Annotated in this window: 62 protein-coding genes, 1 tRNA gene and 1 riboswitch (2 of these 64 only partly in view); of the genes, 32 read left to right on the top strand and 31 right to left on the bottom strand. The window is 71.9% G+C overall.

Going from position 1 to position 54,626, the window contains the following annotated elements; all coding sequences use genetic code 11:
- The 3 genes from E4K62_RS05545 to E4K62_RS05535 all read left to right on the top strand — a co-directional run.
- A protein-coding gene (locus tag E4K62_RS05545) for a thioester domain-containing protein (protein ID WP_135064619.1) crosses the window boundary here: on the top strand, positions 1-52 show its 3' portion. It extends 1,433 nt beyond the left edge of the window; only the last 52 of its 1,485 coding nucleotides appear in the window; its start codon lies beyond the left edge, outside the window; the stop codon is at positions 50-52.
- Between the two features lie 106 nt (positions 53-158).
- Positions 159-986, top strand: a complete 828-nt coding sequence (locus E4K62_RS05540) for a universal stress protein (protein WP_135064616.1) — start codon at positions 159-161, stop codon at positions 984-986.
- A gap of 52 nt (positions 987-1,038) precedes the next feature.
- Positions 1,039-1,446 (top strand): HIRAN domain-containing protein, encoded by a 408-nt coding sequence (locus tag E4K62_RS05535; protein WP_135064613.1) that lies wholly within the window; start codon positions 1,039-1,041, stop codon positions 1,444-1,446.
- A gap of 4 nt (positions 1,447-1,450) precedes the next feature.
- Here E4K62_RS05535 and E4K62_RS05530 read toward each other — a convergent pair whose 3' ends face one another.
- From E4K62_RS05530 to glsA, 9 genes are all read right to left on the bottom strand, one after another.
- Entirely contained in the window at positions 1,451-2,620 is a 1,170-nt protein-coding gene (locus E4K62_RS05530) for a Fic family protein (protein WP_240742830.1), read from the bottom strand.
- A 73-nt stretch (positions 2,621-2,693) separates the two neighbouring features.
- Positions 2,694-2,900, bottom strand: a complete 207-nt coding sequence (locus E4K62_RS05525) for a hypothetical protein (protein WP_135064607.1) — start codon at positions 2,898-2,900, stop codon at positions 2,694-2,696.
- Positions 2,887-3,222, bottom strand: a complete 336-nt coding sequence (locus E4K62_RS05520; RefSeq protein WP_135064603.1) for a DUF7882 family protein — start codon at positions 3,220-3,222, stop codon at positions 2,887-2,889. Before E4K62_RS05520 ends, E4K62_RS05525 begins: the two co-directional genes overlap by 14 nt.
- A 39-nt stretch (positions 3,223-3,261) precedes the next feature.
- Positions 3,262-3,600 (bottom strand): hypothetical protein, encoded by a 339-nt coding sequence (locus tag E4K62_RS05515; protein WP_135064598.1) that lies wholly within the window; start codon positions 3,598-3,600, stop codon positions 3,262-3,264.
- Positions 3,601-3,680: 80 nt separating this feature from the next.
- Positions 3,681-4,019 (bottom strand): hypothetical protein, encoded by a 339-nt coding sequence (locus tag E4K62_RS05510; protein ID WP_135064595.1) that lies wholly within the window; start codon positions 4,017-4,019, stop codon positions 3,681-3,683.
- A gap of 93 nt (positions 4,020-4,112) precedes the next feature.
- The gene (locus E4K62_RS05505; RefSeq protein ID WP_135064592.1) at positions 4,113-4,841 is read right to left on the bottom strand and encodes a GAF and ANTAR domain-containing protein; all 729 of its coding nucleotides are present in this window, start codon (positions 4,839-4,841) and stop codon (positions 4,113-4,115) included.
- Complete coding sequence (locus E4K62_RS05500) at positions 4,838-5,557, bottom strand: GAF and ANTAR domain-containing protein (protein WP_240742829.1); 720 nt, start codon at positions 5,555-5,557, stop codon at positions 4,838-4,840. The genes E4K62_RS05505 and E4K62_RS05500 overlap by 4 nt, the downstream gene beginning before the upstream one ends.
- Before the next feature lie 76 nt (positions 5,558-5,633).
- Complete coding sequence (locus tag E4K62_RS05495) at positions 5,634-6,680, bottom strand: YihY/virulence factor BrkB family protein (protein ID WP_135064589.1); 1,047 nt, start codon at positions 6,678-6,680, stop codon at positions 5,634-5,636.
- 124 nt (positions 6,681-6,804) lie between these two features.
- On the bottom strand, positions 6,805-7,731 hold the full coding sequence (gene glsA / locus E4K62_RS05490; RefSeq protein WP_135064586.1) for a glutaminase A: 927 nt from the start codon (positions 7,729-7,731) through the stop codon (positions 6,805-6,807).
- Between the two features lie 117 nt (positions 7,732-7,848).
- On the opposite strand from glsA, the gene E4K62_RS05485 reads away from it, so the two are divergent.
- Positions 7,849-8,031, top strand: a complete 183-nt coding sequence (locus E4K62_RS05485; RefSeq protein ID WP_135064583.1) for a hypothetical protein — start codon at positions 7,849-7,851, stop codon at positions 8,029-8,031.
- A 135-nt stretch (positions 8,032-8,166) separates the two neighbouring features.
- Entirely contained in the window at positions 8,167-8,907 is a 741-nt protein-coding gene (locus tag E4K62_RS05480; RefSeq protein ID WP_135064580.1) for an alpha/beta fold hydrolase, read from the top strand.
- A gap of 19 nt (positions 8,908-8,926) precedes the next feature.
- Here E4K62_RS05480 and E4K62_RS05475 read toward each other — a convergent pair whose 3' ends face one another.
- Positions 8,927-9,952: a zinc-dependent alcohol dehydrogenase family protein gene (locus E4K62_RS05475; RefSeq protein WP_135064577.1), complete on the bottom strand. Its 1,026-nt coding sequence runs from the start codon at positions 9,950-9,952 to the stop codon at positions 8,927-8,929.
- A gap of 125 nt (positions 9,953-10,077) precedes the next feature.
- A complete protein-coding gene (locus tag E4K62_RS05470) occupies positions 10,078-11,385 on the bottom strand; it encodes a cytochrome P450 (protein ID WP_135064574.1) in 1,308 nt (435 codons plus the stop codon).
- 168 nt (positions 11,386-11,553) lie between these two features.
- Between E4K62_RS05470 and E4K62_RS05465 the strand changes: the two genes are divergently transcribed.
- The 8 genes from E4K62_RS05465 (at position 11,554) to E4K62_RS05430 (ending at position 18,246) form a co-directional block, all read left to right on the top strand.
- The gene (locus tag E4K62_RS05465; RefSeq protein WP_135064571.1) at positions 11,554-11,757 is read left to right on the top strand and encodes a hypothetical protein; all 204 of its coding nucleotides are present in this window, start codon (positions 11,554-11,556) and stop codon (positions 11,755-11,757) included.
- An 86-nt stretch (positions 11,758-11,843) separates the two neighbouring features.
- Entirely contained in the window at positions 11,844-12,197 is a 354-nt protein-coding gene (locus tag E4K62_RS05460; RefSeq protein WP_135064568.1) for a cupin domain-containing protein, read from the top strand.
- A gap of 84 nt (positions 12,198-12,281) precedes the next feature.
- Positions 12,282-13,871, top strand: coding sequence for a radical SAM protein (locus tag E4K62_RS05455; RefSeq protein WP_240742828.1), 1,590 nt, complete (start codon positions 12,282-12,284; stop codon positions 13,869-13,871).
- The gene (locus E4K62_RS05450; RefSeq protein ID WP_135064565.1) at positions 13,868-14,182 is read left to right on the top strand and encodes a hypothetical protein; all 315 of its coding nucleotides are present in this window, start codon (positions 13,868-13,870) and stop codon (positions 14,180-14,182) included. Before E4K62_RS05455 ends, E4K62_RS05450 begins: the two co-directional genes overlap by 4 nt.
- A 3-nt stretch (positions 14,183-14,185) precedes the next feature.
- Positions 14,186-15,010, top strand: coding sequence for a prolipoprotein diacylglyceryl transferase (locus tag E4K62_RS05445; protein WP_135064563.1), 825 nt, complete (start codon positions 14,186-14,188; stop codon positions 15,008-15,010).
- A complete protein-coding gene (locus E4K62_RS05440; RefSeq protein WP_135064561.1) occupies positions 14,994-15,392 on the top strand; it encodes a hypothetical protein in 399 nt (132 codons plus the stop codon). Before E4K62_RS05445 ends, E4K62_RS05440 begins: the two co-directional genes overlap by 17 nt.
- A gap of 117 nt (positions 15,393-15,509) precedes the next feature.
- Entirely contained in the window at positions 15,510-15,713 is a 204-nt protein-coding gene (locus E4K62_RS05435) for a hypothetical protein (protein ID WP_135064559.1), read from the top strand.
- Positions 15,714-15,741: 28 nt separating this feature from the next.
- Positions 15,742-18,246 carry an excinuclease ABC subunit UvrA gene (locus E4K62_RS05430; protein ID WP_135064557.1) on the top strand — a complete coding sequence of 835 codons (2,505 nt, stop codon included), beginning with the start codon at positions 15,742-15,744 and terminating at the stop codon, positions 18,244-18,246.
- An 86-nt stretch (positions 18,247-18,332) separates the two neighbouring features.
- On the opposite strand, the gene E4K62_RS05425 is transcribed toward E4K62_RS05430, so the two are convergent.
- Complete coding sequence (locus E4K62_RS05425; RefSeq protein WP_205805884.1) at positions 18,333-18,935, bottom strand: TetR/AcrR family transcriptional regulator; 603 nt, start codon at positions 18,933-18,935, stop codon at positions 18,333-18,335.
- Between the two features lie 221 nt (positions 18,936-19,156).
- On the opposite strand from E4K62_RS05425, the gene E4K62_RS05420 reads away from it, so the two are divergent.
- Positions 19,157-20,095 (top strand): hypothetical protein, encoded by a 939-nt coding sequence (locus E4K62_RS05420; protein WP_205805883.1) that lies wholly within the window; start codon positions 19,157-19,159, stop codon positions 20,093-20,095.
- A 153-nt stretch (positions 20,096-20,248) separates the two neighbouring features.
- Here E4K62_RS05420 and E4K62_RS05415 read toward each other — a convergent pair.
- The 6 genes from E4K62_RS05415 to E4K62_RS05390 form a co-directional block, all read right to left on the bottom strand.
- Positions 20,249-20,321 (bottom strand) — tRNA-Arg (locus tag E4K62_RS05415).
- Between the two features lie 95 nt (positions 20,322-20,416).
- Entirely contained in the window at positions 20,417-20,734 is a 318-nt protein-coding gene (locus tag E4K62_RS05410; protein WP_135064551.1) for a DMT family transporter, read from the bottom strand.
- A 10-nt stretch (positions 20,735-20,744) separates the two neighbouring features.
- Positions 20,745-20,808: riboswitch (guanidine-III (ykkC-III) riboswitch) on the bottom strand.
- 112 nt (positions 20,809-20,920) lie between these two features.
- Positions 20,921-21,793, bottom strand: a complete 873-nt coding sequence (locus E4K62_RS05405) for a CPBP family intramembrane glutamic endopeptidase (protein ID WP_135064549.1) — start codon at positions 21,791-21,793, stop codon at positions 20,921-20,923.
- Positions 21,790-23,055 (bottom strand): MFS transporter, encoded by a 1,266-nt coding sequence (locus tag E4K62_RS05400; protein ID WP_282444663.1) that lies wholly within the window; start codon positions 23,053-23,055, stop codon positions 21,790-21,792. Before E4K62_RS05400 ends, E4K62_RS05405 begins: the two co-directional genes overlap by 4 nt.
- A gap of 5 nt (positions 23,056-23,060) precedes the next feature.
- On the bottom strand, positions 23,061-23,795 hold the full coding sequence (gene trmB, locus E4K62_RS05395) for a tRNA (guanosine(46)-N7)-methyltransferase TrmB (RefSeq protein ID WP_135064546.1): 735 nt from the start codon (positions 23,793-23,795) through the stop codon (positions 23,061-23,063).
- A gap of 182 nt (positions 23,796-23,977) precedes the next feature.
- Positions 23,978-24,811 carry a DUF3097 domain-containing protein gene (locus E4K62_RS05390; protein ID WP_135064543.1) on the bottom strand — a complete coding sequence of 278 codons (834 nt, stop codon included), beginning with the start codon at positions 24,809-24,811 and terminating at the stop codon, positions 23,978-23,980.
- A gap of 144 nt (positions 24,812-24,955) precedes the next feature.
- On the opposite strand from E4K62_RS05390, the gene E4K62_RS05385 reads away from it, so the two are divergent.
- From E4K62_RS05385 to E4K62_RS05370, 4 genes are all read left to right on the top strand, one after another.
- Positions 24,956-27,004 carry a TPM domain-containing protein gene (locus E4K62_RS05385; protein ID WP_135064540.1) on the top strand — a complete coding sequence of 683 codons (2,049 nt, stop codon included), beginning with the start codon at positions 24,956-24,958 and terminating at the stop codon, positions 27,002-27,004.
- 100 nt (positions 27,005-27,104) lie between these two features.
- Positions 27,105-27,866 carry a PspA/IM30 family protein gene (locus tag E4K62_RS05380; RefSeq protein WP_135064537.1) on the top strand — a complete coding sequence of 254 codons (762 nt, stop codon included), beginning with the start codon at positions 27,105-27,107 and terminating at the stop codon, positions 27,864-27,866.
- A gap of 109 nt (positions 27,867-27,975) precedes the next feature.
- Entirely contained in the window at positions 27,976-28,785 is an 810-nt protein-coding gene (locus E4K62_RS05375) for an arginase family protein (RefSeq protein WP_135064534.1), read from the top strand.
- The gene (locus E4K62_RS05370) at positions 28,782-29,237 is read left to right on the top strand and encodes a Fe-S oxidoreductase (RefSeq protein ID WP_187270388.1); all 456 of its coding nucleotides are present in this window, start codon (positions 28,782-28,784) and stop codon (positions 29,235-29,237) included. Before E4K62_RS05375 ends, E4K62_RS05370 begins: the two co-directional genes overlap by 4 nt.
- A 14-nt stretch (positions 29,238-29,251) precedes the next feature.
- Here E4K62_RS05370 and E4K62_RS05365 read toward each other — a convergent pair whose 3' ends face one another.
- From E4K62_RS05365 to E4K62_RS05355, 3 genes are all read right to left on the bottom strand, one after another.
- Positions 29,252-29,716: an SIP domain-containing protein gene (locus E4K62_RS05365; protein ID WP_135064531.1), complete on the bottom strand. Its 465-nt coding sequence runs from the start codon at positions 29,714-29,716 to the stop codon at positions 29,252-29,254.
- A 101-nt stretch (positions 29,717-29,817) separates the two neighbouring features.
- Positions 29,818-30,537 (bottom strand): tyrosine-protein phosphatase, encoded by a 720-nt coding sequence (locus tag E4K62_RS05360; RefSeq protein ID WP_135064528.1) that lies wholly within the window; start codon positions 30,535-30,537, stop codon positions 29,818-29,820.
- On the bottom strand, positions 30,534-31,010 hold the full coding sequence (locus E4K62_RS05355; RefSeq protein WP_135064525.1) for a carboxymuconolactone decarboxylase family protein: 477 nt from the start codon (positions 31,008-31,010) through the stop codon (positions 30,534-30,536). The genes E4K62_RS05360 and E4K62_RS05355 overlap by 4 nt, the downstream gene beginning before the upstream one ends.
- Before the next feature lie 77 nt (positions 31,011-31,087).
- On the opposite strand from E4K62_RS05355, the gene E4K62_RS05350 reads away from it, so the two are divergent.
- The 8 genes from E4K62_RS05350 (at position 31,088) to E4K62_RS05315 (ending at position 38,522) form a co-directional block, all read left to right on the top strand.
- Positions 31,088-32,047 carry an alpha/beta fold hydrolase gene (locus tag E4K62_RS05350; protein ID WP_135064522.1) on the top strand — a complete coding sequence of 320 codons (960 nt, stop codon included), beginning with the start codon at positions 31,088-31,090 and terminating at the stop codon, positions 32,045-32,047.
- Between the two features lie 134 nt (positions 32,048-32,181).
- Positions 32,182-33,696, top strand: coding sequence for an ABC transporter substrate-binding protein (locus tag E4K62_RS05345; RefSeq protein ID WP_135064519.1), 1,515 nt, complete (start codon positions 32,182-32,184; stop codon positions 33,694-33,696).
- Positions 33,693-34,646: an ABC transporter permease gene (locus E4K62_RS05340; protein WP_135064516.1), complete on the top strand. Its 954-nt coding sequence runs from the start codon at positions 33,693-33,695 to the stop codon at positions 34,644-34,646. The genes E4K62_RS05345 and E4K62_RS05340 overlap by 4 nt, the downstream gene beginning before the upstream one ends.
- Positions 34,643-35,533: an ABC transporter permease gene (locus E4K62_RS05335; protein WP_135064513.1), complete on the top strand. Its 891-nt coding sequence runs from the start codon at positions 34,643-34,645 to the stop codon at positions 35,531-35,533. Before E4K62_RS05340 ends, E4K62_RS05335 begins: the two co-directional genes overlap by 4 nt.
- A complete protein-coding gene (locus E4K62_RS05330; protein WP_135064510.1) occupies positions 35,530-36,333 on the top strand; it encodes an ATP-binding cassette domain-containing protein in 804 nt (267 codons plus the stop codon). Before E4K62_RS05335 ends, E4K62_RS05330 begins: the two co-directional genes overlap by 4 nt.
- Positions 36,330-37,121 carry an ABC transporter ATP-binding protein gene (locus tag E4K62_RS05325; RefSeq protein ID WP_135064507.1) on the top strand — a complete coding sequence of 264 codons (792 nt, stop codon included), beginning with the start codon at positions 36,330-36,332 and terminating at the stop codon, positions 37,119-37,121. Before E4K62_RS05330 ends, E4K62_RS05325 begins: the two co-directional genes overlap by 4 nt.
- Positions 37,122-37,159: 38 nt before the next feature.
- Complete coding sequence (locus E4K62_RS05320; protein WP_187270389.1) at positions 37,160-38,227, top strand: M4 family metallopeptidase; 1,068 nt, start codon at positions 37,160-37,162, stop codon at positions 38,225-38,227.
- Positions 38,208-38,522 carry a protealysin inhibitor emfourin gene (locus E4K62_RS05315; RefSeq protein ID WP_135064504.1) on the top strand — a complete coding sequence of 105 codons (315 nt, stop codon included), beginning with the start codon at positions 38,208-38,210 and terminating at the stop codon, positions 38,520-38,522. Before E4K62_RS05320 ends, E4K62_RS05315 begins: the two co-directional genes overlap by 20 nt.
- Position 38,523: 1 nt before the next feature.
- Here E4K62_RS05315 and E4K62_RS05310 read toward each other — a convergent pair whose 3' ends face one another.
- From E4K62_RS05310 to E4K62_RS05300, 3 genes are read right to left on the bottom strand one after another with little or no spacing between them, the layout of a single operon-like run.
- Complete coding sequence (locus tag E4K62_RS05310; protein WP_135064501.1) at positions 38,524-39,132, bottom strand: GNAT family N-acetyltransferase; 609 nt, start codon at positions 39,130-39,132, stop codon at positions 38,524-38,526.
- Positions 39,133-39,156: 24 nt separating this feature from the next.
- Entirely contained in the window at positions 39,157-39,852 is a 696-nt protein-coding gene (locus E4K62_RS05305) for a uracil-DNA glycosylase (protein WP_135064498.1), read from the bottom strand.
- A gap of 1 nt (position 39,853) precedes the next feature.
- Positions 39,854-40,351, bottom strand: coding sequence for a phosphoribosyltransferase (locus E4K62_RS05300; protein ID WP_135064495.1), 498 nt, complete (start codon positions 40,349-40,351; stop codon positions 39,854-39,856).
- 77 nt (positions 40,352-40,428) lie between these two features.
- On the opposite strand from E4K62_RS05300, the gene E4K62_RS05295 reads away from it, so the two are divergent.
- Complete coding sequence (locus tag E4K62_RS05295; RefSeq protein WP_167747742.1) at positions 40,429-41,904, top strand: MFS transporter; 1,476 nt, start codon at positions 40,429-40,431, stop codon at positions 41,902-41,904.
- A 7-nt stretch (positions 41,905-41,911) separates the two neighbouring features.
- On the opposite strand, the gene E4K62_RS05290 is transcribed toward E4K62_RS05295, so the two are convergent.
- Positions 41,912-42,685, bottom strand: coding sequence for an SDR family oxidoreductase (locus E4K62_RS05290; protein ID WP_187270390.1), 774 nt, complete (start codon positions 42,683-42,685; stop codon positions 41,912-41,914).
- 125 nt (positions 42,686-42,810) lie between these two features.
- On the opposite strand from E4K62_RS05290, the gene E4K62_RS05285 reads away from it, so the two are divergent.
- The 3 genes from E4K62_RS05285 (at position 42,811) to metX (ending at position 46,194) form a co-directional block, all read left to right on the top strand.
- Positions 42,811-44,133, top strand: coding sequence for a bifunctional o-acetylhomoserine/o-acetylserine sulfhydrylase (locus E4K62_RS05285; RefSeq protein WP_135064492.1), 1,323 nt, complete (start codon positions 42,811-42,813; stop codon positions 44,131-44,133).
- A gap of 79 nt (positions 44,134-44,212) precedes the next feature.
- Entirely contained in the window at positions 44,213-44,941 is a 729-nt protein-coding gene (locus E4K62_RS05280) for a DUF1345 domain-containing protein (RefSeq protein ID WP_135064489.1), read from the top strand.
- Positions 44,942-44,988: 47 nt separating this feature from the next.
- Positions 44,989-46,194 carry a homoserine O-acetyltransferase MetX gene (gene metX / locus E4K62_RS05275; protein WP_135064486.1) on the top strand — a complete coding sequence of 402 codons (1,206 nt, stop codon included), beginning with the start codon at positions 44,989-44,991 and terminating at the stop codon, positions 46,192-46,194.
- On the opposite strand, the gene E4K62_RS05270 is transcribed toward metX, so the two are convergent.
- The 4 genes from E4K62_RS05270 to E4K62_RS05255 are packed head-to-tail and all read right to left on the bottom strand — an operon-like array spanning position 46,195 to position 49,882.
- Positions 46,195-47,409 (bottom strand): MFS transporter, encoded by a 1,215-nt coding sequence (locus E4K62_RS05270; RefSeq protein WP_135064483.1) that lies wholly within the window; start codon positions 47,407-47,409, stop codon positions 46,195-46,197.
- A gap of 31 nt (positions 47,410-47,440) precedes the next feature.
- Positions 47,441-47,758 carry a thiamine-binding protein gene (locus tag E4K62_RS05265; protein ID WP_135064480.1) on the bottom strand — a complete coding sequence of 106 codons (318 nt, stop codon included), beginning with the start codon at positions 47,756-47,758 and terminating at the stop codon, positions 47,441-47,443.
- 2 nt (positions 47,759-47,760) lie between these two features.
- Positions 47,761-48,984, bottom strand: a complete 1,224-nt coding sequence (locus E4K62_RS05260; protein ID WP_135064477.1) for a glycosyltransferase 87 family protein — start codon at positions 48,982-48,984, stop codon at positions 47,761-47,763.
- 58 nt (positions 48,985-49,042) lie between these two features.
- Complete coding sequence (locus E4K62_RS05255) at positions 49,043-49,882, bottom strand: ADP-dependent NAD(P)H-hydrate dehydratase (protein WP_135064474.1); 840 nt, start codon at positions 49,880-49,882, stop codon at positions 49,043-49,045.
- Between the two features lie 30 nt (positions 49,883-49,912).
- On the opposite strand from E4K62_RS05255, the gene E4K62_RS05250 reads away from it, so the two are divergent.
- Positions 49,913-50,980, top strand: coding sequence for an NADH:flavin oxidoreductase/NADH oxidase (locus tag E4K62_RS05250; protein ID WP_135064470.1), 1,068 nt, complete (start codon positions 49,913-49,915; stop codon positions 50,978-50,980).
- Between the two features lie 51 nt (positions 50,981-51,031).
- Here E4K62_RS05250 and E4K62_RS05245 read toward each other — a convergent pair whose 3' ends face one another.
- The gene (locus E4K62_RS05245; RefSeq protein WP_135064467.1) at positions 51,032-52,078 is read right to left on the bottom strand and encodes a hemolysin family protein; all 1,047 of its coding nucleotides are present in this window, start codon (positions 52,076-52,078) and stop codon (positions 51,032-51,034) included.
- Positions 52,075-53,418 (bottom strand): hemolysin family protein, encoded by a 1,344-nt coding sequence (locus E4K62_RS05240; protein ID WP_135064464.1) that lies wholly within the window; start codon positions 53,416-53,418, stop codon positions 52,075-52,077. Before E4K62_RS05240 ends, E4K62_RS05245 begins: the two co-directional genes overlap by 4 nt.
- Positions 53,419-53,751: 333 nt before the next feature.
- On the opposite strand from E4K62_RS05240, the gene E4K62_RS18855 reads away from it, so the two are divergent.
- Positions 53,752-54,626, top strand: the 5' portion of a protein-coding gene (locus E4K62_RS18855) for a hypothetical protein (protein ID WP_240742826.1). It continues 79 nt past the right edge of the window; the window shows 875 of its 954 coding nt (coding positions 1-875); its start codon is at positions 53,752-53,754; its stop codon lies beyond the right edge, outside the window.

The following is a 54,626-nucleotide window of genomic DNA, read 5'->3' as shown; positions in this document are numbered from 1 at the left end:
GGTCCTCGCCAGCCTGACGCGGCGCAGGAGCGCCGCGGCCACCCCGCGGTGACCCGGGACTCGGTGACGCGCGACGGAGCGGCTGAGCACCGTCCCGGCGCCCCGCGCTGCACGGGGTGTGGATGTCACGCCGATACGCTGGCAGCGGAGGCATACGCATGAACGAAACGATCCTGGTCGGCATGAACGACTCCCCGGCGGCACGCCGCGCAGCGGAATGGGCAGCGCAACGCGCGTCGGACCGCGGCGACCGCCTGGTGCTGATGTCGGTCGTCGGCGGGGCCCTGGGCGTCGTCGGCGAGGGAGCCGTGCTCGATGACGCCGTCGCCGTCACCCGCGAGCACCTCGAACGCGCGGCCGCCGAACTGGGGGCCGCTGAGGTGCGGGTCACCCGCGGCAAGCCCGTCGAGCAGCTGCTCGCCGCATCCGAGAACGCCGATCTCCTCGTCATCGGCAGCGACTACCGGGGGACGGGTTCACGGGTGGCCCGTGGCCCGCACGGTGTGCGGATCGCCGCGGCGTCGTCGTGCCCCGTGGTGGTCGTGCCGCAGTCGGATCTGTCCGGCCGGACCGGCGTGGTGGTCGGAGTGGACGGATCGGACCTGTCCGAGGCCGCGATCCGATTCGCCGCCGCCGAAGCCGACCGCCAGGGTGAGCCGCTCATCGCCGTCACCGCCTGGATGCCGGTCACCGCTCCCCTGGGTGTCATCACCTACCCCGACGACTACCGCGAGAACGCGCAGCGCCTGGCGGAGGAAGCTCTGGGGCTGTCGCTCGCCGGCCTCGCACAGGACTATCCCGACCTGCAGGTGCGCCGCATCGTCGAACCCGGCGACCCCGCCACCCTGCTGAACCAGGTGGCGGCAGAAGCGCGGCTCGCCGTCGTCGGGTCACGCGGCCGCGGGGCGGTCGCCCGGTTCCTGCTCGGGTCCACCAGCCACGACGTCCTGCTCACCCTCGCCACCGCCACCGCCGTCGTGCGCTGACCGGCACCCCCGGCCGGGCGGTCTCCCAGGCGCCCGCCGTTACTGTCGAGGAATGCCTATCTGGTGGGAACGCGTCCGACATCTGCTGTCGATGTCGGCGCTGGACCACTCCGCCCTCCCCGACCTGCGGCACCTCGCCTCCACGCGCGTGCGGGTGAAGGGCACCCAGTACCGCGTGCACGATCCCGAGCGCGGGCTGGCCGGCGACCGGCTCTATGTCCTCCGCCGCGAGCCGGGGAACCGGCGGGATCCGTCGGCCATCGCGGTGTACGCCGAGGGCCGCAGCATCGGATACGTCTCGACGGTGCGTGCCGAGCGGATGGCGCCGTTGCTGGATCAGCTGGGCGGGGCGGCGCTGGTCAACGGCGTCGGGGCCGACGCCGACAGCATCCGCCTGTGGGTCGACCTTCCGGAGGAAGACGCGCTGCGCGGCTTCGTCCGCTCCTATGAGCCCGTCTGACCGTTCACCCGGCGGGGTGGGGTGCGCTCTCCCTGCGCCCGCCGCCCATGGCCGCGTGGATGCGCCGGTCGAGGTCGTCCGATTCAGCGAGGAGATCGGTGGCCGCCCATACCCTGCCGCGTTTGCGCCCGGTGACCTCGTGGATGACGCCGGCTGACACGAGCCGCTCCACCGCCTGATACGCGCGGGCCCGTCCGGCGCCGCAGTGCCGCTCGAGTTCGGCGGCGCCCATTGCCGGGTGCTCCGCGAACGCCGACAGGAGCGCTGCCGCGGCCGAGCCCCGACGAGGTTTCACCGCAGCCCGCCATTCGTCGGGGAGCGCCTTCACGCGCGCTGCGGTGATGCGGGACTCGGTGGCGGCCACACGCGCGCACGTGGCCACCAGGACGATGATCGGGGAGGGGTCACCGTCGCGGAACGCCACGAGCGACTCCATGTACTCCTCCTGTCTGGCCGCCAGTCCACAGGCCAGCGGCACCACGGCGTGGCTGCTCACTCCTCGCCGACGAAGGGAGGCGACCAGAAGGGCGCGCCCGATGCGGCCGTTGCCGCCGGCGAACGGGCGGATGGAGGCGAACTGGGCGTGCGCGATCGCGGCCTGGACGATCACGGGGACGTCGTCGCGGTTGAGGAAGGCCACGAGGTCGTCCAGGAGCGCGGGGACGCGATCGGGGGCCGGTGGGACATATAGCGCGTCGGCGGCCGATCCGGTCGCGGTGTCGGTCCGTCTCATCCCACCTGGGTCCGGAGTCGCCTCGGCACCCACGAGGAGAGCGTGGGCGGACCGCAGGTCGTCCACTGTGAAGGCGCCGCGCGCGTCGACCCCGTCGAGCAGGCCGGCCAGGGCAGAACCGGTGGCGACCATTCCCCTGGCATTGTCGATCCCACCCAGGCCCGCGACCGCCTGCGCGTACTCGGCGCCCTCCGCACGGATCCCGTCGATGCGCGCGGACGCGGCCGACTCGCACCGGATCATGAACGGCGCCAGCGCCCCGCGCGACCCGGCAGCGTCGGCATCCGCCTGCGCAACCGCGATGAGTGCGGACTCGCACGTCCCGACGGTGCGCAACGACGGCGCGTAATCCAGCTCGGCGATGCTCGGCGGGAGCGCCGCCCCGTCGTCGTCGAATCGGTGCGCAGGCCAGACTTCCACGGAATCACCGAACGAGTTCACGCTCGCTACTCTCGCACGTTGTTCCCGCTTGGCGAAGCCAGCCGAGACCAGACCCGGCCGCGCAGCGGCGCGGTCAGGGCTCCGGGACGGGCACCAGCGCGATGGGTGTGCCGGGGCTCAGGTACAGGTAGGTCGGCTGGGGTTCACCGTCGCCGATGCTCACCTGCAGCCAGTGGCCCGCGCCGGCAAGCAGGCTCTCGATCTCGTTCTGCAGGTCGTCGAGCTCACGACCACTGACCGAGTAATCGCGGCCGCCGTACACGATGTCAATCCGCTTCATCCTGCGATCCTGTCTCCGCGCGAGGGGGTGGTGGCTCGGGAACCACGTACAGCCCCTCCGGACTGTTCGCGGTATAGCTCAAGGCATCCAGCCATGCCCGGTTGAGGGCGGGCCGCCGACTGCCGTGGTACTTGTAGACGATCACCGACCGGGGATGCACCCAGATGGAGGTGCGGCCGTCCCCCACGCTCGGGTCGTCGCGCCACGAGAAGACGAAGGACTCCCCGCGCCGCAGCTTCGCGGTGATGACGACCTGCAGATGCGCGAGCAGCCGGTCTTCGAAGTCGACGCGCAATTGTTGCTCGAACAGGAGCTTACCCATGGCTCGCCTCCGCGGCCTCTCGTCGGAATGCGGCCACGTCTACAGCTCCTCGTCGAACCGAGGCCGCGGGTCACCCGATCGGTCTTCGGGCTGCACGGCCGGCGGATCGAGCAGCGCTGCCGTCGCGTGCCGCATGTTTACGACGATTTCTTCGTTCCCGGGGACCTCCAACCCGGAGTTCGTGGACTCGACGAGGATCGGGGTGCTGGCGCTGAGCAGGAAGGTGGCCTCCACCTCGTTGCCGTGGAGATCGATCGCCCGCAGCGTCACGGTCTCGGTCGTGTCGGCGAGCGCGAGGGCCCGCGCGTATTCCACGAGGGCGTCGGCGGCATCGTCTCCCATCAGGTGGGCCTTCTCGGCGTACGTCACATGCTTCACGTCTGCACCGTCGCCCGCTGCGCCGGATGGATCCAGGCCCTTGACATCCCAGACCGGATGCCGACACCCGTTGGGGAGGGTCAGGCGTACCGGAGCCAGTCGTAATCCGAGAGACCCAGGGGCTCGAAGGGCTCCGGCGACATGCGGTGAGTGGTCAGGCGCGTCGCGCGTTCCCGCAGCCGGGTGCTGGTGGCGGGATCCGTCAACTCCGAGCCGTCGGTCTCCGCATCCACCGCGTGGACTTGTACGAGCCACCCGACCGACATGCGCAGACGCGTCGAGCCGCCGTCTCCGGCGATCGGGATGTCCACCACGTCCGTTGCGCGTTCGTCGGCGAGTGCCTGAGCGTACTCCCGAACCGCGTCCGCGATCTCGTCGCCGGTCAGATATGAACCCAGTGCCGTGATGAGGATCTTCATCGTGCCGTCCCGTCCGTGCCGCTATGGCGAGCGCCGGGGTCCGGGGCGGTCGACCTTGAGTCGACAGACGTCGCACGCGAGCGGACCCGGAGCTCAGAGGGCGCTGCGATCCAGGCGGAGCTCGCGGTCCACGATGCGGGTGGCGACCACGCTGAGGGGCAGCTGGTGGCGGCGAGCGTACTGGCGGATGACATCGAACGCGTCGCCGATCGACACCCCCGTCGTGTAAGAGACGACGCCCTTGGCCTGCTCGATCCGGACCCGGCTGTTCAGGGCGTGCTGAAGCTGCTGGGTGAGAAGCTCCGATTCCCGCAGCGAGCGCTCGTGGAGGATCCCGATCGTCGCGACGTCGGCGAACGCCCGAGCAGCCATCTGGGGGGACTCGTCCAGCAGGCCCTCCTCCGTGTTGAGCAGATTCAACGTGCCGATGGTCGTCTCCCGCAGCCGCAGGGGCACCGCGTACACGGAGTTGAACCCCTGGGCCAGCGCCTCCGCCCGGAACCCCGACCACTCCACCGGCGCGTCGGCGATGGCGGGCACGGAGACGGGCGCACCCGTGCGGAAGCACTCGATGCACGGGCCGGCCTCTGCCCCGAGCTGCATGACCTCCACGAGACGGCTCGCCTCGCTGGTGGAGACGATCAGCTCCAGCTCTCCCGTCTCGTCGGCGAGCAGGATCCCTGCCGCAGAGATGCCCAGGACGTCGCGGCACGCGTCCACGAGGGTCTGCAGCAGATCGACGATGTCGTAATCGTCGACGAGCGTGTCCGCCAGAGTGGTGAGGATGCCCAGGAGCCGGGAGTCGAAGGTCGTTTCGCTCATTCGATCGCCTCGATATCGCCGTCCACGCTGCGGAAGTTCAGGCACCCCGCCACGACGTCGGCGGCGACGTCGGACACCGGCCGGTTCCGGGCGAACGCGTGCCCCTGGACCACCAGGCCGGCCTCCTCCGCGGTGACGTCCAGCTGCGCCAGGACGATTCCGGTGGCCTGATGCACCACGCGCCGTGAATACCGGCTGCCCGCCGTGTCGGTGGCGCCGGCAGTGTCGACGGCCTCCTGCAGCAGCTGCCGTCCGATGACTCGTGCCATCGCCGCGGCCTGGCGGGACTGATCCGGGGTCAGTTCCGTCCGCTCCTGCGCATAGAGGTCGACCGCGCCCAGGCGCAGCGAGCCCACAGCCAGAGGGAACGCGAAGATCGACGCCACCGGCACCTTGCGCGCCGCCTCCGCGAAAGCCGGCCAGCGCCGGCGGCCCTCGACGGGCAGATCCGGGACGGCTACGGGCCCACCTAGACGCAAGGCGTCCCAGCACGGGCCCTCGCCAAGATCGAACTGGAGTTCGTCCAGCTTCTCGGCATCCGCGTCCGTCGCCGAGACGATCTCACTGCCGAGGACGTCCCCCAACGTCGAGACGGACGCACCGGTCACGGGAAACACCTTCAGGAAGGGCGCACTGAATCGCTCGCGCTCCACTCCGGGCCGTTCCAGCACCAGCATCGCCTCGGCGAACGAGTCGTCCAATCCGACCTCCGACATCGCCCCATGATCCCGGGGCTCTCTTCGAGCGTAACCGAGCCGGTTCGCGCGCTCCAGGCAGCACCGTCCGGCCGGGTCAGGAGCCGCCGTCGTCGCCGTGCTGCAAGCGGATCCGCCGCCCTTCCTCGATGTCCTTCTCCTCCTTCTCGGCGGCCTTGTCGCTCTTGCGGGTGTCGCGGGGAGGGAGCTGGATGTCACGCTCGGCCGCCACGCCCGCCTGAAGCTGCCGGCCACGCTCGAGCTCGGCATCCACCTCCGCGCCGAAGAGGATCGCGAGGTTGGCGATCCACAACCACAGCAGGAAGATGATCACACCGGCGAGAGACCCGTAGGTGCGGTCGTAGTTGGAGAAGTTCGAGACGTAGAAGAAGAACCCGGCCGTCGCGATGGCCAGCACGACGATCGCGATGATCGCCCCCACGCTGATCCACTGGAACTTCGGCTGCTTGGCGTTGGGGGCCCCGTAGTACAGGATCGCGAGGGCGAGGACGACGATGACCAGGAGTACGGGCCACTTGGCGATCTGCCACACCGTCACGGCCACATCCCCCAGCCCGATCGCGCTGCCGAGCGCTTCGGCGATCGGCCCCGAGACCACGAGGATCAAGGCGGCGAGGGTGACGAGGACGACGAGGATGACCGTCAGCAGCAGCTGGATGGGCTTGAGCTTCCAGAAGGGACGCCCCTCCTCGATCTCGTAGATGCGGTTCATCGCACGGCTGAAGGCGCCCACATAGCCCGAGGCCGACCAGATCGCCAGCACGATTCCGCTGACCAGGGCGAAGCCCGCCCCGGGGGCCGACGCGAGCTGCTCGATCGGTCCGCGCAGCGTGTCGGCCGTCCCGCCGGGAGCGACCTGGTCGACGATCTCGAGGACGGCCTTCGCGGACTCGCCGCCCTGCCCGAACACGCCCAGGAGCGAGAAGACGGCGATCAGCCCGGGGAACAGCGCGAGCACACCGAAGTAGGTCAACGCGGCGGCGATGTCCAGGCACTGGTCGGAGGAGAACTCGCGGACGGACTTGACGAGGACGTACTTCCACGAGCGCTTCGTGAGATCAGCGGGCGAATCGGGCTTGGCATCGCTCTCGGGCTCGGGGCGGGATGTGGTCTTCTCCGACATGACGATCCTCTCGGAGTCCGGGGGCATTCTGACGTACTTCAGGTCTACGACGAGCGAGGCCTGTTCGTCGGGTGGGTTGACTGGACGGGGCGCATGTGCGCGGGGCCACCGCCGCTGAAGCCCGTCAGCCGAAGACGTGCAGGCCCAGTTCGTCGCTGAGGCGTTCGCTGGCCACACGTCCGCGCACGCTCGTGCCCCGCTCGTCCAGCGGGGGGCTGATCACCGCGGCACCCAGGGTCCGCGGCGCCGACAGCACGATGGCTCCGGAGACGCTGGATTTCGCGGGGATGCCCACGCTGCGCATCCACCGTCCCGATCCGTCGTAGACACCGCACGTGGCCATGACCGACACGACGTCACGAGCTGATCTCTCCGGCAGCACGCGCTCCCCCGTCACCGGGTTCACGCCCCCGCACGCCAGCGTCGCACCCATGACCGCGAGCGCCTCCGCGTCCACGAGGGTCGCGCACGCGCGCGCGTAGACGGCGACCGCGTCGTCGGCTCCCACCTCCAGGGTTCCCTCGGCGCGCATCAGGTGCGCGAGCGCGTGATTGCGGTCGCCGAGCAGATGCTCGCTGCGCGCGACGTCTTCGTCGACGTCGAGCTCACGGCCCGCGAACGCCGCGAGGCCGCGCCGGATGCGTTCGCTGCGGCCCTCGACATCGCCGCCGTCCACGAGAGCCGCCGTCAGCAGCGCGCCGGCGTTGACCATCGGGTTGGGTGGGCGCCCGGTGCCGCTCTCCAGCTTGATCGCGTCGAACGCCTCACCGGTCGGTTCGATCCCGATGCGGTGCAGCGCGTCGCCGCCGGTGTCCAGCAGCGCGAGCGCGAAGAGGAACGGCTTCACGGCGGACTGGATGCTGAACGGCACATCCGCCTGCGTGCTGCCGCGCACCGTGCCGTCGGGCAGGGCCAGTGCGATGGCGCACAGGTCGGCGTCGGCACCGGCCAGCTCGGGGATGCTGTCATCCACCTCGCCCGCTTCTTCGGCGAGCACCCGGTCGCGGAGCCCTTCGAGGTCGTATCGGGCGGGGTCTGCGACGGGGCTCATGCCTCCAGCGTGCCAGCACGCGCTGTCCGTTCGCCTGGCAGGCGACACGAACGTCCGCAAGCCCTTCCGCCCCCGGTCACCGCTGCGGTTGGCTGGGGGTCCGATCGAAGGAGAATCATGACCGACGACACGCCCACCGACCGCTCCGAGAACAGCGGCTCGCAGCAGGACGACTCCCCCGCCGCCGACGACACCGCCGCGCAGACCGGCTCCGAATCGCCGGAGGAGGGCGCTGCGGCAGAGGAGGCCGCCGCCGACGCCGTCACCGACGGCGACGCCGGTGGTGCCACGAGCATCTGAGAGCACACGGCGGCGAGCCGCGCACCCCTGGTGGTCACCGGGTGCGCGGCTCTATGGTGTCTCCAGCGCCAGGGATGCGACACGGCGCGATCCGAGATCCACTCGCCCACGGGCGACGTTCTGGAGGAGATCCCCATGTCCGCGAGCAGCACGCCCACACCCACCATCGTCCTGGTCCACGGGGCGTGGGCCGACGCATCCAGCTGGAGCGCCATCATCCCGCCGCTGCAGGCCGAAGGGCATACCGTCATGGCGCCGCCGAACGAACTTCGCGGGCTCGCCTCGGATGCCGCCTACATCGCGTCGTACCTGGCCCAGCGCACACGCGGTCCCGTCGTTCTCGTCGGGCATTCCTACGGCGGCGCCGTCATCACCAATGCCGCCACCCAGGGCGGTGACGTGCGCGCGCTCGTCTACGTCGACGCGTTCATTCCCGACGAGGGCGAGACGGTCGTGGGACTGCTGGAGGGCTCCGGCTCTGCCCTGGCCGTGGCCGACCCCACGACGGTGCTCGACCTGGCCGGGTACCCCGGCGCCCCCGAAGGCGCCGCGGACGCCTTCCTCAAGCCCGACACCGTGCACACGGCGTTCGCGCAGGACCTCCCGGAATCCGACCGGCGGATGATCGTGGCGACGCAGCGTCCGGGGTCGCTCGTGGCGAATGTCACCCCGTCGGGCTCGCCCGCGTGGCGGAGCATCCCCAGCTGGGCGGTGCTGGGCACTGAGGATCGCATCATCCCCATCGGCGTTCAGCGCCGCATGGCCGAGCGCGCCGGGTCGACGATCACCGAGGTGGATGCCTCGCACGTGTCGATGCTCTCGCAGCCCGAGCCCACCCTCGCCGCCATCCGAGCGGCTGTCGCGTCGATCTCCTGACGGCACCGCAACCGGGGCGTCAGGGCGTCAGCAGTACCTTGATCGCGCGGCGCTCGTCCATGGCACGGTAGCCCTCCGCCGCATCGGCCAGCGGCAGGGTGAGGTCGAACACGTCGCCGGGGGTGATCGTCCCATCCCAGATCAGCTCGACCAGTTCGGGCAGGAACCGGCGCACCGGCGCCGGCCCGCCGTGCAGATGAACGCTGGCGAAGAACAGCTCGGTGCCGTCGAGGGTCACATCGTGCGACACGCCCACGAAGCCGACGTGGCCGCCGGGCCGGGTGGAGCGGATCGCCTGCTCCATCGACTCCTGCGTGCCCACCGCCTCGACGACGCTGTGGGCGCCCAGGCCGTGGGTCATGTCCTTGATGGCGGCGACACCGGCCTCACCGCGGTCGGTCACGATGTCGGTGGCGCCGAACCGGCGCGCCAGCGCCTGCCGGTCGGCGTGACGCGACATCGCGATGATGCGCTCGGCGCCCAGGTGCCGGGCTGCGAGGACGGCGAGGAGCCCCACGGCGCCGTCACCGACGACGGCGACGGTCTTGCCGGGCCCGGCTTCGGCGGCGACGGCGGCGTACCAGCCGGTGCCCAGCACATCGGAGGCCGCCAGCAGCGACGGCACCTGCTCCAGGGTGGGCGCGGCCGGGGTGCGGACGAGCGTTCCGTCGGCCAGCGGGATGCGCGCGTACTCCGCCTGGGTGCCGACCCCGCCCATCATCACCTGATGCACGCAGCGGGACTGGTAGCCGGCGCGGCAGATCTCGCACGTGTTGTCGGAGGCGACGAAAGAGCCGACGACGTCATCGCCGGGCGTGAGGTCTCGCACGTCCGCGCCGACCTCCTCGACCACCCCGATGTACTCGTGCCCCATCCGCTGCGGAGTCGCGGCGAGAGGCTCGAGCCCGCGGTACGGCCACAGGTCGGAGCCGCAGATGCACGTCGCCGTCACGCGGATGATCGCATCCGTGGGTGCGAGGATCTCCGGTCGGGGCCGCTCCTCGACGCGCACGTCGCCGGGCCCGTACATCATCACTGCACGCATGCTGCGCTCCTCATCGTTGCGGCTTCGGCACCGGTCGCACTCTCCACCCCACCCCTCCGCGGCCGCACGCACCAGGCCTTGCGCATCACGCCCGGGTCGCCTCACGCCGACCGGGGCGGATGGCGTCAGTGGAAGGGGCAGCGGGAGCCGGAGGGTGAGGCGGCGGCGCGCACGCGCCCGCCTGAGGCGGGCTTGGTCGGCATGCGCCGGCGGTTCACCCCGAGCCCGGCGTCGAGGATGCCGATACGCGGATCGCTCAGCGCCGCGATCGCCGTGGCAAGCCCGGCGATCGCGAGCTTCTCCCCGGGGCAGCGATGCCCGGTGGCCGGGTCGGCGCCGCCGTGGGGAACGAATGCCGTGAGCGCCTCGTAGTCCGCCACACCGCGGAAGCGCTCCGGATCGAACTCGTCGGGCCGCTCCCACGACTGCTCGTCGGTGTCGGTCCCGAGGATGTCGAGCACCACCCGGCCGCCGGCGGCCAGCCGCTCCCCGTCGAGCTCGACGTCGGTGATCGCCCACGCCGGCAGCACGGGGACGAACGGGGCGGTGCGGCGGATCTCCTGCGCGAACATCGTCGCCAGCTCTCCCCCGACGAGGGTGCCGCGCTGGCCGCTCTCGGCGGCGATGCGCTCGCGCCACTCCGGCCGGTCGTGCAGCTCCTTGGCGGCGAACGCGACGAAACGCGACACCGCGATCATGGGGCGGAAGCTGTTCTGCAGCTCCACCGCCGCCACGCGGGGCGGCAGCAGAGCGCCGGAAGGGTCACGGTGCGCCGCCCACTCCGCCAGCGCCGTGCCCTCGGCCGGATGCAGCATCCCCGACCGCACCGCCTCGATGAGGCGTTCGGCGTGCCGATCGGACCAGCGGCGGTTGAGGAGGGTCAGCAGGTATTCGGGCGAGTAGGGCACGCCGAATCCGTCGACGATCTGCGCCTGCCGCGTCGCCCACCGCGTCTGCGCGGCGGCGGTTCCCGGAATGCCGGCCCACCGCATGCTGGCCCGGCCGAACGCGCCGACCGCCGCCTCGTACGCGCTGCGGGTGCCCCCGGCCAGCCACGCATCCAGCTCGCCCCGCCACTCCTCCTCGAACAGGGGCGTGAGGCGGGCGACCTGGGCGTCGTCGTATGCGACGTCGAGGAACGTCGCCTTGCGGTGGCGGTGCTCGTCGCCGTCGAGGCTGTGCACCGAGTCCTTGCCGAACAGCGACTGCTGGATGAAGGCCGGCATCGCGCCGTGCCGGCGGACGCGGGTCTCGTCGTAGAAGAGCTCCACGCCTTCGCCGCCCCGCACGAGCAGTGCGTCTCGCCCGAGCAGACGGAACGGCACCGCTCTGGCACCCCGCCGGGCTCGGCGCCAGATGTGTGAACCGAAGCCGTACCCGCGGGTCAGGAGGGAGACGGAATCATCGTGCAGAAGTGGGGTGATCGTCGGCATGACTCCACGGTGCCAGCTCGCCCCCGCGGAGCCGAAGCCACCCGTCCCGACCCGAGCGGTGTGCTATCGGGCGCCGGTGGGTGTCCTGTCGCTGCGGGTCAACCCTTTGCCTGTCGGGGGCCGTCGATGGCACCCTGCTGATGCACCCACGACGAATGGAGTCACACCATGAGCAACTCGGCAGACGCGGACGGGCAGCGCAACGAGGACGACATGCCGGCCGCCGAGGAGCTGGCCGAACCGAGCACGGAGAAGGACCCCGGCGAAGAGCCGAAGGCCGACAAGCCGCTGGATGCGGAACCCGATCACGAGGCCGTCGGGATCGGCGTCATCGACGCGCCGCAGACGGACACCGACAGCGGAACGGAATAGTCCCACCACGGGGGCGTGGCAGGATCACGTTCCCCCGTGACCGCCGGGCGCACGCGGGAGCGACCGCGCGGGCGCACGATGAAGGCATGTCCGAGCGCTCCATCACCCCCACCGACATCCAGGCCGTGCGGATCGACGATCTGCCTCCCTTCGAAGTGACTCCCGGCATCACCGGACGCCTCCTGCCCGCGACGGATCTCATCCGCGCCTGGGCGTACGATTTCGCGCCCGGGACGCGGTGGCCGGTCACGGATCATCACGCGCTCGAGGAGCGCTACTACGTGGCATCCGGGGAGATCGACGACAACGGCACGACGTACCCCGCGGGAACCTACGTGGTGTTCGCGCCGGGGACCTCCCACCGCCCCGGGTCCAGGATCGGCGGGCGGATGATCGGGCTCAGCGACGCCCGCGACCCGGGCGAGCCCGTCATCACCTGACCTGTCCGGCCGCGCGCGGAGCGCGGCCGAGGATACGCGCGAGCCGCGTCCCCTCCGAAGCTATGGCGCGGCTATGGTGAGCCAATGAGCCAGCCCGGTGCGGGGATGCCCCTGCGCGACTATCGCGTCCATCGATACGTCAACGCGTTCTGCCCGGAGTGTCACGAGGAGGAACCGGACCGGCCGCTCAGCGAGGTCCGGCGGCTCTCGGGATGGCTCGCCGACCGTGACGGGGCGATCTGGCTGGAGCGCGGATGCCCCGATCACGGCCTCATCCGCACGCTCTACGACGAGTCGGCCGAGATCCTCACCTATCTCGAGCAGTGGACGGCCCCGACCAAGGCGCACACTCCCGACCTGGCGGGCAACTTCAAGCCCGTGCCGTCGGCCTACGAGGACGGGCTGCCGCAGATGCAGACCCAGCACACGTGCATCCTGCTCGAAGACCTCACCGACCACTGCAACCTGCGCTGCCCCACGTGCTTCGCGGAGTCCAGCCCCGCCGCATCCTCGATCGCGCCGCTGGCCGAAGTCCTCGCCTCCGTCGACGCGCGCCTGGCGCGGGAGAACAACCGGATCGACGTGCTCATGCTCTCCGGCGGCGAGCCGACGCTGTACCCGTGGCTCGAGCAGCTGCTCGAGCACCTCGTGGCGCGGCCGGTGGTGCGCATCCTGATCAACTCCAACGGCCTGCGGATCGCCCAGGACGATGCGTTCGTGGAGACGCTCAAGAAGCACCGCGAGCGCGTGGAGATCTACCTGCAATACGACGGCGAGTCCGCCGAGTCGTCCCGGTTCCACCGCGGGGCCGACATCCGCCGGTTCAAGGAGCGCGCCATCCAGCGGCTCTCGGATGCCGGCGTCTTCATGACGCTCACGATGACCGCGACGCTCGGGGTCAACGACGGCGAGATGGGCGCCGTCATCCGCCGGGCGATGGCGACGCCGTTCGTCGGCGGCGTGACGATCCAGCCCGTGTTCGGCTCCGGCCGCTCCTCCGGCATCGACCCCACCGCGAGGCTCACGCACACCGGCGTGCTGGCGCGGCTCGGACCGCAGACCGACGGCGAGGTCACGTGGCGCGACCTCACGGCGCTGCCCTGCAGCCATCCGCACTGCTGCTCCGTGGGCTACCTGCTGAAGGATGACTCCGGCGACTGGAAATCGCTCGTCGGGCTGATCGGCCACGAGCAGCTGAAGGGTTTCCTCGACCTCCAGCCCGACATGCTCGCCAACCGCATCGCCGACTCGAACGTCAACAAGGCGATCCGGGAGGTCGTGAAGGGCTCGCTGCTGGACCTCTTGAGTGAGCAGTCGTCGCTGTCGCACCCCTCGATGGCCACCATCTGGCGCGACATCTGCCAGAACTGCGACCTCGGCATCGGGACGCTCGCCACCCTCGCCGCCTCCAAGCTGCCCGGTCAGCACGCGCGACTGCGGAAGATGATGGGCGAGCGGGTCCTGCGCATCACGGTGAAGCCGTTCATGGACATCAACACGATGATCGAGGAGCGCCTGACCCAGTGCTGCGTGCACGTCGCCACCGTCAACGAGACCACCGCCGCCCACCAGTGCGCGCCGTTCTGCGCCGTGCAGGCGTGGGCGCCGCTGTCGCGCACGCGCATCTCCACCGCGACCGGCGGCCGACGGCAGCTCCCGGTGAGCGTCGCATGAGCACCGCCGATTTCCGCCACCTCAACCAGCGCGACCCGTCGGTGGCCGACCCCGCACCGTTCGACCCGCTGCGCCTGTGCGTGTTCACCACCGTCGCCGCGATCGCCGCCCTGCTCGGCCCGATCGCCGTGGCCGTCTTCGCCGGCGTCGCCATCGCCGGGTACACCCGGGCACGGCGTGCCGGCCTCCTCCGCTCCCGCTGCCGGCTCGGCGACACGCGTCTCGTCCTGGCCTACCTGTGGGTGCTCGAGGTGCTCGCGCTGGCGGCCGTCCCGTTGTGGGTCATGATGTGGGTGCGATTGCTGAGCTGACCGGTGTTCCCCACTCTTCGCGACCTCGTCCCGTGGCTGCCGCCGGTGGACACGCACGCCGTCTTCGTCGCCCTCGGCCTCGCCGCCGCCGGCGCGGTCTTCCTGGTGGAGAAGCGCCGCCGCGGGGTGAGCGATCCGCGTCTGGCCTACATCGTCCTGGGGGCGCTCCTCGGCGCCGCCGTGTTCTCGCGCCTGGGGACGTGGGCCCAGCACCTGGATCCGTCGCGGAACCTGAGCCTCATCGACCAGCTCGCGTACGGCAATGCATCGATGCTGTCGGCGCTCGTGGGCGCATGGCTAGGCGTGCACGTGGCCAAGCGGATCGTCCGCTTCCCCGGCCGCACCGGCGACCTGTTCGCCCCTGCCGTCGCGCTGGCGATGGTCATCGGGCGCATCGGGTGCCTCCTCACCGAGGAGCCCGGAACCCCCACCGGCGCCGCATGGGGCATCGTGCTGGAGCCTGCGGCCGCCGCACGCGTGGGGGCCGAGGCCGGCGTGCCGCTGCATCCGAGCTTCGTCTACGAGATCGCGTTCCACGCGGCGGCGTTCGTACTGCTGTGGTTCTGGCTGCGCCACCGCCCGATCGCCGCGGGAGAGACGCTCACGCTCTTCATCGCCGCGTACGGCCTCTTCCGCTTCGGTGTGGAGTTCGTCCGCGGCAACGAGGTCGCGTGGATCGGCCTCACCCGTCCGCAGCTGTTCCTGGCCGTCACCATCCCGCTGCTGCTCGCGCGCATCGTGTGGATGGCGCGGCGCGGGAGATTCCGTGAGACCTCACAGCCCGAAGCCGAACCCGGAAGGACGACGCCGAATGCCCAGCACGCCTGACGACCCGCAAGAGCCGCCGCGCTTCGCACCGCCTCCCGGCACGCCACCGCCGCCTCCCCCGCACCAGCCGCCCGGAGGCGCACCACCTCCCCCGCAGCAGCCGCCCGGAGGCCGCAGGGGGTTCGGCGGCGGCGTCGCGGCGGGCCTGGGCATCGGGTGCGGCGCGTACGTGCTGGGCATCGTGCTGGCCCTGGGCACCCTCGGCGCCGTGAGCACCATCTTCGGCTTCCTGTGGCCGTTCATCGCCATCGCCGTCGTCTCCATCGCCCTGATGTTCTCCCCGCGCTCCCGCCCGTACGGCACCGGGATGCTCATCATGACGGGCGCCGCCTGGCTCATCGTGATCGGTCCGTGCATCGCCCTGCTGGGCGGTTTCGGCTGAGACACGCCCGGCACGGCCGCGGCCGCCGATGAGACCGGGTGCGGCCGGTCGTTAGGCGCGTGCGCCGCCGATCGCAACCCCTATCCCGCCGCCGGCGAGATCGCGGAGGCTGTCGGCATGAGCAAGCCAGACGACATCCCCCAGCCCCTCGACCACCTGCCGCCCGCCGACGAGCGCGACGCCGACATGGACGTCGAACAGCCCCGCTACCCGGGCACCGAAGCACCGGCCGGGACATCGCCGGTGTCGCCGGAGACGGCGGCCGACCCGCGGATCGGCGACGCCGACCGGCACGACGTCGACACCCGGCCGCCGAGCTGATGGGCGGCCGCGGCCGGGCGGCCTGATCATGCGACCGGCGGCGGCTGCGCTCCCGGACGCCATCCGCGTGCGCGGCGCCCGGGTGAACAACCTCAAGAACATCGACGTCGACGTGCCCCTGCACATGATGGTGTCGATCGCCGGAGTATCAGGATCGGGCAAATCGTCGCTCGCGCTCGGGATGCTGTACGCCGAGGGCTCCCGTCGCTACGTCGAGGCGCTCTCCACCTACACGCGGCGGCGCCTCACTCAGGCCGCCCGCGCGGCCGTCGACAGCGTCGAGCACGTGCCCGCCGCTCTCGCGCTGCGTCAGCGCCCCGCCGTGCCCGGGGTGCGATCCACGTTCGGCACCTCCACCGAACTGCTCAACACTCTGAGACTGATCTACTCCCGCCTCGGCAGTCACGAATGCCCCAACGGGCACCGGATGCCGCCGACCACCGACGTCGCGCTGGACCGGCCGCTGACGTGCCCGACGTGCGGCGCCGTCTTCCCACCACCGAGCGCGGAGTCGTTCGCGTTCAACAGCGAGGGCGCGTGCGAGCGGTGCGAAGGAACGGGGATCGTGCGCGACGTGGACGACACCACCCTCGTGCCCGATGAGACGATCAGCATCGACGACGGTGCCGTCGCGCCGTGGGGGCTGTTCGGTCTGGCGGCGAACTCGAAGGTCGTCGCCGAGATGGGGGTGCGCACCGACGTCCCCTTCGCGGAGCTCACCGCGCGGGAACGTCGGATCGTGTTCGCCGGTCCCGAGGAGAAACGGGTCATCCTGTACCCGTCGAAGAACGGCAAGCTGTTCGAGCTCAACGCCACCTACCGCAACGCGCATCAATCGGTCGTCGAGGCCCTGCGCAAGGCCGAGACGGAGAGCGGGATCGGCCGGATCGAGCGATTCCTCAGCATCCAGACCTGTCCCCTCTGTCGCGGGAGCCGCTTGAACGCGCGGGCGCGCGCGACGCTGGTCGACGGCATCACGCTCGCGCAGGCGACGGCCAAGACGCTCGAGGAGGTCACCACGTGGGTGCAGACCCTGCCGGGGCTCATGCCACCGGACATGACCGCGATGGCCGAGAGCATCGTCGCGCAGATGGTCGGCAGTGCACGGATGCTGCTGCAGCTGGGCCTGGGATATCTCACGCTGGACCGCGCCTCGTCCACCCTGTCCACCGGCGAACGGCAGCGCGTGCAGCTCTCCCGTGCGGTCCGCAACCGGACCACGGGCGTGCTCTACGTCCTCGACGAGCCGTCCATCGGCCTGCATCCCTCGAACCTCGACGGCCTCATCGCGGTCATCCGCAGCCTGCTGCGCGACGGCAACTCCGTGGTCGTCGTCGACCATGACACCCACGTGCTGCGCGAGGCGGACTGGCTCATCGAGATCGGGCCCGGCTCTGGCGCCGACGGCGGCACCGTCATCGCGGCCGGCACGCGCGCGGATGTCATCGGCGACCCCCGCTCGCGCATCGCGCCGTTCCTCGGCGCGAGCGCAGCGGAAACGGTGCGCGAGCGCACCACGCCCGCCGAACTCTTCGATCTCGGCAGCATCCGCATGTCGACGGCGCCGATCCACACGGTGCAGGCCCTGGACCTGGAGATCCCCAAGGGCCGTCTCACGGCGGTCACCGGCGTCTCGGGGTCTGGGAAGACGACGGTGATCCTGGAGAGTCTCGTGCCCGCGCTGGTCGCGCGCGCCGCGGGCGCCGCGCTTCCGGCGCACGTCACCGCTGTCGAGCCGGCGGGCATCGACGTGGTCGACGTGGTCGATGCCTCGCCGATCGGCGTCAACGTCCGCTCCACCGTGGCCACCTACAGCGGCGTCCTCGACGACCTGCGCCGGGTGTACGCGCGCACCCCCGAGGCGCAGGCCCGGGGACTGACGGCGGGAGACTTCTCCTACAACACCGGCTCCCTGCGCTGCCCGGAGTGCGACGGCACGGGGCAGATCTCCCTGGACGTGCAGTTCCTCCCCGACGTCGACATCGTGTGCCCGGCGTGCGGCGGCAGCCGCTACCGCCCCGACGCGCACGACATCCGTCGCACCCCGAAGGATTCCACCGGCGATCCGCTCAGCCTTCCCGCCCTCCTCTCCCTCACGGTCGACCAGGCGCTGCCGCACGTCGCCGATCTGGCGCGGGTCGAGTCCCGGCTCCGCATCCTGACCGACCTCGGCCTGGGCTATCTGACCCTCGGTGAGGCCACCACGGCGCTGTCGGGCGGCGAGGCGCAGCGGCTCAAGCTGTCGGCGGACATCGGGCGGAGCCGGCGGAACACCCTCTTCGTCCTCGACGAACCCTCGATCGGCCTGCATCCGCTCGACGTGCGGGTGCTGCTGGGGGTGCTGCAGCGGCTCATCGACCAGGGCGCCACCGTCGTCATCATCGAGCACGACCTCGACATGATCGGCAACGCCGACCACATCATCGACCTCGGGCCCGGCGGAGGGACGGCCGGTGGGCGGATCGTCGCCACGGGGACGCCGGCGGACATCGCCGCCGCATCCGACAGCGTCACGGGCCGCTACCTGCGCTGAGGTGGGCGGCGGTCGCCCATCGGCGCAGGCGAGCCGCAAGGCGATGCTCCTCGGTCATCACACCGGCTTGCGGGCGCTTGCCGAGATCACGGTGCGCCATCCATCGCAGCGCGGCCCGAGGAGGCGACCTGGTCCAGGTGATGATCAAGCACCGCCCGCAACCGGGCGGGCGTGGCACGTTCCGGCCGGACGGCTGCATGGACGGCGAGGCCGTCGAGCACGGCGAACAAGCGTTCGGCTTCCACCTCCCGCACGTCCTCGCCGGCGTCACCGCAGAGCCGGCCGACCCACAGCACACAGGCCTCACGCATCCGGTCGTAAGCTTCGTCGCGCAGTGATCCGAGCTCAGGGTCGACGAGGGCTCGAGACGTGAAAGCCATCCACACCTCGTTCTCTGCGTGCCGCTCGTCATCCAATGGCAGCAGCTCCGCCAACACCAGCTTCGCCGCCTGCAACACATCATCCGGCTGATGTACCGCCGCGATGCGCCGCTCGACCCGCTCCACCACCGAGCTCATCGTGAAGACCAGCAACTCCGGCTGGCTGCGGAAGTAGTGCCGCAGCGACCCCGTGGACAGTCCGGCTTCGCGCGCCACTTCCCGCACGGACGCCCGTTCCAGACCATCGCGGCGAATGACCCGCCACACTGCTGCAGCGATCTCGTCTCTGCGCTGATCGGCGTCCACCATTCTGGGCACCTTTCCGTTGTATCACGGCCGTGATACTTTGCGAAGTATCACGGGTGTGCTACCAACCGGGAGGCGTTGTGGACGGATCAAGCGACAGAAACGGCTCAACGGCGGGTCCCCGCGTGAAGACGGGCGTCGCCGCCGATGAGTCAGCTGTCGGTCGTCACGGAAAGCGGCGGCTTCCGGGGCGCTGGAGTCTGTGGGTGGCGGCGGCGGGCTGGGTGGCTGCGAACGGTTGGGTGGCGATCACCGCGCCCCGTGCGCTGCCGTTCGACTGGCCCGCGCGCGCGGGGAGATCCACGTGGCAGATCCTGGGAGAGGTCAACCTGGCGCTGGCGGAGGTTCTGATCCTGATGGGCGTGGTATACCTGCTGACCCGGCGTCGTGCGCCCGTCGACGTCGCCGCGCGTGCGCCCGATCGTCACCGGGCCCGCGCCGAAACCATCGCGCTGCTCGCGTACGGAGCGACCGGGCTGCTCGGCGGCTTCCTTCTGGCTCGAGCGTTCGGATGGCACCCTTTCGGCCTTCACCTCGCGGGAACACTGTTCGGCACCCATGAGCACCTTCCCCCGGCGGAGGTCGTGACGTGGGCCGGGTACAACGTGGTCGTCTATGCGGTGATCCCGCTGCTGTATTTCCGTCGACGGTACTCGTCGCTCGCTCTCGGACTCCGCTCGACCGACGCCAGGAACGACGTCCTCGTCATCATCGTTGTGCTCGGGCTGGAGACGGCGTTCCAGATCTTCGCGCTGGCCCCTGCGACGCTCAACCTCCCGCCGGGGCAGCTGGTCGTGGGAGCCGCGTTCACGTTCCTCCTCTACATGGCAGGCGCGGTGCTGCCTGCGATGGTGTTCGTGTACGCCATCCTCGTTCCGCGATATCTCGCGCTCACCGGCTCCGTCATCGCCACCGTGCTGTGCGGCGGCCTCACCTACGCCGGGTTGCACTTCTGGGACGCCTGGACCGTTTTCACGTCCCCGCAGTCCGCCGCCCTCTCGCTGATCTTCCTGCTCTTCACCTATCTCGGGCCGGGCATGATCAAGACCTACCTCACACTGCGTACGGGCAACGCGTGGGTTCACGTGTGGGGCTATCACGCCTTCGCACCGCACACCCTCTTGGACACCCCCCACATCCTCGACACCTTCCACCTGCGGTGAGACAGAACCGACCGGAACCGCCGAGGAGGATGTCCCGATGCGATCGCCGCGTCCACGATCGGGGCCCGCGAAACGAGAAGCGCCGCCTGAGACCAGGCGGCGCTTTCTCGTTACTGGGGTACGGATCGAGACCCGTCCACGTTCACCCCGAAGTGCCCCCGACAGGAGTCGAACCTGCGACCTACGGTACCGGAAACCGGCGCTCTATCCACTGAGCTACGGAGGCGTACTGATCGAGGTTATCACCGGCGCGCGCCCTCCCCCGACACCGGCTGCGCCGCTCATCCGCGCCCCTCGACGGCCTTCCGCGCGGCGCGTCCGTCAGGAGCTGACGAGCTTCAGTCCGATGATGCAGCCGACGAGGCCGAGGATGAGCAGGATCTTCACGAGCGACACCGGCTCTGTGCCGGTCACCATGCCGTAGGCGACGGTCAGGGTGGCGCCGATCCCGACCCAGACGGCGTAGCCGGTGCCGGTGGGGATCTCCCGCAGCGCCCACGCGAGACCGCCCATGCTCGCCACGAGCGCGGCGCCGAAGATCACGGTCGGCCAGAGCTTGGTGAACCCCTCCGACCTGCCCAGCGCGGTCGCCCAGACCGCTTCGAGGACACCGGAGACGACGAGAACGATCCACGACATGACACAGCTCCTTGGCCAGTCTTGTCGCTGTCCGGGTACTGATCCCTCGTCCGGGGATGCGGTCCGCATCCGCTCCCCAGGCTACCCCCGCTCGAAACACCACATCCCGGCCGAGGCATCATGCGTCGCCGGATGTTTCGGACGGGATGTGGTGTTTCGGCGGGCGGCGGAGGCGGGGGGCGGGGGCTACAGGAGGAAGATCGGGATCAGGCCGGGGTTGTGGGCGTGCACGAGCACGCCGAAGACGACGGCGTCGAACAACAGGTGCACCGTCACGACGTACCCGAGCGAGCGGGTGCGCAGGAACAGGATCGCCTGCACGAGCGCGAACGGGATGGTCAGCACCGGGCCCCACGCCTGGTAGCCGAGCTCCCACAGGAACGACACGAACACGACCGCCTGCAGCAGGTTCGCCTGCCAGTCGGGGAAATGCCGCCGCAGCAGCACGTACACGGTGCAGATGAAGAACAGCTCGTCCCAGATGCCGACGGCGCCGACGCCCACGAACAGGCGCGCGATCATCTCCGGGGTGTCCACGACGGGCCAGTTCGTGTAGACGCCCGACGTGATGAAGTAGAACGGCAGGATCAGCCACCCGAGCACGAGAACGGCGACGAGCCAGCCCCACTGCAGCGCCGTCCACCGCCCGCCCCCGCGCCACGGGAAGCGGATCGCGTAGTCGCGGTACACGTAGCGCGACACAAGATACGGCACCAGCACGGCGCCGCCGAGGGCCACGGTGAACCGCAGCATCGCCATGTTGTCCAGCTCGGCCTTCAGCGGGATCGCGCTGACGATCAGCTGCCCCAGCGCGATGAGCGAGAGGTCGCGCAGGAGGCTCGGCGGCTCGTTCTCGTCGCGCCGGCGGAGGGATGCGGTGCCCTCGCGCCGCTCGACGAGCCACGCGCCGACGAGGCCCGCCGCCAGCAGGATCCATCCGAGCCACGCGATCTGCAGCACGAAGAACGCGGGAGCGGCCAGGCACACCAGCAGCGCGGGGACGAGCCCCCACGACAGCGCAGGCCGGGTCGGGGCGGGCGGAGCGGCGTGGGCGGTCATGCGGCCTCCAGCGGATGGGTGATCTCGTCCCGCGGCATGCGGGCGGCGAGTAGGGCGATGAGGCCGAACGCGAGCGGCAGGGTGCCGGCGGCCAGGAAGATCGTCGACAGCGGCAGGACCTCGGCGAGCGGGCCGGACAGGGCCATCGACACCGGCATGAGCGCGAGCGACACGAAGAAGTCCAGGCTCGACACCCGTCCGAGCATGTGCCGCGGCACGCGGCGCTGGAGCAGGGTGCCCCAGATGACGTTGCCGTAGCTGAATGCGCAGCCCAGCGTGAAGCAGCACACCAGCAGCAGCCAGTACGAGTCGGTGAATCCGATGACGGCGAAGGGGGTGGTCCCCACCGCCCACACGACGATCATCGCGGTGAGGTAACGCCGCGGCATCCGCATCGACGACACCACGAGCGAGCCCACCACTCCCCCGGCGCCCAGGGCGGCGAGCAGGAATCCGAACAACCGCGGATCCTCCCCCACCCGCTCCCGCACGAGGAAGGGCAGCAGCACCTGCTCAGGCCCGAGCGAGACGAGCACCCACCCGGTGGCGAACAGCAGCGTCCACAGCAGCCACGGCGTGCGGACGGTGAAGGCGACCGCTTCGCGGAGGTCGTGGAGGACGCCGCGCGAGAGCGGCGCGTCGTCGGCTCCCGGGCCGGGTTCGCGGCGCAGGAAGAGCAGGAGGACGAAGGCGAGCGTGTACGCGGCGCACACGAAGACCGTCGCGAAGGCGGGCACGAGCGCGGCCAGCAGGAAGCCCGCCGCCGCGGGCCCTGCCGCCTGCTGGAGGGCCGGACGGATGGCGCCCTCCAGGCCGTTCGCGGCCAGGAGGTGCTCGGGCGGCAGGATGCGGGGAAGGATCGCGCTGTAGGCGGGGAAGAAGAACCCAGACCCCGCGCCCAGGAGGAACGCCACGACCGCCACGTGCGGGATCGTGAGGGCGCCCAGGGCGCCGGCGATCACGATGGAGGCGACGGCGACGGCGTCGAGCACCGCGACCGCGCGGACGATGAGCCGGCGGGACACGCGGTCGGCGGCGATGCCCCCGGGGATCGCGCACGCGAGGAGTCCGACGGCGTTCGCCGTCGCGACGATCGACAGCTGCAGCGGGCCGCCGCCGGCATCGATCACGGCGTAGACCATGACGACCGCCCACATGCCGGCGGCGAACACCGACAGCACGACCGCGGCGAACAGCACCCGGAAGTCGCGGTGGCCGAGCGGGCGCACCGCTCGCAACCGGTCGCGACGCACCGCGTGCAGGTCGGTCACGCCGGGATCCGCCGGTAGGCCAGATCTCGGATGGCGCGGCCGGCACGGGCGCCCTTGCGCTCGAACGCCGTGAGCACCCGCCCGTCGAAACGCTCGGCCCAGTCGCCCTCGAACGCGCGCTCGAACAGGAACGAGGCATCCAGGACCGCGCGCATCTGACGCGCGTAGTCCTCCCAGTCCGTCGCCAGCCGCAGCATCCCGCCCGGCTTCAGCGCTCGGGCGGCGACCGGGGCGAACTCGGCGTCGATCAGGCGGCGCTTGGTGTGCTTGTTCTTGTGCCACGGATCGGGGAAGAACACCCACACCTCATCCGCGGAGGCCGCCGGCAGCAGGTGCTCGAGCACCTCCGGCGCGTTGGCCTCCACGAGGCGGAGGTTGCGCGCGCCGGCGCGGTCGGCGTCGAGCATCGTGCGGGCAAGGCCGGCCTTGAACACCTCGACGGCGAGGAGATCGGTGTCGGGATGCTCCGTCGCGGCATGCACGATCGCGTGCCCCTGGCCCGACCCGATCTCCACGACGAGCGGTGCGGTCCTCCCCCACACGGCGGCCGGGTCGATCTCCGAGCCCGCGCGCACGCTCGTGGCCGCGGCATCCCGCGGCGCCTCGAGGAGGTAGAACGGCGACAGGCGCTCCCACGCCCGCTCCTGTCCGTCGGACATCCGGCCGCTCCGGCGCACGAACGACACGGGCCGGTCGCGGAAATCGCCACGGGCGGCGGGGGTTTCGGGCATACCCTCCAGGCTACCCAGTGCCCCGCCCGCCGCCCGACGGCGCGTCGCCCCCCCGCGAGACACCACATCCCGGCTGACACATCATGCGTCGCGGGGTGTTTCGGGCGGGATGTGGTGTTTCGCCGGGCCGTGCGCTCCGCCGGGCGCGGGCCGGGCGGGCGCGGGCCGGCCGGGTGAGGGGGTCAGGCGGTGACGAAGTCGATGAGCTCCTCGACGCGGCCGAGGAGAGCGGGCTCGAGGTCGCGGAACGTCGTCACGCGCCCCAGGATCCGCTGCCACGCGCGGGCCAGATCCGCCTGGTCCTCCGCCGGCCACCCGAGGGCGCGGCACACGCCGACCTTCCACTCGACCGACCGCGGAACCTCCGGCCACCGCGCGATGCCGAGCGACTCCGGGCGCACGCACTGCCACACGTCCACGAACGGGTGCCCCACGATCCGCACGTGCTTGCCGTGCCTCCCGCGCGCGATCGCCTCGGCGATCCGCGTCTCCTTCGACCCCGGCACCAGGTGGTCCACCAGCACGCCGTACCGCCGCTCGGCGCTCGGCGGCTCCGCCTCCAGCGCCTCGGCGAGCAGATCCACGCCCTGCAGGTACTCCACGACGACGCCTTCCACCCTGAGGTCGTGGCCCCACACCTTCTCCACCAGTTCGGCGTCGTGGCGTCCCTCGACGAGGATGCGACTGGGGCGCGCGACCCGCGCCTTGGCGTCCTCGACCGCGAACGACCCGGACGCGGTGCGCCGAGTCCCCGTCGGCGCCACCGGCTTGGGCACGGTCAGCACCACCGCGGCGCCGTCGACGAGGAACCCCGGCCCGAGGGGGAACAGCCGGCGACGACCGTGCCGGTCTTCCAGCTCCACGGTCCCCGATGCGACCCTCGTCACCGCGCCGCAGTAGCCGTCGGCGGCCACCTCCACGACCAGGTCGCGCTCGGCGGGCACCTGCGGCACGACGCGCCTCCCGGCATCCCGCCACCCCTTGGCCAGCACGTCGGTTCCGTAGCGATCATCCATTGCCGTCTCCTCCGAAGCCCCGACCCTAACCCGGCCCTCCGGCACCGGCGAGGACCCACGCCGATCCACCCGGAGGCCGTACCGGCCCGCGCGAGCCGGACCATAGACTCGGAGCACCTGCCCCACAGCCCCTCAGGAGGACGGATGCGCGCGCGCTGGGCATTGGCGCTGACCACGGCACTGGCCGCCGCCATCGGCCTCGCGATCGCGCCCGCCGCGCACGCCACCCCGCCCGTGACGCTCGACAGCGGCTACGTGCTCGACGACGCCGGCGTGCTCAGCGGCGCGGAGGTGCGCGCCGCCGACGAACGGCTCGACGAGCTGTTCGACGAGACCGGGCTGGACCTGTGGGTCGTGTTCGTCGACGAGTTCACCGACCCCGACAGCCCGGAGGACTGGGCGAACACCGCCGCCGTCGTCAACGGCCTCGGACCGACGCAGTACCTCCTCGCCGTCGCCGTGGACGGCCGCCAGTACTACATCTCCGGCGATCTGGAGATCGGCCCGCTCACCGGCGACCAGCTGAGCGCCATCGAACAGCAGCGCGTACGGCCGGCCCTCGGCGACGAGGACTGGTCGGGCGCGATCGAGGCCGCCGCCGCCGGGTTCGAGGATGCCGCGGCCGGCGGCACCGGCGGCGTGCCCGGCGCCGACACCTCCGCCGGCGGCGTGAACTGGTCGCTCATCCTGGTGGTGCTGCTCCTGGTCGCCGTCTTCGCGATCGCGCTCATCTGGCTCGCCGTGCGGCGCAAGCGCGCGGCATCCGGCCCGAACGCGTCACCGGCGAAGATGAGCCTGGAGGAGCTGGCCCGCCGCTCCGGTTCGGCGCTCGTGGCCGCCGACGAGGCGGTCAAGACCAGCGAGCAGGAACTCGGCTTCGCCCGCGCCCAGTTCGGCGACGAGGCCGTGGCCGAGTTCGAGACGGTGCTGACCCAGGCCAAGGCGGACCTCGACCGCGCCTTCACGCTGCAGCAGCAGCTGGATGACGCCACCCCCGACACGGAGGAGCAGATCCGCGCCTGGCGCGGCGAGATCCTCACCCTCACCGCCGCATCCCAGGAAGCGCTCGACGCCAAGGCCGACGCCTTCGACGCGCTGCGCGACCTGGAGGCCAACGCCCCCGCCGAGCTCGCCCGCACGCAGCAGGAGCGCACCGCTGTCGCCGAAGCGATCGGCGCCGCCGAGGCGCAGCTGGCGGAACTGCACGCCGAGTACGCCGACGAGGCCCTCGCCACCGTCGCCGACAACCCCGCCCAGGCGCGCGAGCGCGTCGCCTTCGCCGACGCGCAGCTGGCCGCGGCGCAGTCCGCCCTCGCTGCCGGGCGCGGCGGCGAGGCCGCGGTGGGCATCCGCGCCGCGCAGGAGGCGGTCGCTCAGGCCCGCCTGCTCGAAGACGCCGTGACCAGGGTGGGCGCCGATCTCGCCGCCGCCGGCACGCGCGCCGCCGAGCTGATGCGCGAGGTCGAGAACGACATCACCGCCGCATCCGCCCTGCCCGACCCGGAGGGGCGGATCGCCGCCGCCGTCGCCGCCGCGCGCGAGCAGCTCACGCGCGGTCGCCAGGCCCTGTCCTCGGGCGGCCGGCGGCCCCTCGAGGCACTCGCCGGACTGGAGGCGGCCAACTCCGCCCTCGACGCCGTCATCGCCGAGGGCCGGGATGCCGCCGAACGCCGGCGCCGGGCCGCACTCCAACTGGATGAGGCCCTCCTGCAGGCCCGCGCGCAGGTCTCGGCCGCGGAAGACTTCATCGGCGCGCGCCGCGGCGCCGTCGGTGCGGAGGCCCGCACGCGACTGGCCGAGGCGCGCACGTCTCTGGACCGTGCCGAACAGCTTCGTGCGGCGGATCCGGCTGCCGCTCTCTCCGCCGCGCAGCGGTCGGCACAGCTGGCGGCGGCCGCGTCACACTCGGCGCAGAACGACGTCGGCGCCTTCGACGTGGGGTACGGCGGCGGCCGAGGGTCCTCCGGTGACGGCATGATGGGTGCCATGATCGGCGGAATCGTGCTGAACTCCCTCTTGAGCGGAGGCGGGGGCGGCCGGCGCAGCAGCGGCTTCGGCGGCTTCGGCGGTGGATCCTCGGGCCGGCGCAGCGGCGGCTTCGGCGGTCGCAGCCGCAGTGGCGGGGGCGGCTTCGGAGGCGGCGGCCGCAGCGGCGGGGGCGGACGCTCGCGCCGGGGAGGTGGCCGCTTCTGATCCCCGCAATGACCCCGCCGATCCCACGAATCTCATAGCGAACACCCCTAAGAAAACTTCGACACACTCGACACGACGTCGACAGGAAAGGAAACCCGCGATGGCCAAGCAGTCCATCTTCGGTCGCATCTCCACGCTCCTCCGGGCGAACATCAACTCGCTCCTCGACCAGGCCGAGGACCCGCAGAAGATGCTCGACCAGCTGGTGCGCGACTACACCAACTCGATCGCCGACGCAGAATCGGCGATCGCCGAGACCATCGGCAACCTGCGCCTGCTCGAGCGCGACCACCAGGAGGACGTGCAGGCGGCCGCCGAGTGGGGCAACAAGGCCCTGGCCGCCAGCCGCAAGGCCGACGAACTGCGCAGCTCCGGCAACGCCGGTGAGGCCGACAAGTTCGACAACCTCGCCAAGATCGCCCTCCAGCGTCAGATCTCCGCCGAGAGCGAGGCCAAGACGGCCGAACCGACCATCGCGTCCCAGACCGAGGTGGTCGACAAGCTCAAGGACGGCCTCAACGGCATGAAGGGCAAGCTCGAGCAGCTCAAGGGCAAGCGCAGCGAACTGCTCGCGCGCGCCAAGGTCGCCGAGGCGCAGAACAAGGTGCACGACGCGGTCCGCTCGATCGACGTCCTGGACCCCACGAGCGAGCTCGGCCGGTTCGAGGACAAGATCCGCCGCGAGGAGGCTCTCGCCGCGGGCAAGCAGGAGCTCGCCGCATCCAGCATCGATGCCCAGTTCAACAGCCTGGAAGACATCGGCGAGCTGACCGAGGTCGAGGCGCGGCTGGCCGCGCTGAAGGTGGGCGGCTCGGCCCAGCCGCGGCCGGCCATCGACGCCCCCAGCCCCGACACGGTCTGACCCGCGTCGCAGAGGGGGCCTTCGCTTCGGCGAGGGCCCCCTCTCGCGTGCGGTCGGCCCTCCGCGGCATCCGCGCGGCGAGGGGCCGGCGGGGTGGCAGGATGAACGCGTGACCCGGTTCGTGGTGGTACCGCAATGGCAAGGCAGTCCTTCGACGCGCGCGATGCTGCTGCGCGACGGAGCGGAGGCGATCGCGGGAGACCTGCCCCGCTCCGCGACCGTCGTGCTCGATGTGCCGCTGGAAGCCGGCGACGGGCAGGGCACCGGGATCCAGCGCCTCAGCGCCGTGCGTCGCACCTCCGAGCTGCTGGATGACGCGCTGTCGATGTCGTCCGACCGCGCCGTCGTCATCGGCGGAGACTGCAGCGTCACCGTCGCCGCGGCGGCGCGCTGGGCCGCCGACGACGTCGCGGTGGTGTGGATCGACGCGCACGCCGACCTCAACGATCCGGCGAGCTCGCCCTCGGGTTCGTCGGCGGGCATGGCACTGCGCGCGCTCCTGGGAGGCGTTCCCGACCTGCTCGGCACCGCCGCGGTGTCCCCCGAGCGCGTCGTGCTCGTGGGCGCGCGGGAACGCGACGACGCCGAGGATGCGTACCTGGCCGGCAACGGCATCCGTCACCTCACCGAGTCCGACCTGGCCGACCCCGCCGCGCTGGCCGACGCGGTCGCTGCCACCGGCGCCGCACGCGTGTACGTCCATCTCGACCTGGACGTGCTCGACCCGTCGGAGTTCCGCGGGTCGGCATGGGGCATCCCCTTCGGCATCCCCGTGGCCGACCTGGTCGCCGCGCTGCGCACCCTGGGTGAGCGGACGCCGATCGTCGGGGCCACCGTGGCGGGTTTCGCCCCGGCCGATCCCACCGCCGCCGGCGAGGACCTGGGCGCGATCCTGCGCCTGGTGGGAGCCGTCGCGTGAGCCCCATCCCCGCTCCCCCGGCCGGATGGCGGGAGGACGCCGAGCGGGCCGTGGCCCGCAGCCGTCGCATCGAGGACCGGCTGCCGCGCGTGCTGCTGGACTCGCCGGTGAGCCGCCTCGGCTACCTGTACGGCACGGCCGTGGGCTGGGTGTGGGGGTCGTTGTGGAGCACGGGCCGCGTGGAGCGGCGCGAGGGCATGTGGATCTTCCGCGGGATGCCGCGATGGGCCTACCCCCGCGGCGGGGTGGCCATGGGCGGCTGCTTCCTCACCGGCGACGGCCGCGTGACGCCGTCGCTGCTCCGCCACGAAGCCGTGCACGCACGCCAGTGGCGGCGGTTCGGCTTCCTGATGCCGGTGCTCTACTGGATCTCCGGCCGCAATCCCCTGCGCAACCGGTTCGAGATCGAAGCGGGTCTGGCCGACGGCAACTACGTGCCGCGTGGGGCCTGAACGGCACCGCGGCCTCAGCGGGCGGTGGCGAGGCCGAAGCGCTCGGGCGTGTGGATCGAGTCCGCAGCCACGCCGCGACGCTCGGTGAGGTCGTCGACGATCTCGGCGGTGCCGAGGTAACCGCCCAGCAGGACCACGCGCGTGGCGTCACCCTCGGAACCGAGCATCTCGCCGGCCCACGCGGAGGCCGCCCTGGCCACGGCCTGGCCGGGCGCGCACCCGCGGCGCGTGCCGGCCGCGCCGGTGCGACGGGAGCGGTCCAGCCACGTCACGGTCATGCGGGCGGGAGCGGCGACGCGGCCGATCCACGATTCGTCCGGGACCTCGATGAACACGCGACCGGTCGAGCACAGCGGCAACGTCGACAGGAGCGCCTCGAGCTCGGCGAGCGAAGACTCGTCGGCGGTCACCAGGTGCTGCACGCGCGTGTGACGCGACGCGCGGCAGGCGGTCGGATTGTGTTCGGGTGAAGCGGACATGGCACGGCCACTATACCCCCAAGCAAAGGGTTGCCTAACCTTTGTTCGCCTCCTCGCAGGCAACGCTCGGCCCGCTCCCCCTGTCCGGAGCGGATGATGCGTCAGGAGCGGACGATGAGGATGCGGCGGAGCTCCTCGAGCTCGTCGTCGCCCAGGCCGTGTGCGCGGAGGCAATCCGCGGGCGAGCCGAACACCGCATCCAGCCGCTCCAGCACCTCGCGCATGACCGGCGCCGGCGAACGCGTCGCCAGGTCCTCCAGATGCAGCGACTCCGGATGCAGCGCCCGCAGGCGCGCGACCACCGCGCGGTTGCGGGCCTCCGGCAGCAGCGCCTCCGTGCGGGCGTAGTCCGCCACGACCGCCTCGGGATCGACCCCGGCCGCCGCCAGGGTGAGGGCCACCGTGACACCCGTGCGATCCTTCCCGACGGTGCAGTGCACGAGCACCGGCTGGTCGTTCAGGATGCCGCGGACCACCTCGACGACCTTGTCGGCGGATCCGTCGATGAGGCTCGAGTACATCCCGGGGAGGTTGGCGTCCTCCTCGAAGAACGACATCACCGAGCCCAGGAACAACGGCACCCGCTGGGTGACGAGGTCGAGCCCCTCCACCATGCTCGGCGCCCACCGCACCTCGTCGTCGTCGCGGAGGTCGATGATGCGGCGCAGCCCCAGCCGGCGCAGCGACGCAGCACCCGCCTCATCCACGTGCGCGAGGTTGCCCGAGCGGTACAGCACGCCCGACCGGGTACGACCGTCGCCCGCCGGCAGACCTCCGACATCGCGGAAGTTGAGCGTTCCGGAGACGAGGGATTCGGTCACGGCTGCGACGCCTCGCGCGGGGGAACAGGGTAGCGCCCCGCGATCGCGACGCGGTTGAAGGCGTTGATCGACACGAGCAGCCAGCTCAGCGCCACGTACTCCTGCTCGCTGAGGATGCCGCCGACATGGTCGTACACCTCGTCGGGGATGCCCGCCTCGGAGATGAACGTGAACGACTCCGCCAGCTCCAGCGCCGCGCGCTCTCGCTCGGAGAACACACCGGAGTCGCGCCACGCGGCGATCTGCGCGATGGTGTCGGCATCCATCCCCGCCGCCACGGCGCGATCGACATGGATGCGCACGCAGTACGAGCAGCCGTTCAGCTGCGACGCATGGATGAGGACGATCTCCTTCAGCCGCGGTCCGATGCCGGCCTCGGCCGCCAGCAGGCCCGCCGTCTTGGACAGACCGGCGAGCGCCTGGTACGCCTGCGGTGCCGATCGCGACAGGTGCACGCGCTCCTCTTCGCTCATCCCTCCAGGGTAATCGCCCCATCCGGCGGCGCGACGGGCACAATGGTGCCGAACCGCTTCCGGCCCGAAGGAGCCCCGTGACCGAATCCACCGACGTGTTCGACGAGTTCTCGTTCCTGCCCGAGCAGGCCGCCGACAACGGCATCCCCGGGCCGCTCCCCGCCGTGCAGCGCCTGCATCTCACGCTCCCGGACGGCCGTACCCTCAGCGCGCTGCGGTACGGCCAGGAGCCGCCGCGCGTGACGCTGCTGCACGGCGCCGGGCTCAACGCGCACACGTGGGACACGACCGTCCTGGCGATGGGGCTGCCCGCCCTCGCGCTCGACCTGCCCGGCCACGGCGACTCGTCCTGGCGCGAGGACGCCGCCTACACCGGTCCCACCCTGGCCCCCGACGTCATGGCGGCCCTGGCGGAGTGGACGGACCGGCCGCAGCTCCTGGTGGGCCAGTCGCTGGGCGGGCTCACGGCCCCGGCCGTGGCAGCCGCCGTCCCGGAGAAGGTCGCGCACGTCGTGATGGTCGACATCACCCCCGGCGTCGACCCGAACGCCGGCCCCACCCAGATCCGTTCGTTCTTCGCCGGCCCCACCGACTGGGCGTCACGGGACGAACTCGTCGACCGGGCGCTGGCCTTCGGGCTGGGCGGCGGAGCACGGCGCACCGCCGAGCGCGGGGTGTATCTGAACTCGCGCGTGCGCCCCGACGGCCGCGTCGAGTGGAAGCACCACTTCGCCCACCTCGCCGCGGCGGCCGCGAACGGCGCGATCGAGGCCCCCGCGGGCAGCGACGGCGTCGCGACACTGCTGTCGGTGACCGGATGGGACGACCTCGCCGCCGTCCGTGCACCCGTGACCCTCGTGCGCGGCTCACACGGGTACGTGACCGCCGCCGACGCTGAGGAGTTCGCCCGCCGTCTTCCGGCCGCGCGCGTGGTGACGGTGGCGGGCGGTCACAACCTGCAGGAGGACGCCCCCCTCGAGCTCGGCCGCCTGCTGCGGGAGCTGGCCGGAGAGGCCGCAGAGCCCGGGGAAGGATGAGGGCACCTCCGGCGTTGCCAGGTAACACGGCGACTCCCAGGCGACGGCCGCAATAGGCTGATGTCGCACCGAGCTGCCCCCGGCGTCATCCGACAGCATCGAAGATGACGCCGGCCCTGCGAAAGGAACCCTCCATGCCGCGCCGCACAGCCCTCGCCGCGACCACCCTGCTGATCGCCGGAACGCTGGCGCTCGCCTCGTGCTCGGGAGGCGGCAGCGCCCCCGCCACGTCCTCGACCGGCGAACCCGATCCCGGCGCCTCGCTCACCGTGGGGCTCGTGCTGGAACCGACGAACCTCGACATCCGCCGCACCAGCGGCGCGGCCCTCGAGCAGATCCTCATCGACAACGTCTACGAAGGCCTGGTCACCCGCACGCAGGGGAACGAGATCGTCGAGTCGCTCGCGAGCGCGCACGAGGTGTCCGAGGACGGCCTGACCTACACCTTCACGCTGACCGAGGGAGTGACCTTCCACGACGGCAGCGAGTTGACGGTCGACGATGTGGTGACCTCCCTCACCCAGGTGAAGGACGACCCCGAGATCGTCGGCAACGCCGAGTTCGCCGGCGTCGCCTCGATCACCGCAGCCGATGACAGCACGGTCGTCATCACGCTCGCCGAGCCCAACCAGAACTTCCTGTTCACCCTCACCGGGCCCGCGGGGCTGGTGTTCAAGACCGGCGACACCACCGACTTCCAGACCGCCGCCAACGGCACGGGGCCCTTCGCGCTCGAGCAGTGGAACCAGGGCGACAGCATCCAGCTCGTCCGCAACGACGCCTACTGGGGAGATCCGGCCGGGGTGGCCGAGGTCGTCCTGCAGTACATCCCCGACTTCACCGCCGGCGTCAACGCGGCCCTGGACGGATCGCTCGACGTGCTCACCGCCGTCCAGCCCGATCTCTCCGCCCAGCTGGATGAGGCCAGCGGGTTCACGCTCACGACGGGCCAGACCACCGACAAGGGCACACTCGCCTTCAACAACGCCGTCGCACCGCTCGATGACGTCCGCGTGCGGGAGGCGCTGCGGCTCGCGATCGACCACGAGGCTCTCGTCGAGGCGATCGGCGCCGGCCAGACGCAGTACGGGCCCATCCCCGAGCTCGATCCCGGCTACGAGGACCTCTCCGACGTCGCGCCGCACGACCCCGAGCGCGCCATGGAACTGCTGGAGGAGGCCGGCGCGGACGACCTCGAGCTGACGCTCACGATCCCCGCCTTCTACGGCACCACCGTGCCGCAGGTGCTGGTGTCCGACCTCGACGAGATCGGCGTGACCCTCGAGGTGGAATCGGTCGAGTTCGCCACGTGGCTGCAGGACGTCTACACCAACCACGACTACGAACTGAGCTTCGTGCTCCACGTGGAGCCGCGCGACTTCGGCAACTTCGCCGATCCCGCCTACTACTTCGGCTACGACAACCCGGAGGTCCAGGACCTGTACGCTCAGGCGCAGGCCGCCGTCGACCCCGCCGAATCGGCGGAGCTGCTCGCGCAGGCCGCGCGCATCGTGTCGGAGGATCACGCCGCCGACTGGCTGTACACCGGCGCGACGATCACGGCGGTCGGCGACGGGATCTCCGGATTCCCCGTCGACTCGGTCAACTCGCGGATCGACCTCGCCGGTGTGACGGTGTCTTCGGAGTGATCCGCTACGCGCTGACGAGACTGGCCCTGCTGGTCGTGGGGCTGCTCGTTGCCAGCGTGCTCATCTTCCTGTCGCTGCGGGTGCTCCCCGGCGACGTCGCCCTGCTGATCGCGGGCACCGATTCCACCCCCGCGCAGGTCGCGGCGATCCGCGAGCGGCTGGGCCTGGATGCACCGCTGCCCGCGCAGTACCTGGACTGGATGGGCGGGCTCGTGCGGGGCGATCTGGGATCGTCGCTGGTGAACGGCTCGTCCGTGGCCGGCGAGCTCGCCGACAAGGCCCGCATCACGGTTCCTCTCGGCATCCTCTCGCTGGGTATCGCCCTGGTGATCGCAGTGCCCTTCGGCGTACTCTCCGCCGTCCGGCGCCGGCGGCCCGACGGCACGGCCCTGAGCGTCGTGGCGCAGGCCCTTGCCGCCGTGCCGGCGGTGTGGGCGGGCATGATGCTGGTCGTGGTCTTCGCGGTGTGGCTCGGACTCCTCCCCGCGCAGGGCTTCCCGCGCGGCGGGTGGAGTGATCCAGGGGCGGCGCTGCGCGCGCTGATCCTGCCGGCGCTGACGATCGGCATCATCGAGGGCGCCATGCTGATGCGTTTCGTCCGCAGCGCGACGCTCCAGGCGATCGGGCAGGACTACGTGCGCACCGCGGCCGCCAAGGGGCTCACGCGTACGCAGGCCCTCGTGCGCCACGGCCTGCCCAACGTCGCGCTCTCGGTCGTGACGGTGCTGGGCCTGCAGGTGGCCGGGATCCTCGTGGGCGCCGTCGTCATCGAGCAGCTGTTCACCCTCCCCGGCATCGGGCGGATGCTGGTGGCGGACGTGGGCGCGCGCGACCTCCCCAAGGTGCAGGGAGAACTGTTCGTGCTGACCGGCTTCGTGCTGATCGTCGGCTTCCTCGTGGATCTGCTCCACCGCGCCCTCGACCCCCGGCAGCGGGAGACGGCGGCATGAGCGCGCACCGCGGTCGCCTGGCGTGGCTGGGCCGGTTGTGGGGCCTGAGCACGGGGCGGTTCGGGCTGATCGTGGTGGCCGTCATCGTGCTCACCGCGATCGTGGCGGCGGTGTGGACGCCGTTCCCCCCGCAGCGGGTCGACCTCGGCGACCGCTGGGCTGCGCCGGGGTGGCCGCACGTGCTGGGCACCGACAACAACGGACGCGACATCCTGAGCCTCCTCATGGCCGGGGCCCGCACGACGATCTTCGTCGCCGTCGGCGCGGGGGTCATCGCCACGACGCTGGGGCTCGCCCTCGCCGCGCTCGGCGCCCTCACCCGCCGCTGGGTCCGCGAGAGCGTCGCCGTGCTCGTGGACATCCTCATCGCCTTCCCCGTCCTGATCATCGCGATGATGATCTCCGCCGTGTGGGGCGGCTCCCTGTGGGTCGTCGTGTGGGCCGTGGGCATCGGATTCGGCGTCAACATCGCCCGCGTCACCCGACCCGAGCTGCGCCGCGTCCTGCACAGCGACTTCGTGCTGGCCGGGCGGGCCAGCGGCCTGTCCCCCGCGCAGAACCTGTGGCGCCACCTCCTCCCCAACGTCGCGCCGGTGTTCATCGTGCAGCTGTCGTGGGGCATGGCCGTCGCAGTGCTGGCGGAGGCCGGCCTCTCCTACCTCGGGTTCGGCGCGCCCGTGACGCAGCCGTCGTGGGGCGTCCTGCTGGCCGATCTGCAGCGCTACATCACGCTGCATCCGCTGTCGGTGGTGTGGCCGGGCCTCACGATCACGCTCACGGTGCTGGGCCTGAACCTCCTCGGCGACGCCCTGCGCGAGGCGACCGACCCCACGCTGGCCGAACGCGCCCCCTCGGCCCGTCTGCACGTGCCGGAGGTGGTCGCATGAGCCTGCAGGTGCGTGACCTCGCGATCGAGATCGGCGGCGAGCGCGTCGTGGACGGCGTCTCCTTCGATGTCCCCGACGGTGCGCGACTGGGCCTGATCGGCGAGTCCGGCTCCGGCAAGTCGCTCACGGCGCTGGCGATCCTGGGCCTCCTCCCCGACGGGGCCCGCGCGAGCGGCAGCGTGCGCTGGGACGGGCAGGAGATCCTCGGCCTTCCCGACGGCGACCTCGCCCGCCTGCGCGGCAACGACATCGGCATCGTCTTCCAGGAGCCGGCCACCGCCCTGAACCCGATCCGCACGGTCGGGCGGCAGATCGCAGAGTCGCTGCGCATCCACGCCCGCGTCCCGCGCGCCGAAGCCCGCCGCCGCGCGGTCGCCGAGGCCGAGCGCGTCGCCCTCCCCGATCCCGGTGCGATCGTCGCGCGCTACCCGCACCAGCTCTCCGGCGGGCAGCGACAGCGGGTGGCCATCGCGATGGCGCTCGTGTGCGGTCCACGCCTGCTCATCGCCGATGAGCCCACCACGGCGCTGGATGTCACCATCCAGGCCGGCATCCTGCGTCTCCTCGGCTCGCTGGCGGAGGAGACGGGCATGTCGCTGGTCTTCATCACCCACGACCTCGCCGTGCTCAGCCAGATCGCCACCCACGCCGTCGTGCTCGAGCACGGCCGCGTGGTCGAGCAGGGCCCGCTCACGGTGCTGCTGACGGCGCCGGTGAGCTCCGTGACACGGGCGCTGCTGCGTGATGCCACCGCGACCCTGTGGCGCCCCGAGCCCGAGCACCCGGGAGGGCCGGCATGACCGACACGCTGCTGCGGGCCCGCGGGCTCACCCGCCGTCACCTCTCCCCGCGCCGCACGCTGTTCGCCCCGCGCGTGCAGACCACGGCGCTGGACGACGTGGATCTCGACGTCGACGCCGGGTCCGCGGTCGGCGTCATCGGCGAGTCGGGGTCGGGCAAATCCACCCTCATGCGGCTGCTGCTCGCTCTGGATGTCCCCACCGCGGGGAGCGTGGAGTTCGACGGCCGCCCCGTCGACGCCCGTATGAGCAGCCGCGCGCTGCACTGGCTGCGGCACGAGACCGGAATCGTGTTCCAGGACCCGTACGGGTCGCTGGACCCGCGCATGAGCATCGGGCGGATCGTGGGCGAGCCGCTGTGGGCCCTGAACGTCCCGGGCGATCGCCGGGCGCGCGTGCGCGAGGTGCTCGAGGAGGTCGGGCTGGATGCGTCGATGGCCGAGCGCTACCCGCAGGAGTTCTCCGGCGGGCAGCGCCAGCGCATCGCCATCGCCCGCGCGATCGTGCACCGTCCGCGCCTGCTCGTCGGCGACGAGCCGCTCTCGGCCCTGGATGTCACGGTGCGCGCGCAGATCCTGCGCCTGCTGGCCGACCTCCGCCGGCGCACCGGCCTGACGCTGCTGCTGGTGAGCCACGACATCGGGGTGGTGCAGAACCTGTGCGATCAGGTCGTCGTGATGAAGGACGGACGCATCGTCGAGGAAGGACCCACCGAGAAGGTGCTCCTCCAGCCCCAGGCCTCCTACACGAGGGCGCTGCTGGCCTCGATCCCGACCATCAGCCCCTGATCGGCCCGCAGGTCGGAAGCGGGTCGTACAGTCGTCGCATGATCCCCGCCATCGTCCCGCCGTTCCTCCTGGCCCGCATCGCCGGCACCGCCGACCCGCGCCTGGCCCGCGCGGCCGCGGCGGCCGCCCGCACGCTCTCGCTCCCCCGCCCTGCGCGCGGCGCGGCCCGCGAGCGACTGCGGCTGTCGATCGAGGAATCGGGCACGCTCGTCGCGGAGACTTCCCCCGCGCCGGACCGGGTCGTCTCCGATGCGCAGAACCGGGAGGAGCTCCCCGGTGTCCGCGTGCGGGGCGAGGAGGACCCGCCCAGCGGCGACGAGGCCGTCGACGAGGCGTTCGACGGCCTCGGGGCGACCTTCGACTTCTTGTGGGACGCGTTCGGACGCAACGGCATCGACGGGGCCGGGGGGTCGCTGGCGGCGACCGTGCACTACGGGGTGGAATACGACAACGCGTTCTGGAGCGGCGAGCGCATGGTCTTCGGCGACGGCGACGGAGAGGTGTTCACCGGCTTCACCGGGTCGCTGTCGATCATCGCGCATGAGCTGACTCACGGGCTGATCGACGCCGAGGGCGGCCTGGAGTACCAGGGGCAGTCGGGGGCGATCAACGAGTCGATCGCCGACGTGTTCGGGGTGCTCGCCGAGCAGCACGCCGCCGGCCACAGCGTTCAGGACGCCTCGTGGCTGGTGGGCGCGGGCATCTTCAGCGACGCGGTGCAGGGCGTCGCCCTGCGGTCGGTGAAAGATCCCGGCACGGCCTACGACGACGACGTGCTCGGACGCGACCCGCAACCGGGCCACCTCAGGGATTACGTCGAGACCGACGAGGACAACGGCGGCGTGCACATCAATTCCGGCATCCCCAACCGCGCCTTTTACCTCACCGCCGCGGCGCTGGGCGGGAAGGCGTGGGAGCGCGCCGGCCGCATCTGGTACCGCACCCTGACCGATGGGCTCAGCTCGACGATCGATTTCGCCGGGTTCGCGGCGGCCACGCTGGCGGCGGCGCGGGCGGAGTACGGTGAGGACTCGGAGGAGGTCGCCGCGGCCCGCGACGGATGGGTGGGCGTCGGCGTCATCGAGGATGGATCACCCGCAGTCTGAAGACTCGCATCGCGACGCCCGTCGCGTCGTCATCACGGTGACGCGCACCGGCGGCATCGCCGGCCGCCGGCGGCTGTGGCGGGCCGAGCCGCCCCCCGAGGACACCCCCCGGTGGGAGGAGCTGATCCGGCGATGCCCGTGGGACGAGGCCGGCTCGGCCGGTGCGGGAGCGGACCGCTTCGTGTGGGCGATCCGCGCCGTGGACGGCCGGACACGGGAAGCGGAGCTGGCCGACGCCCGGCTGGAGGGGCCGTGGCGCGAGCTCGTGGACGCCGTACGCGCCGCCGCATCCTGACTCAGCCGGCCGCCGGGCGCTTGCGCCGCTTCGGGATGCTCTTCTGCAGGTAGACCACGCCCAGCCAGCGGTTGAACTTGAAGCCCACGCGGCCCATCCGGCCGACCTCGGTGAAGCCCTGCTTCTCGTGCAGCCGGATGGACGCTTCGGCGCCCTTGTCGCTGATCGCCGCGACCACCTCGCGGATGCCGGCCTCCTCGCAGGCGTCCAGCAGCGCCTTCAGCAGCGCCGATCCGAGCCCCTTGCCGGCGGCGGCCTGTCCCAGGTAGATCGAGTCCTCGACGGTGTACCGGTAGGCCGATTTCGGCTTCCACGGCTGTACGAGCGCGTAGCCGAGGATCTGCCCGCTGGGGCTCTCGGCGACGAGGAAGGGCATGCCGAGCTTGGCCAGGTGGGCGAACTTCTCCCGCCACTGCGCCATCTTCCACGGCTTCTCGTCGAAGGTGACGACCGAATTGGTCACGTAGTAGTTGTAGATCTCGCGGATGTCCGCGATGTCGCGCTCCTCCGCGGGGCGGATCGTGAAGGCGAACGGCCGCTCCGGGGCGGGCGCGGGGCGCAGATGCCGCGGAAGACGCCGGCGGGTCTTGTCATACTCGTCCTCCAGCACGGCTGCCACTCTAGCGGGAGCCCGTCAGGCGGCGGGAAGACGCCAATCCACGGGGGCTGCGCCCTGCTCCTGCAGCATCGCGTTCACCTGCGAGAACGGCCGGGAGCCGAAGAAGCCGCGCCGGGCCGACAGCGGCGACGGATGCGGCGACGCCACGATCGGCGTGTCCCCCAGCATCGGCCGCAGGCCGGCGGCATCCCGCCCCCACAGGATCGCCACGAGAGGCGCGTCGCGGGCCACCAGGGTGCGGATGGCGTGCTCGGTCACGGCCTCCCACCCCCAGCCGCGGTGCGAGGCGGGAGCGCCCGGTGCGACGGTGAGCACGCGATTCAGCAGCATGACGCCCTGGTCGCTCCAGGCCGAGAGGTCGCCGTGCGGCGCCGGGGGCACGCCCAGGTCGGCCTGCAGCTCGGCGTAGATGTTGGTGAGGCTGCGCGGCAGCGGGCGCACATGGGCGTCCACGGCGAAGGACAGCCCGATCGGATGCCCCGGCGTGGGGTAGGGATCCTGCCCGACCAGCAGGACCTTGACGTCTGCGAGCGGGCGCTGGAAGGCGCGCAGCACGTGCTCCCCCGCCGGGAGGTGACCGCGCCCGGCGGCCGTCTCGGCCCGCAGGCGGTCGCCCAGCGCCGCGATCCGCGGGGCGACCGGCTCCAGCGCCGCAGCCCAGCCCCGGTCGATCAGCCCGGCTTCGGCGAGCTCCGGCAGGGTCCGCGCCACGTCAGGCGACCGCGTCCTCGTCGAGCACCGACCCGCGCGCCGACCACGGGAAATCGATCCACAGCGCGGTGTCCTTCCACGAGTAGTCCGGCCGCACGATCGTGGTCGGCTTCGTGTAGATCACCACCGAGCGCATGTCGGCGCCGCGGTCGCGCAGCAGCTTCACGGCGAGCGCGAGGGTGCGGCCGCTGTCGGCGACGTCGTCCACGAGCAGCACGCGACGACCCTCGAGGTAGTCGATGTCCAGCGCCGGCGGAATCACCTCGGGCGCATCGAGCACCGTGCCGATGCCGGTGTAGAACTCCACGTTCAGCGCGCCGCAGTTCTTCACGCCCAACCCGTACGCGATCGCACCGGCCGGCAGCAGCCCGCCGCGGGCGATGGCCACCACGACCTCCGGCACGAACCCGTCCGCGAGGATGGCGCGGGCCAGCTCTCGCGAGGCCTTCCCGAACTGATCCCACGTCAGGGTCTCGCGCTCTCCCGTGCCTTCGCCCACGTGCCCTCCTCGGTGCCGGAGATCCCAGCCTACGGGCGCCGCGCGGCCCGGCTGCACCGCCGGTGTATCCTCGGCGCGTGACCCGAGCCGCCGCGCCGCTCCGCCCGGGCCTGGGCGTGACCGCCGGGCTCATCGGCTGGTTTCTCGTCGTCGAACTCGTCAGCGGCATCCTGCAGGGGTACTACGTGCCGCTGTTCAGCGACATCGTGATCGCCCTGGACATCCACGACTCCGACGTCAACTGGTTCGAGGCGGGGCAGCTGCTGCTCTCAGCCCTCGTCCTGCCGGTCCTGGCCAAGCTCGGCGACATGTTCGGTCACAAGAAGATCCTGCTCCTCGCGGCGGCGCTGACGGCGGGGGCCAGCTGGTGGCTGGTCTTCGCGGACACGTTCTGGACGTTCCTGCTGGCCTGGTCGCTGCAGGGCTTCTACGTCGTGTGGCTCCCGCTGGAGATCGCGCTGATCTTCGAGCGCGGCCGCCGGCAGGCCCACGGGGTCTCGCGCACCCGCCGCGCGGCCGGTCTGCTCGTGGTCGGGCTGCAGGCGGGGGCGATTCTGGGCGCCCTCGCCGCGGGGCGCCTGTTCGCCGCATCCGGGGAGCATCTGCAGCTGACCCTCATGATCCCCGCGATCGCGGTGACGCTGGTCACGGTGGTGATCTGGCTGGGCGTGCCCGAATCCGAGCCGGTGCCGGGCCGGCGGCTGGACATCGGCGGCTTCGTGATCCTCGCGTTCGCCCTGCTGCTGGTGACCGGAGGGCTCTCGTTCCTGCGCGTGCCCGATGGCCCGGGGGCGGGGGTGGTCGCCGCGCTCGTGGTCGCGGGCATCGCGGCGTTCGCGGTGTTCGTCTGGTACGAACTGCGCCAGCCCGACCCCGCGATCGACATCCGCGTGCTCGTCCAGCCGCAGATGTGGCCCGTGCAGGCCACCGCGTTCCTCGTGGGCATCAGCCTGCTCGGGGCACAGGGTCCGCTCACCACGTACGCCGGCACGGATTCCGCGCTCGGCTACGGCCTGGGGCTGGATGCCACGGACCGGTCCAACGTCATCGGGGTGTACCTGGTGTCCCTCATCGTCGGCGCGGTGCTGTTCGCCCTCACCTCCCGGCGGGCCAGCCCCCGGCTCATGCTCATCGGCGCGGCGCTCCTGGTCGGGATCGGCTACGCGCTGTTCCTGCCGTTCCACCTCGAGCTGTGGCAGGTGCTGCTGAACCTCTCGATCGCCGGCATCGGTTCAGGGGCGCTCGTGGGCGCGATGCCCGCCGCCGCCGCGGCGGCCGCCCCGCGCGGGCAGACGGGCATCTCCTCCGCCCTGACCAACACGACCAAGACGATCGGCGGCACGTTCGCCTCGGCGATCTTCGGGGTCGTCCTGGCCGGGTCTGCGGGCGCTGCGGTGGCCGCCACCGCCGCGCCCCTCTTCGGGTATCTCACGGTGTGGACGGTGTGCGCCGCGGGCGGGTTCCTCGCCGCGGTCCTGCTGATGTTCGTCCCGCGCGTGGCCTTCGCCGACCCCGACGCCGAGGCCGCCGTGGGGCAGGCGCAGCTCCTTTAACCGCGCATCACAGGCGCGGATGGAGGGGGCCGCGGGCCAGAAGATGCTGCGCCGATTGGGCGACCGGACGCATCGTCACGAGGTCGAGGTTCACGTGCCCGGGGGCGTTCAGGGCGTACGCGATCACATCGGCGACGTCGTCGGCGGTGAGCGGATTCTCCACTCCCTCGTAGATGCTGTCGGCCGCGTTGGTGTCTCCGCGCAGGCGGTTGACCGAGAACTCCTCGGTGAACACCATCCCCGGGGCGATCTGCGTCACGCGGATCGGCTCCCCGTTCAGCTCGAGGCGCAGAGCCCCGGCGAGCATGGCCTCCCCCGCCTTGGCGGCGTTGTACCCCGCGCCGCCGGCGTACGCCGCCTGCGCCGCGGTGGAGGTGACGAACAGCGTGTCGGCGTGACCGTCGGCGGCCGCCGCGCGACGCAGCAGCGGCAGGAGGGCGGCGACGAGCATCTGCGTCGAGACGACGTTGACCTCGAACATCCAGCGCCAGTCCTCCGGGCGGCCGTCCTCGACCGCGTCCACGCCGCGCGCACCGCCGGCCACGTGCACGAGCGCGTGCACGGGCCCGGACTCCTGGAGCCACTGCGCGAGGGCGTCGACGTCCTCGGCCCGCGTGAGGTCGGCGGCGAACCCGACGATGCCGATCTCCTCCTCGAGCGCCACGAGCCGCTCGGCGCGCCGGGCGACCCCGACGACGTCCCATCCCCGTTCCCGCAGGATGCGCGCCGTCGCCCGGCCGATTCCCGAGCTTGCTCCTGTGACCACCGCACGTCGTGTCATGCCGCCACGCTACCGCCCGGTGTTACGCAACATTTCCCTCCGGTTGTCGTCCCGGCGGCCCTTTCGTAGCCTCGCTCGTGGGGAGGGCACCTCGCTCTCACCCCCGAGACCGCAGGAGTACGAACATGTCCGCACCCGAGAACTGGCAGTTCGAGACCAAGCAGATCCACTCCGGCGCGCAGCCCGATCCGGTCACCAAGGCTCGTGCGACGCCCATCTACCAGACCACGTCGTACGTCTTCGACAACGCCGACCACGCCGCCAACCTGTTCGCGCTGGCCGAGTTCGGCAACATCTACACGCGCATCCAGAACCCCACTCAGGATGTCGTGGAGCAGCGCCTCGCGGCCCTGGAGGGCGGCACCGGCGCCCTGCTGGTGGCCAGCGGCCAGGCGGCGGAGACCTTCGCGGTGCTCAACATCGCCCAGGCCGGCGACCACATCGTCTCCTCGAGCTCCATCTACGGCGGCACGTACAACCTCTTCAAGTACACCCTCGCCAAGCTCGGCATCGAGGTCACGTTCGTGGAGAACCAGGACGACCCCGCCGAGTGGCGCGCGGCGGTGCGGCCCAACACCAAGCTCTTCTTCGCCGAGACCATCGGCAACCCGCAGATCAACGTCCTCGACATCCGCACCGTCGCCGACGTCGCCCACGAGTCCGGCGTGCCGCTGATCGTGGACAACACCATCGCCACCCCGTACCTCATCCGCCCGTTCGAGCACGGCGCCGACATCGTCATCCACTCCGCCACCAAGTTCCTCGGCGGGCACGGCACGGTCATCGGCGGCGCCATCGTCGACGGCGGGACCTTCGCGTGGTCGCAGAACGTGGAGAAGTTCCCGGGCCTCACCGAGCCCGACCCCTCCTACCACGGCGCGAGCTACACCACCGCCGTCGGTGATGGCCTGGCCTACATCATCAAGGCGCGCGTGCAGCTGCTGCGCGACCTGGGCGCCGCCATCTCGCCCAACAGCGCGTGGCTGCTCATCCAGGGCATCGAGACGCTGTCGCTGCGCATCGAACGCCACGTGCAGAACGCGCAGGAGATCGCGGAGTGGCTCGAGGCGCAGGACGACGTCGCGTCGGTGAACTACTCGGGGCTGCCCACCTCGCCGTGGTACGCCGCTGCCAACCGCTACGCCCCCAAGGGCGTGGGCGCGGTGCTGTCCTTCGAGCTCAAGGGCGGCGTGGCGGCGGGGCGCGAGTTCGTCAACTCGCTCACCCTCTTCAGCCACCTCGCCAACATCGGCGACGTGCGCTCGCTGGTCATCCACCCCGCCTCCACGACGCACTCCCAGCTCACGCCCGAGCAGCAGCTCACCTCCGGCGTGACGCCGGGTCTCGTGCGCCTGTCGGTGGGCCTGGAGAACGTCGACGACCTCAAGGCAGACCTGGAGCAGGCCCTCGCCGCCGCGCGCCGGTCGGTGGAGGCCGCCCGCGCCTGACCCACGCGCCTCGGATGCCCCGGACCCGAGCGGTCCGGGGGCGTCCGGGCGCACGTGGAGCCCCGCCTACGATGGTGGAGTGGGGGTACGGCAGACGCATCGGCGCTTCCCCCGCGCGTACGACGACACCTTCCGCAGCCTCCTCTCCACGGCAGCCGCCCTCCTGCTGACCGCCGGCGGCGTGACGATCCTGGCGCTCACGGGAGCGGCGAACCCGACGGATCTGCTCGGCTCCGCGGCGCGCCTGCTGAGTGTGCTGTGCGTCTTCTGGACGCTGTTCGCCGTCATCTACCTGTCCTGGACCCACGTGCAGTTCGCGCGCTGCCCTCGCGGCGAGCTGCGCCGCATCGCCGATGTGCAGCACCACCGCCGGCCCTCGGGGGCCGAGCTCCTGCTCGGCTTCGGCAGCACCGGAACCGGAACCGTCAGCGCGGCACTCATCGCCCTCATCGGCGCGCTGGGCTCCGCGGTGATCGGCATCGGGCCGCACGACGTCGGACGCGTGGTCATCGTGCTGCTGACGGTCGCGTCCTCGTGGGCGACGATGGTCTACGCCTTCGCGCTGCGCTATCTGCGGCTGGATGCGGCGGGCGAGCGGATCAGCTTCGACATCGACGAGGCGCCGGGGTTCGAGGACTTCCTGTCGATGTCGGTGCTGGTCTCCTCCGTCGGCGCACTGTCGGCGGGGACCCCGCGCACGGGGACGGCGCTGCGGGCGGTGCGCGCCCACACGCTGTTCGCGTTCGTCTTCAACGCCTTTCTCGTGGCGATGACCGTGTCGCTCGTGGTGGGGCTCGTCACCGGCTGACGCGTAACAGTGACGGCGCGCCGCCGCCGCTCCGCGACAATGGGGACATGGACTGGCAGACCTCCGAGGACACGGTGCCCTCGGCACCCGTCACGGAGGCCGACGCGCGGCTCCTGCTCGGCCGCCCGCCCGCCACGGGAGCGTGGCGCGACGGCGATCCGGTCGGCGAGCGCCGGTTCGCCTCGTTCGGCGCGTTCCGCACCGAGGGCGGCGCCGAGCTGCCGGCGTATCGCATCGCGTACGAGACGTGGGGCGAGCTCTCGCCCGCGCGGGACAACGCGGTCCTGGTGCTGCACGCCCTCACCGGCGACAGCCACGTGCGCGGCCCGGCCGGCCCCGGCCACCCCACCGCCGGGTGGTGGGACGACCTCGTGGGACCGGGCGCCGCCATCGACACCGACCGCTGGTTCGTCGTCGCGCCGAACATGCTGGGCGGCTGCCAGGGGTCAACCGGGCCCGCGAGCATCGCACCGGACGGCTACGAGTGGGCATCCCGCTTCCCGTACCTGACGATCCGCGACCAGGTCGCCGCGCAGGCGCAGCTGGCCGATGCCCTCGGCATCCAGCGGTGGGCGGCCGTGGTGGGCGGGTCGATGGGCGGGATGCACGCGCTGGAGTGGGCCGTGGGGCTGCCCGACCGGGTCGCCCGCGCCGCAGTCCTGTCGGCCCCGCCGGTCAACACCGCCGACCAGATCGCGCTGAACTCCGTCCAGATGGAGGCGATCCGCATCGACCCGCGCTTCTCCGGCGGGGAGTTCTACGACGCCGGCGACGGAGACGGACCCCACCGCGGACTGGCCCTGGCCCGCCGCATGGCGCTGCTGAACTACCGGAGCCCGATGGAGCTGAACTCGCGCTTCCAGCGCACGTGGCAGTCGGGCGTGAGCCCGCTGGGCAGCGGAGGCCGGTTCGCCGTGGAGTCGTACCTGGATTTCCACGGCAACAAGTTCACCCGCCGTTTCGACGCCAACAGCTACATCACGCTGGTGGAGGCGATGAACTCCCATGACGTGGGGCGCGACCGGGGCGGCGTCGAGGACGCGCTGCGGCGCGTCACGGCCACGACGCTGGTGCTCGGCATCGACAGCGACCGGCTCTTCCCCATCGACGGGCAGCACCGCATCGCCCGCGGCATCCCGCACACCCTCGACGGCGACGAGGCCGTCGTGCTCGCCAGCGACTTCGGCCACGACGGCTTCCTCATCGAGACCGCCGCCGTCGCCGGGCACCTGCGGCGGCTGCTGGGGGCCTGACTACCCGCGCGTGGTGCGGGCGCGCTCGACGCGGAAGCTCATGACGGCGATCCCCGCACCCGCGACGCCGAGCGCCGCGCCCACCCACGCCGGCGCGCCGAACCCCCATCCCGCGGCGATCGTGAGGCCGCCGAGGAACGCGCCGAGGCTGTTGCCGATGTTCAACGCGGAATGATTCAGCGCCGCCGCGATCGACTGGTTGTCGCCGGCGACGTCCATCAGGCGGGTCTGGATGCTGGGGCTCAGGGCGGAACCGGTGAAGGCGACCGCGAACGCGAAGAGGCAGAGGGTCACGATCCACGCCGCCGTGAGCGCGAGGAGGGCGGATGCCACGGCCAGGGCGAGCAGGCCCCACACCAGCGAGCGACGGAGATCGAGATCGGCCAGGCGGCCGCCGATGAGGTTGCCCACCGTCATCCCCAGCCCCACGATCACCAGCACGACCGACACGCTCCACGCCGGCGAGCCGGCCAGGTCGGTGACCATGGGGGCGATGTAGCTGATCATCGCGAAGAACCCGCCGAACCCGATGGCGCCGGTGCCCAGGGCCAGCCACACCTGCCCGACCCGGAAGACGCGCAGCTCGTCGCGCAGACGCCGGCCGGGCTCCCCCGGGTGCGCGGGGACGGTGAGCGCGATCGCGAGGGTGGCCAGCGCGAACACGCCGGCGACGGCGATGAACGCCGCACGCCATCCCCACTGCTGGCCCATCAGCGTGCCCAGCGGCACGCCGACGACGTTGGCCACGGTGAGCCCGGAGAGGACGAAGGCGACGCCCTGGGCGCGTTTGCCGGGGCCCAGCAGGTCGGCGGCCACGAGCGCGCCGATGCCGAAGTACGCCCCGTGCGGGAGCCCGGCGAGGAAGCGGGATGCCGCGACGAGCTCGAAGGTCGGGGCGAGAACGGTGAGCGCGTTGAACACCGTCAGCGCGAGCGCAAGGACCACCATGACGCGGTGGCGGGGGAACCGGGCGACGGAGCCGGCGATCGTCGGCGCACCGACGACGACGCCCAGCGCGTACAGCGAGATGAGCCATCCGGCCTGCGCGATGGCGCTCTCCGGCTCGGCGCTCCACTGCGCGGGGAGCAGTTCGGCGGCGATGTCGGGCAGGAGGCCCATCAGCACGAACTCGGTCATGCCGATGCCGAAGCTGCCGATCGCGAGGGCGAGGAGCGCCCTCGCCGTCGCCCTCCTCGTCGTGGTCGAGGAGGTCACCGGTCGATTGTAGCCCCGGCGCGAGCGGGTGTCAGTCGCTGTCGCGAATCGATTCGAGCGCGGTCTCGAGGCGCTCGATCTTCCCGTCGATCTCCCCCGAGTGCCCGGGGCGGATGTCGGCCTTGAGCACGAGTGACACGCGCGAGCCGAAGGGCATCACGGCATCGGTGGCGCGCCGGACGACGTCGAAGACCTCGTCCCACTCCCCCTCGATCTCGGTGAACATCGAGGTGGTGCGGTTCGGCAGGCCCGAATCGCGGACGACCTGCACGGCGGCGGCGACGGCGTCGTGCACCGAGCCGTCGGCGGACCCGGTTCCGGAGGGGGCGACGGAGAAGGCGACGAGCATGCTCAGACGCTATCGCGCCACGGGACCACGGCGCGAGGCCTCCCGCCGACGGGCACCCGGACCATGCGCACGCACATCCACGCGAACAGCGCCACCACGAGCACGTTGCGCAGCGTCAGCACGAGAACAGCCGTGACCTCGGCCGTCAGCAGCCGGTCGTACAGCACGGGGTACACCAGCTGCGTGAGCCCGCACAGGAACAGCACGACGGCCGCCGGCCCCGCCCACCGGGCGCGATCGAGCACGACCGCCACCAGGAGCGGCGGCAGCAGCCACGTCATGTACTGCGGCGAGCCGACCTTGTTGGTCACGATGAAGGCCAGGACCAGTGCGAGCGCCAGCGGCGGGAAGAGAGCGGCGAAGGATGCTCCGCGCCAGGCCTGCACGGCCCCCGCCACGGCGACGGCGGCCACCACGACGACCAGGACCGGCGTCATCGCCGCCGCCACGGCGTCCGAGCCCGCGCCGACGACTTCGAAGGTGATGATGTCGGCGGCGAAGAAGATCGCAGCCCCGGGCACCCCGAGGGCCGCCTGCCACACGTACGGCGTGCTCACCGGCGCCTCCAGCTGCAGCCCCCGCACGGCCTGGTCGCCCACGAACCCGAACACCGTCGCACCGCCGCCGGCCAGCACCACCACCGCGATCGTGGCCAGCGACACGGCCGCCGCCGCCGCGACCACCGCCGCGCGGCGACGCACCGCGAGCACCGCCGCCGCCAGGAGCGCGGCCGGCCACACCTTGATCCACATGCCCACCGCCAGGAGCGCACCGCCCAGCCACGGACGTCCGACCAGCCACAGGCAGCCGGCCAGGGCGAGGGGCACCGTGACCGCGTCCAGGCGGAAGAGCCCCACCGGCCCGAGCAGCAGGATGGCCGCCAGCCACAGCCACGCCGCCGTGCGGCGGCCGCGCGAGCGGCCACGGCCCACCAGCATCCCGAAGCCCAGCGCGTTGGCCGCGGTGGCCAGCAACCCCCAGCCGATCGTGTAGCCGCCCAGCAGCGAGAACCCCCACGCCAGGACCATGGGCACAAGCGCGATCTGCGGGTACACCCACGGCTCGTCGATGCCCACGATGCCCGCACCGATGAGCGCCTGGCGGGACCACGGCTCGTACACGTTGTACACGTCGCCCATCGGCTGGCTGGGCAGCAGGTGACCGGTCACGATCACTCCCGCGTGCACCAGGACGAAGGAGATCCACAGCGGCACGCGTCGGGACACGCTCACATCCTAGGCCGCCGCCTCGACGCGGTTCGGCCGCGACCTGAGGCGGGCGGGTTCATCCGCCGGCGAGGACACCGGCCACCACGCGCGGCACGGCCGCGGCGACCTCCATCGCCGTGATCGGCCCGCCCCGCGCGCCCAGGGCGCCGGCGGCCGCGGCGCCTGCCTCGGCGTGCAGCCACGCACCGGTGGCCCCGAGCGGGCCCAGGTCGTCCGCATCCGCGGCCCCTGCGACGACCGCGCCCACGATGCCGGCGAGCACATCACCCGTGCCGGCGGTGGCCAGCCACGGCGTCGCCACACCGATCCGCCGGAACCAGCCCCCCGGGGTCGCGACGATCGTCGTCGCCCCCTTCAGCAGCACCGTCACCCCGAGGTGTGCGGCGGTCTCCACGGCCGCCGCCTCGCGCGCGTCGTCGTCCGCGTCGGCCCCGGCCGGCGGCAGACCCGTCTGCGCGCGCAGGCGGTCGTGCTCGCGGCCGTGCGGGGTGATGATGCGCGGGGCCGATCCGACCGGCGCCAGATCCAGCGCCCCGGCATCCACGACGACCGGCTCCGCCGCCACCAGGACGCGCCGCAGGGCCGTGTCGTCCTCGGGAGTGCGGTGGGCGGCATCCGTCCCCGAGCCGATCACCCAGGCCTGCACGCGCCCCGCTGCGGCGACCGTCTCGGGGCGCCGGGCGAGCACGAGCGAGGTGGGCACCTCGGGCCCGAGGTATCGCACCATCCCCACCCCGGTGCGCCACGCCGCCTCCACCCCCAGCACGGCCGCACCCGGGTACGCCTGCGATCCGGTGCGCAACCCCACCACACCCCGGGAATACTTGTCATCGGATCTCGTCGGCAGCCGCAGGATGCGGCGCACGTCGTCGGCCGTCCAATCCGCTGCGCCCATGCGCGCCACCCTAACGCGAGGAACACCGCGATGCCCCACCTGTTCTCCCCCCTCACCGTGCGCGACACCACCGCCCGCAACCGACTGTGGGTCTCCCCCATGTGCCAGTATTCCGCCGGTGCCGACGGCGTCCCGGTCGCCTGGCACCACGTGCACCTGGCGCAGTTCGCCTCCGGCGGAGCAGGCCTGGTCATGACCGAGGCGACCGCCGTGTCACCGGAGGGCCGTATCTCGCCGGAGGACACCGGGATCTGGAACGACGCCCAGGCTGCGGCGTGGCGCCCGATCGTCGACGACATCCGCTCGCGCGGCGCCGTGGCGGCCATCCAGCTCGCTCACGCCGGACGCAAGGCGTCGACATGGTCGCCGCTCACGCGCGAGCGCGGCACGGTGCCGCCCGAGCAGGGCGGCTGGGCCACCGTCGCGCCGTCCGCGATCGCCTTCGAGGGCTACGCCGCTCCGGCCGCACTGGACGAGGCCGGCATCGAGAAGGTCGTTACCGACTTCACCGCCGCCGCGCGCCGCGCTCTCGCGGCCGGGTTCGAGGTGCTCGAGGTGCACGCCGCGCATGGGTACCTGCTGCACGAATTCCTCTCGCCGCTCTCCAACACGCGCACCGACGCCTACGGCGGATCGCAGGAGAACCGCATCCGGCTGCTGACGCGCGTCGTGGCCGCCGTCCGCGAGGCCGCGCCCTCGGCCGCGCTGTTCGTCCGCCTCTCCGCGACCGACTGGGCCGAGGGCGGCTGGGACCTCCCCGGGACGGTCGCCGCGGCGATCGCCTCCCGCGAGGCCGGCGCCGACCTCATCGACGTCTCCAGCGGCGGCCTCGTCTCGCATCAGCGCATTTCCACGGGCCCCGGCTACCAGGCCGGGTTCGCCGCGCACGTGCGCGCGGAGGCCGCGATGCCGGTGAGCGCGGTGGGGATGATCGACGCCCCCGTCCTCGCCGAAGAGCTCGTCGCCCGCGGCGACGCGGACGCGGTGATGTCGGGACGGGAGTGGCTGCGCGACCCGCACTACGGCCTGCGCGCCGCGCACGAGCTCGGTGCCGACGTCGCGTGGCCGCCGCAGTACGAACGCGCCCGGCGCCCGTGAGGCGCCCCGACCGCCCGGCACCCCTCGGGGAGTCCGGGCGGTCGGAACTGCTCAGGGACGGCGCGCCGTGGCGTCCTGAACCTCGCCGATGAGCTCCTCGATGATGTCCTCGAGGAACAGCACCGCGGTGGTCTCCCCTGCCTCATCGCGCACCTGCGCGAGGTGGCGGCCGGCACGGCGCATGAGCGCTAGGGCGTCCTCCAGGTCGGTGGTCTCCAGGACCGGCACCATGTGGTGGATGCGCTTGGCCGCGATCGGCCGCGACTGACCGTCGCCGTTCTCCGCGGCCCGAAGCACGTCCTTCAGGTGCACGTAGCCGATCGGCGACCCCGCGGCATCCACGATCACGTAGCGCGAGTAGCCGTGCTTGGCGACGGCGCGCTCGATCTGGGTCGGCGTGGTCGCCTCGGGCAGGGTGACCAGCTCGCTCAGCGGCACGGCCACGTCGCGGGCCTTCTTGTCGGTGAACTCCACCACTGCCGCGACCGTGCCGGCGGCGTCATCGAGCACGCCCTCCCGGCGCGACTGGCTCACGATCGTCGCGACCTCCTCGAGCGTGAACGTCGAGGCGGCTTCGTCCTTCGGCTCGACCCGGAACAGGCGCACGGCGTGATTGGCCGTCCAGTTCAGCGCCACGATGATCGGGTAGAACGCCTTGGACACCCACACCAGCGGGGTCGCCAGGAACAGCACCGCCCGATCCGGCAGCGAGAACGCGAGGTTCTTGGGCACCATCTCGCCGATCACGACGTGCAGGTACGACACCAGCAGCAGGGCGATCACGAAGGCGATGACATCCACCATCGCCTCGTTCAGGCCCGTCAGACCCAGCGGCGCGGCGAGGAGGTGGTGGATGGCGGGCTCGGAGACGTTCAGGATCAGCAGCGAGCAGATCGTGATGCCCAGCTGGCACGTCGCGAGCATGAGCGTCGCGTGCTCCATCGCGTACAGCGCCACCTTCGCGGCCCGCGATCCGCGCTCGGCGCGCGGCTCGATCTGCGAGCGGCGCGCGGAGATGACGGCGAACTCGGCGCCGACGAAGAAGGCGTTGGCCAGCAGCAGCACCACGAGCCAGGCGATCCCTGCCCAATCGCTCATCGCTGGTCACCCCCCTTGGCCGCGCGGACCAGTTCGTCCACGTCGTCGTCCTGGGGCGTCGCGGTGAACCGCACGCGGTCGACGCGCCGCCCGTCCATCCGCTGCACCGTGAGCACGCCGTCCTCGGTGGGGACCTCGTCGCCGACGGCGGGGATGCGCTCGAGCACGCTCATGATGTAGCCGCCCACGGTGTCGTAGACCTCTCCCTCGGGCACCTTGACGCCGGCACGGTCCAGCGCCTCGTCGGGGCGCAGATCGCCGGGGAAGCTGACGGATCCGGCCACCCGCACGACCCCCGCACGGGAGCGGTCGTGCTCGTCGAGCACCTCGCCGACGATCTCCTCCACGAGGTCTTCGAGCGTCACCACGCCGGCGGTGCCGCCGTACTCGTCCACGACGATCGCCATCTGATACCCCCGGGCACGCAGTTCGGCGACGAGGGCGTCCAGGTGCACGGTCTCGGGGACGCGCAGCGGCTCGGTCGCGATCGCGGCGGCCGGCACATCCGCCCGGCGCGTCCGTGGCACGGCGACGGCGGCCTTCAGGTGCACGATGCCGACGATGTCATCCATCGACTCCTGGTACACGGGGAAGCGGCTGTGACCCGTGCGCATGGCCAGCTGTACGACGTCTTCGACGGTGTCGTCGGCGGCGAGCGCGTGCACGGTGGGCCGCGGGGTCATGACGTCGGCGGCGCTCAGCCGCGAGAAGGTGAGGCTCCGATCCAGCAGGGATGCGGTGTCCTTCTCCAGCACGCCGGCACTGGCCGAGCGGCGCACGAGGCTGGACAGCTCCTCCGCCGTGCGGGCGCCGGAGAGCTCCTCCTTCGGCTCGACGCCGAACGAGCGGAGGATCCCGTTGGCGCTGCCGTTGAGCACGGCCACGGCGGGGCGGAAGACGGTCGTGAAGGCGACCTGGAAGGGCATCACGAGCTTCGCCGTCTGCCGCGGGATGGCGAGGGCGAAGTTCTTCGGCACCAGTTCGCCGAGGATCATCGAGAGCACCGTCGCGAACGCGACGCCGATGAACGTCGCGAGAGGCGCGACGACCCCCTCGGGCCATCCCCACGCCGTGAACACCGGGCGCAGCAGGTTGGAGATCGCCGGCTCCATCGTGTAGCCGGTGAGAAGCGTGGTCAGCGTGATGCCCAGCTGCGCGCTGGAGAGGTGCGTCGAGGTGATGCGCAGTGCGCTGATGGTGAGGGCCAGGCGGGATTCGCCCGCGGCCTGGCGCGCCTCGAGGTCGGCGCGATCGAGATTGACCAGGGCGAATTCACTGGCGACGAACAGTCCGGTTCCGACTGTGAGCAGCAGCCCCACGCCCAACATGACGTAATCCATCACGCATCACCCCCGTTTCTCCGGGAGGTGGGTCGGTGGGGCGAGCGTCTACAAGAGGGAGGGTCGTCCATCGTGCCGAAAAGTCTACGGCAGCGCGCCCCTCCCGCGCCGCGCGACTTCTCCCCTCCCCGCGCCCCGCCTCCCCTGCGCACCACGTCCGCGCCACTTCGGTGCATCCGCGCCGTTTCCATGTGGCGCGGATGCACGGAACAGGCGCGCTCGTGGGAAAGCGCCGAAATGCGCCCCTCCTCCCCAGCGGCGGCGCGCGGCGGGTTGTCCACGGGAGGATCGCGGGACGCCTGCCGGGCGCACGGGGCGGACGAGGATCCGAGGATGCTGCTGCCTCCCTCGACCGATCTCACGCTCATCCGCCGGCGCGAGCGCGACGATCCCCTCGACAGCCGGCGCCTCCGTCGCGCGCTGGAGGACGGGTCGTGGGTGCGCGTGACCGCCGGCGTCTTCGCCCTCAGCTCGGAGTGGGACGCGCTCACCCCCCTGGAGAAGCATCGGGTGCGGGTCCGCGAGGTCGCGGGCCGGATGCGGCGGCCGGCGATCCTCTCCCACCACGCCGCCGCGGCCTGGTGGGGCATCGACGTCCTCGGCGCGTGGCCGACCGCCGTGGACGTCACGACGCAGGCCGCCGGCGGGCGCTCCACCGGCCTCATCCGCCGGCACACCCGGGATCTCGCGACGCTCGAAACCGTGCCGGCCGGAGCGCATGCCGTCACCTCCCCGGCCCAGACCGCGCTCGACCTCGTCCGGTGCGAGCGATTCCTGCCGGCCGTCGCGATCGCCGATCAGGCGATCTGGGTGAACCGTCGCGGCGGCGCCCTCACGACCATCGATGCACTGTGGGCCCGACTGGATGCCGATCCCGGCCACCGCGGCGACGCGCGGGCGGCGCGGGCCTTCGCCTTCGCGCAGCCGCTGGCGGCGAACGTGCGCGAGTCGCACAGCCGTGTGGTGATCACCCGGCTGAGATTCCCCCACCCTCGGCTGCAGGAACGACGTGTGCTCCCCAGCGGGCGCGTCGCCTACGCCGACCTGTACTTCCCCGAGTACGACCACTGGTGCGAGATCGACGGCAGGGCGAAGTACTCCGATCCGATCTTCCTCGACGGCCGCACGCCGCAGGAGGCCCTCATCGACGAGAAGAACCGCGAGAACGAGATCCGCCGCGTCGTCCGCGCGTTCTCGCGCTGGGAGGC

Origin of the sequence: Microbacterium wangchenii (assembly GCF_004564355.1) — a bacterium.
Lineage (GTDB): Bacteria > Actinomycetota > Actinomycetes > Actinomycetales > Microbacteriaceae > Microbacterium > Microbacterium wangchenii.
The sequence above is the reverse complement of the archived record's forward strand: the minus strand, read 5'-3'. Positions and strand labels throughout refer to the sequence as shown.

Excerpts from the sequence above, each read along its gene's own strand:
- E4K62_RS05540 (WP_135064616.1), top strand. The coding sequence starts at position 159 with ATGAACGAAACGATCCTGGTCGGCATGAACGACTCCCCGGCGGCACGC.
- E4K62_RS05535 (WP_135064613.1), top strand. The coding sequence starts at position 1,039 with ATGCCTATCTGGTGGGAACGCGTCCGACATCTGCTGTCGATGTCGGCG.
- E4K62_RS05525 (WP_135064607.1), bottom strand. The coding sequence starts at position 2,900 with ATGAAGCGGATTGACATCGTGTACGGCGGCCGCGATTACTCGGTCAGT.
- E4K62_RS05520 (WP_135064603.1), bottom strand. The coding sequence starts at position 3,222 with ATGGGTAAGCTCCTGTTCGAGCAACAATTGCGCGTCGACTTCGAAGAC.
- E4K62_RS05510 (WP_135064595.1), bottom strand. The coding sequence starts at position 4,019 with ATGAAGATCCTCATCACGGCACTGGGTTCATATCTGACCGGCGACGAG.
- E4K62_RS05505 (WP_135064592.1), bottom strand. The coding sequence starts at position 4,841 with ATGAGCGAAACGACCTTCGACTCCCGGCTCCTGGGCATCCTCACCACT.
- E4K62_RS05500 (WP_240742829.1), bottom strand. The coding sequence starts at position 5,557 with ATGTCGGAGGTCGGATTGGACGACTCGTTCGCCGAGGCGATGCTGGTG.
- E4K62_RS05495 (WP_135064589.1), bottom strand. The coding sequence starts at position 6,680 with ATGTCGGAGAAGACCACATCCCGCCCCGAGCCCGAGAGCGATGCCAAG.
- glsA (WP_135064586.1), bottom strand. The coding sequence starts at position 7,731 with ATGAGCCCCGTCGCAGACCCCGCCCGATACGACCTCGAAGGGCTCCGC.
- E4K62_RS05485 (WP_135064583.1), top strand. The coding sequence starts at position 7,849 with ATGACCGACGACACGCCCACCGACCGCTCCGAGAACAGCGGCTCGCAG.
- E4K62_RS05480 (WP_135064580.1), top strand. The coding sequence starts at position 8,167 with ATGTCCGCGAGCAGCACGCCCACACCCACCATCGTCCTGGTCCACGGG.
- E4K62_RS05475 (WP_135064577.1), bottom strand. The coding sequence starts at position 9,952 with ATGCGTGCAGTGATGATGTACGGGCCCGGCGACGTGCGCGTCGAGGAG.
- E4K62_RS05470 (WP_135064574.1), bottom strand. The coding sequence starts at position 11,385 with ATGCCGACGATCACCCCACTTCTGCACGATGATTCCGTCTCCCTCCTG.
- E4K62_RS05465 (WP_135064571.1), top strand. The coding sequence starts at position 11,554 with ATGAGCAACTCGGCAGACGCGGACGGGCAGCGCAACGAGGACGACATG.
- E4K62_RS05460 (WP_135064568.1), top strand. The coding sequence starts at position 11,844 with ATGTCCGAGCGCTCCATCACCCCCACCGACATCCAGGCCGTGCGGATC.
- E4K62_RS05455 (WP_240742828.1), top strand. The coding sequence starts at position 12,282 with ATGAGCCAGCCCGGTGCGGGGATGCCCCTGCGCGACTATCGCGTCCAT.
- E4K62_RS05450 (WP_135064565.1), top strand. The coding sequence starts at position 13,868 with ATGAGCACCGCCGATTTCCGCCACCTCAACCAGCGCGACCCGTCGGTG.
- E4K62_RS05440 (WP_135064561.1), top strand. The coding sequence starts at position 14,994 with ATGCCCAGCACGCCTGACGACCCGCAAGAGCCGCCGCGCTTCGCACCG.
- E4K62_RS05435 (WP_135064559.1), top strand. The coding sequence starts at position 15,510 with ATGAGCAAGCCAGACGACATCCCCCAGCCCCTCGACCACCTGCCGCCC.
- E4K62_RS05430 (WP_135064557.1), top strand. The coding sequence starts at position 15,742 with ATGCGACCGGCGGCGGCTGCGCTCCCGGACGCCATCCGCGTGCGCGGC.
- E4K62_RS05425 (WP_205805884.1), bottom strand. The coding sequence starts at position 18,935 with ATGGTGGACGCCGATCAGCGCAGAGACGAGATCGCTGCAGCAGTGTGG.
- E4K62_RS05410 (WP_135064551.1), bottom strand. The coding sequence starts at position 20,734 with ATGTCGTGGATCGTTCTCGTCGTCTCCGGTGTCCTCGAAGCGGTCTGG.
- E4K62_RS05405 (WP_135064549.1), bottom strand. The coding sequence starts at position 21,793 with ATGACCGCCCACGCCGCTCCGCCCGCCCCGACCCGGCCTGCGCTGTCG.
- trmB (WP_135064546.1), bottom strand. The coding sequence starts at position 23,795 with ATGCCCGAAACCCCCGCCGCCCGTGGCGATTTCCGCGACCGGCCCGTG.
- E4K62_RS05390 (WP_135064543.1), bottom strand. The coding sequence starts at position 24,811 with ATGGATGATCGCTACGGAACCGACGTGCTGGCCAAGGGGTGGCGGGAT.
- E4K62_RS05385 (WP_135064540.1), top strand. The coding sequence starts at position 24,956 with ATGCGCGCGCGCTGGGCATTGGCGCTGACCACGGCACTGGCCGCCGCC.
- E4K62_RS05380 (WP_135064537.1), top strand. The coding sequence starts at position 27,105 with ATGGCCAAGCAGTCCATCTTCGGTCGCATCTCCACGCTCCTCCGGGCG.
- E4K62_RS05365 (WP_135064531.1), bottom strand. The coding sequence starts at position 29,716 with ATGTCCGCTTCACCCGAACACAATCCGACCGCCTGCCGCGCGTCGCGT.
- E4K62_RS05355 (WP_135064525.1), bottom strand. The coding sequence starts at position 31,010 with ATGAGCGAAGAGGAGCGCGTGCACCTGTCGCGATCGGCACCGCAGGCG.
- E4K62_RS05345 (WP_135064519.1), top strand. The coding sequence starts at position 32,182 with ATGCCGCGCCGCACAGCCCTCGCCGCGACCACCCTGCTGATCGCCGGA.
- E4K62_RS05335 (WP_135064513.1), top strand. The coding sequence starts at position 34,643 with ATGAGCGCGCACCGCGGTCGCCTGGCGTGGCTGGGCCGGTTGTGGGGC.
- E4K62_RS05330 (WP_135064510.1), top strand. The coding sequence starts at position 35,530 with ATGAGCCTGCAGGTGCGTGACCTCGCGATCGAGATCGGCGGCGAGCGC.
- E4K62_RS05325 (WP_135064507.1), top strand. The coding sequence starts at position 36,330 with ATGACCGACACGCTGCTGCGGGCCCGCGGGCTCACCCGCCGTCACCTC.
- E4K62_RS05320 (WP_187270389.1), top strand. The coding sequence starts at position 37,160 with ATGATCCCCGCCATCGTCCCGCCGTTCCTCCTGGCCCGCATCGCCGGC.
- E4K62_RS05315 (WP_135064504.1), top strand. The coding sequence starts at position 38,208 with ATGGATCACCCGCAGTCTGAAGACTCGCATCGCGACGCCCGTCGCGTC.
- E4K62_RS05290 (WP_187270390.1), bottom strand. The coding sequence starts at position 42,685 with ATGACACGACGTGCGGTGGTCACAGGAGCAAGCTCGGGAATCGGCCGG.
- E4K62_RS05285 (WP_135064492.1), top strand. The coding sequence starts at position 42,811 with ATGTCCGCACCCGAGAACTGGCAGTTCGAGACCAAGCAGATCCACTCC.
- metX (WP_135064486.1), top strand. The coding sequence starts at position 44,989 with ATGGACTGGCAGACCTCCGAGGACACGGTGCCCTCGGCACCCGTCACG.
- E4K62_RS05265 (WP_135064480.1), bottom strand. The coding sequence starts at position 47,758 with ATGCTCGTCGCCTTCTCCGTCGCCCCCTCCGGAACCGGGTCCGCCGAC.
- E4K62_RS05255 (WP_135064474.1), bottom strand. The coding sequence starts at position 49,882 with ATGGGCGCAGCGGATTGGACGGCCGACGACGTGCGCCGCATCCTGCGG.
- E4K62_RS05250 (WP_135064470.1), top strand. The coding sequence starts at position 49,913 with ATGCCCCACCTGTTCTCCCCCCTCACCGTGCGCGACACCACCGCCCGC.
- E4K62_RS05245 (WP_135064467.1), bottom strand. The coding sequence starts at position 52,078 with ATGAGCGATTGGGCAGGGATCGCCTGGCTCGTGGTGCTGCTGCTGGCC.
- E4K62_RS05240 (WP_135064464.1), bottom strand. The coding sequence starts at position 53,418 with ATGGATTACGTCATGTTGGGCGTGGGGCTGCTGCTCACAGTCGGAACC.